A 57671-nucleotide genomic window follows, 5' to 3' on the forward strand; every position below is an offset into this window, starting at 1 on the left:
GTGCTATACTATAAATATAGTTTAAAAGATTTTTGTTTTATGTTTCGATCCTTTTTGAAATATGGCATGGTCGTTTTGGATTATTAAAAAAAGATTGGCAATATGCCAGGAGGTTCGTAATAATGGAACAAGGTACAGTTAAGTGGTTTAACGCAGATAAGGGATTTGGATTTATTGCTCGCGATAACGGAGACGATGTATTCGTACATTTCTCAGCTATCCAAGGTGACGGATTTAAGTCATTAGACGAAGGTCAAAAGGTTGAATTCAACGTTGTTGATGGAGATCGTGGATTACAAGCTGCGGAAGTTACAAAGCTTTAATTCTAAATTAAAGAACAGCTCTTCATTGAGTTGTTTTTTTTTTTTTGGAAAAGTGAGTGAAAATGGTAGAGTGGATTAAAAATGTAACCTTACCTGAAAGCCAACCTGAAATCACCCTGCGTGAACAAATGCGGGCATGGCGTATGCCGAAACGGATTCAAGGACAACTACGTCAGCAAAAGCGTGTGTTGGTGAATCAGGCCTATCATAATGTGGAAACCGTATTACAGGCGGGGGATGTTGTGACGATGCATTTTGTAGAAAGTGATTTCGTAACGCCAATTTCAAGTTACGTACCCGATATACGTGAAACAATCGATGTTTTGTTTGAAAATGATGATTTATTAGTGGTGAATAAACGGAGTGGTCTAAAAACACATCCCAACTCGCCTTTTGAGGATGGGACCCTGATGAACTATGTGCAGGGGTACTTAGCCTTAAATGCACACGAAAATGCATATATGGTTCATCGATTGGATGTGGCAACCTCGGGAGCCATACTAGTTGCCAAAAACCCGATGGCAGTAACGTTACTAAATGCCTATCTAAGGGATAAAACCATCCAGCGTTACTATGTTGCACGTGTAGCGGGTCAAATGGAAGGGGCCAGTGGGACGATCCGATTACCGATTGGTTGCGATCCAGAGCATCCACGCCAACGTATGGTAAATGGTTCGAATTCGCAGCCAGCGGTGACGCATTGGAAGGTCAGCGAAACGCGGGCTGACAGTTCACTTGTGGCAATTGCTCTTGAAACCGGGCGGACCCACCAAATTCGGGTACATTTAGCTGCGGTGGGACATCCAATTTTGGGCGATACGTTATATTATCCGGCTGATACTGGTTCTGAAAGGTTGATGTTGCATGGTGAAAAGATTGTTTTTATAAATCCTTATTCACACACTGAAATCGTCGTGAATGCGCCAACACCGACAGGTTTTTAGGATAAGGTTGTTTACCAACAGGGATGACAAGATGCCAGAAACGCTTATTATGTTACTATATTATAAGGGTTTCATATCATTTTGATGTAAATATAGCTTTGGTTTTGTTTAAGACTAGCTTTTTTATTGAAAAAAAGGCATAATTAACTATAAATGAATAAATAATGAGATTTGTAATTACCAGAGATATATAAACACGTCTAAGAAGGATGCTTATGTTTTATCGAAATTATGTTAAACGCTTTATAGATATGTTAGCTTCTGCGCTTGTTTTGTTGATTGGATGCATACCAATGCTAATTATTGCGCTTATTGTAAAAGTGACTTCACCAGGTCCGGTGTTTTTTAAACAACGACGATACGGGTTGAATTCGGAGCCATTTAATATGTACAAATTCCGTTCAATGTCTGAGCAGGCGCCTGAACGAGCAAACCAAGACTTTGCAGACATGGATGAATATATCACACCATTTGGGAATTTCTTAAGGAAAACATCGATTGATGAACTACCACAGTTAATTAATGTGTTTATCGGAAAAATGAGTTTGATCGGTCCACGTCCTTTGGCTGATACAGACCGCAAGGTGCTTGACTTACGACGCGAATTTGGTGCTGACCAGGTTCGTCCTGGCATCACGGGATTAGCGCAAGTGAATGGGCGAAATAACATTACCGATGTTGAAAAAGCTGCGTACGATACAGAGTATGCCAAAGAAGTAACAGCGCGGAATGATTTTGCGATTGTGATTCAAACAATCGTTAAAGTTGTGAAGCAAACTGATATAAATCATGAATCATGAAAAAACGACCTTAACACCATTAAGTGTTAAAGTCGTTTTTTGTCTTGTTATGCCCAATCACCATTGCGGAAAACTGGTACTGTTTGTCCATCAAATGTAATCCCATCAACATCCATATCGGCTGATCCCACCATGAAGTCAACGTGAACCAAAGAATCGTTTTGACCATGAGCTTGACGTTCAGCAAGTGACATTTGCGTACCACCTTGAATATTAGATGGGTAGGCGGCACCAAGTGCTAAGTGATCAGATGCATTTTCATCAAATAGGGTATTGTAGAAGATGATACCCGATTGTGAGATTGGTGATGGATCTGGAACAAGAGAGACCTCACCAAGTGAGCTAGCACCTGTATCAGTTGCAATCAATTGCTTTAGAATGGCCTCGCCAGTTGAAGCGTGGGCTTCCGTGACGTGACCATCCTTGAAAGTTAATTGGATATCTTTAATCAGCGTTCCAGCGTAAGAAAGAGGCTTCGTTGATTGAACATGACCATCAATATGGCGGTAGTCTGGAGAGGTAAAGACTTCTTCAGTTGGCATGTTTGCAATGAAGGTATGCCCAGACTTATCAGCCGAGTCAGCGGCCTCCCAATAATGGTTCTCCGCTAAGCCAATATTGATATCGGTAATTGGTGACTTGAAGTGCAATGACTTGAAGTTTTGTTGATTCAACCATTCTGACTTGGTCTTTAGTTTGGCAACATGCGCGGCCCAGTCAGTTTCAGGGTCGTTATCAACTGAAATGCGTGATACCTTGAAAATTTCAGCCCACAATTGATCTTGAGCGTAAGCGGGTTCTAGGTCTGGGAATACTTTTTGGGCCCAAGCTTGACCAGCGGCACCGATAACAATCCAATCCGGATCATTGTTCATCGTTGCTTGACGGACTGGTGAGTTTGCACGTTGCATCGCTTGTTCCAAGGTTGAAATACGATTGTCATCAATGTGACTATAACCATCGGGATCAGCTGACAAGATTGAGATGCGAGTTGTGTTAGCATCGGCAATGTTTTGTGAGCGGACAGGCACCCATGTTGGTACTGTTGCAAGTGCCTCTTCAGGTGCGTTTTCCAAGAAAGCACGCTTAGTGTGTAAGTCGGACCATTCAACATCAACGCGGGCAGCGCCACGTTCGTAGGCAGCATCAGTTAACTTATGAACTAAAGGTGCTTGCTCAATTTCAGCGTAAATTAAAACAGACTGTCCCTTACGGACGTTTACCCCAATTGATGTCACCAGGTGGGCATACTTATCGAGTAATAAATCAAAATGTTCAAGAGTCATAAATGGGCCTCGTTTCAATTATTAGAATATACTCATTCTACAATACCTTTAGCGTAAACACTAGTCGGATGATTCTAATTAAATCGGGGTAAGTTTTTGGGAAGTCAGCAAAAATGTAGTATAATTGAAGAAATGTGATTTCAAAGCAGGCCGGAGGAAATATTAAATGCGACGAGTGATTACGTATGGCACGTTTGATATGCTACATTATGGACATATCAATCTATTGCGCAGAGCCAAAGAACGAGGCGATTATTTAATTGTCGGTTTGTCAACAGACGAGTTTAACTGGGAAGCAAAGCACAAAAAAACGTATTTCAGTTATGAAAAACGTAAGCAACTACTGGAAGCGATTCGCTATGTTGATTTAGTGATCCCAGAAGAATCTTGGGCGCAAAAATCACAAGATATTCTATTATATCAAGTGGATGAATTTGTTATGGGTGATGATTGGCAGGGTAAGTTTGATTATCTTGCTGATGAAACGGGTGTTGAAGTAACGTATTTGGAACGGACACCAGAAATTTCAACGACCCAAATTAAAGCTGATTTGAATGATAAAAAATTAGCTGACACGGGTGAATAAGCCTGGTTTTTTAGTTTTGTTAAAAGTTAATTGATTGCTTATGCCGTGGTTTCGGGGTAGGCGTATAATACATAGAAATGAATGAATGGAGAGCGACTGTGACTGATTCGAATAAAAAAATTAAAGTACAGGCTTCATTTGTGACGAAACGTTATGAAATGGCACCTACCAATGCCGATAAAATGAAGGCAGCCCTTTCAAATAAAACTTTTCCGAGTTTCTGGGCCTTGCGTGGCGTTAGTTTCACAGCATATGAAGGTGAAACGGTTGCGGTTGTCGGAACAAATGGATCCGGAAAATCAACCTTAATGAAGGTGATGTCTGGGATTATTCCAGCAACTTCTGGTGAAATGCAAGTAAACGGGGCGGTTTCGCTCATTGCGATTAATGCTGGTTTACGCGGGAATATGAGTGGGCGTGAAAACATTCGGCTAAAGGGCTTGATGATGGGCATGTCGAACCAAGAAATTGATCAAAAAATGGATGATATTATTGCCTTTTCTGAGTTAGGTGATTTTATTGACCAACAGGTCAAAAACTATTCTTCAGGGATGAAGTCAAAGCTTGGTTTCTCAATTTCAGTGCACGCTGATCCTGATATTTTGATTATTGACGAAGCGTTATCAGTTGGGGATGCAACATTTAATCGGAAATCACTTGAAAAAATTCGTGAATTCCAGGCGCAAGGTAAGACTATTTTCTTCGTTTCACACGATTTGCAACAAGTTCGTGAGATGGCTGACCGCGTCTTGTGGTTACATTTTGGGAAAGTCCGGATGTTTGGACCAACGGATGAAGTGATGGACCATTATGATGAATTCGTGAATGAATACAAGCAGTTGAGCCAGGAAGAACAGGCGCAATACCGGAATGATTTACGAGATGCCCAAGAACAGTTTACGCTGGAAGAACTTTATGATGAGTCGGTTACCGATACGACCTCACCACAACAAGCTAAGCAAGTTAAAAAAGAAATTTATCATGAACAACATCCAAGTAAGATGGCACGTTGGGAAAAATGGGTGATTGTAATTTTAGCTTGTTTGACGATTTTGGTTGGGGATAAAATCGCGCTCAATCTTGGGTTTAAAACGATCATTGAAAAGCCGGCAACGTTAGTAACTGGCTGGACACCTAAGAAATTGCATGCGCTTGATGAGCGCCATGCTAAAAAAGTCAAAGAAAAAGCTGCCTTACACAAGCAACATCAAAACGGTAAGCAGAAAGAGAGTAAGTGACCATGAGAGATTTGATGCAAGTTTTGCAAGAAGTTTGGCATAACTTTCCAATTGCAAATCGGTTGGCGCGCTTTAATGTCCGTTCCCGCTGGGCGGATAATTATTTAGGCTCGGTTTGGGATTACCTAGAACCACTCATGTATATTGGTACCTATTTCGTTGTTTTTGGAATGGGACTTTATAATGGAAATGTTGCCGGTGTGCCATATATTTTGTGGCTATTGACTGGAATCGTGCCTTGGTATTTCATTCAAGGTGCCTTCAATAAAGGACTGACTAGTGTTAGTTCACAATTGAATTTACTAACGAAAACGAATTATCCGATGTCAATTGCACCGTTGATGCCACTATTAGAAGAAATCCGACGTTACTTCGTTTTGACGATTTTTATGGTCATAGTGTTGCTCGCGTTTGGGTATCATCCAAGCATTTATTGGATTCAAATTTTGTATGCAATTCCATGTATGCTCATTTGTATGTTCGCTATTGATTTGTTGAATTCAACTTTAACAATTGTGGTTCCGGACTATAAAACTTTTGCAAATTCATTGTTCCGTCTGATTTTCTTCTTCTCAGGAATTGTGATTAATATTGATGCAAAAAACCTACCAGTTGCAGTGGTCTCATTAATTAAGATGATGCCGTTCTACTATATCATTCAAGTATTCCGTGATACCTTTTTGTACCACCAGTGGTTCTGGCACATGCCATCAAACACGATATTTTTCTGGTTAGTGGTCACGCTAATTTTGATTACGGGTGCACACCTACACGTACGTTTTAGAAATCGATTTACTGACTTAATGTAAAAAATAAAAATCATTTTGCATTTCGCAAAATGATTTTTTTATAGGAAGAGTAATATGCAAAAAATAAAAAATGTCATTAAAAATTCAAGTCTCTTTGGTTTCATTTACCTGGGAATCATGCGGATGTTTTTAGCGGTGTTACAACGCTTTGTGAAAGTAAAACAACACCAGATTATGTTTGCGTCATATAGTGGACGCCAAATCTCAGACACCCCACTTGCTGCCTTTGAAATTTTACGTGATGATCCTGATTTTGCTGATTTTAATTTTATTTGGGCAGTAAATGAACCCGATCAATTTGCGGATGTTCCTGGCGCAAAGATGATTAAAATGGATTCGATGCGTTATTTTTGGTATTTACTCCAATCTAAATACTGGGTAAGTAATGCTTCAATCGAGCGTTTAATTCCATTTCATCACCCCAAAAATGTCTATATTCAATTTTGGCATGGGATTCCTTTGAAAACACTAGGGCATGCTGAGCCCGGTTTACCAAAACTTGTTCAAAAATGGTATGACGAAGTGGAGATTGACTATTTATTTGCGAATGGTCCGTATGATGCTGAGAAGTTACACGAATTGTTTCCAAAAACACAGCAGGTTGTTGAACATGGTCAATTACGTAAATGGTTGTCTGATCAAGCTAAACAACAAGCACCACAAACACCAAAAACGCCATTTAATACCGATAAACCTGTTTTGTTATATGTTCCAACGTACCGAAATGATGCTGGTCCTGATGCCTTTTTAACGGCTGAACAATTAAAGACATTAATGCAAACGTATCAAGTGGTTTATCGTGGTCACTATTTCTCGGAGCATTTATCATTACCAGGGTTAATCAATGGAAATGATTTCGATTTGTATGACTTGTTTGCTGAAGCGAGCCTCTTGATAACTGACTATTCGAGTGTCTTCTTTGACTTTGCTTATTGGCAAAAACCAATCTATCTATATGAAGCAGATTTAAACGATTATCAAGCGCAACGTGGTTTTTATTTTGATCCACACACGTTAGGGTTGCCGATTGCACGTGATTTTGATGCATTAGAAAAAGCTTTAGCGGAGCAGAGTTGCTCTAAAACGGCATTAGTAAAACTAGAACAACGCTTTGATCCACATCCAACCGCCGAAACGATTAAGGCGCTCAGAGCTTGTTTTGTCTGAAATCATTAAAAAACCACCAAACTTTTAAGAGTTTAGTGGTTTTTTTGCGTTTTAGCGTATAATTTAATACGGTGAGACATTGTATTGAACTGAAAGTCTCCATATAATAGAAAGAATAACCATTTCGATTTGATTGAATCAATAGAAGTGAATCGGAATTAAAGAGAGTTAAATAAAGCGATGACAAAGAAAAGTAAAAGCTACATATTTTCCAAACGGTTTTTAGATATCTCCATTGCGATTTTTGCGTTGATTGTATTGTCACCTGTATTTTTGGTTGTGTCACTACTGTATCTCTACGGTGCAAATCGCGGTCCAGTATTCTATCGCCAAACTCGGATTGGGTTGAACCACAAACCGTTTCAAATTTATAAGTTTCGTTCAATGATTGTCGATGCAGATAAGAAATTGTACGCGAATCCTGAATTGTATGAAAAATTTGTGGCAAATGGCTACAAATTACCAACTGAAGAAGATCCACGTATTACCAAGTTAGGCGCTTTTTTGCGTAAGACCTCAATTGATGAATTACCACAATTTATCAACATCTTAAAAGGGGATATGAGTATCATTGGCCCTCGTCCGGTTGTTGAGAATGAATTAGTTGAGTATGGCGACCGGGTTGATGTTTTCTTGTCAGTTCGGCCAGGTGCGATGGGTCTCTGGCAAGCTAGTGGACGAAGCACAATTCATTATCCAGAACGCGCAGAGTTGGAAATTGAATATGCTACGCATGCCAATATGTGGTTTGATTTTAAAATTATCTTTATGACGGTTCGTGCCATCTTTAAAAAGGTTGGCGCGATGTAACGATGACAAGGAGGCGCAGGCAATGCCTAAGCCAAAGCGAAATTGGGTAATCTGGGTATTACTGGTTGTCTTATTATTAACGATGGCGATTGGTAGTTATTACATTCAAAATGTCCAACATGCCCGATTGCAACAACAACAAAAACAGCAACCGGCCTCGGTTGGGCGTGAATCCAAGGCCGTGCAGTCAGCTCGTCGTGAATTAACACGTGCTGGTATATCAACGAAACGGGTTTCAACGGCGCAAATGCAACGTGTGATGAATGCGGCTGAGCATGCAGATGAGTCAGTTGTGACTTATGCTAAGAAGCATCCCAATACATTGAATTAATTGTTTAAAGGAGCCGTGAAATGAAAATAATTGTTGCAGCACACAAGCCATACGAAATGCCAGATGATCCCATTTATCAACCAGTTTACGTCGGAAGTGCATTGAAAACAGATCGACCAGCTGGGTATATCGGTGATGATACCGGAAAAAATATGTCCGAGATGAATCCTTACTATAATGAATTGACGGCCATGTACTGGGCAAAATATAATTTGCAGGATGAGGATATTATCGGTTTGGCGCATTATCGACGTTATTTAGGATCAAAAGCGAGTCATGAACTAAAAGATGTTCTAACAGAATCTCAAATTCGTGAAGGTTTAGCGGCTCACGATGTGCTCTTGCCTAAGTGTCGTAACTATTATATTGAAAATCAAAGAGATCATTATTTAAATGCACACTTAAATGAACCATATTTCGTCTTAGAACAGGTTATCCGTGAAGACTACCCAGAGTTCGAACCAGCATTCCAAGCTTTAGAGAAATCAACCAAGATTCATTTGTACAACATGAGTATCATGCCACAAGCGTTGTTCCAGGATTATACTGATTTTGTTTTTGGTGTTTTGGCTAAAGTTCAAGCAAAAATCCCATATGATCGTTATGAAGGACAAGATGCACGTGTCTTTGGTTTTCTATCGGAGCGGTTGATGGATGTTTGGATTGAAACGCGACAACATTCATATCGTGAATATCCACTTGTGACAACTGAACGGACAAACTGGTTGGACAAAGGAACTCAGTTCTTAAAGCGTAAGTTTTTAAAAAGTGATCAAACAAAAACCCATTTTTAAAGAGAAATCGAAAAAGATTTCTTTTTTTTTGTATTTAAAGAGCTATATGCAACCGATAAAGGCTTGATATGAGTGGATTTGAATATAGTTTGGCACTCTTGATATTTAAGTGCTAAAAGTGTTGACAAGTGTCTGGGAGGCGTGTATTATAATAGATGTTAGCAGGAAAGGTTAATGAGTGCTAATGAAAGAGGTGGAGCAAAATGTTAACGGATAGACAGAATATGATTTTAGCGACTATCGTTAAAGATTACGCTAAAAATGGAAAAGCTGTCGGGTCAAAGACATTGCTTCAGGACTTGGATTTAGGTGTAAGTTCTGCAACGATTCGTAACGAAATGGCCGTTTTAGAAGACCGTGGGTTGTTGCAAAAAGAACATACATCTTCTGGAAGGGTGCCTTCGCAAGGTGGATATCGCTATTACGTTGATCGGTTGATGACTGATGATCAAAGTGATTTAGAAATTAAACGAGCATTACAACGTGTTTTTGCTCGGAATTTCCAACAAGTTGATGATTTGTTACAACAAGCGGTTGAGGAACTGGTTAACTTAACTGGTTATACAGCGATGGCATTGAAGCCCGAAGCGATGGGGACTCGACTTTCAGGATTTAGACTAGTGCCACTTGATGGACAACAGATATTAGCAATTGTTGTGACAAATGATGGTGATGTAACAAGTCAAAGTTTTAGGTTACCGGAAGGAATGGATGTTTCCGAGTTAGATGGCATGGTTGCTTATATTAATGATACGTTGGTCGATTGTTTGGTCGTTGATGTATTGAAAACATTAAGTGGTGACTTACCATTGAAGATGGAGCGTGTGATTCGCACACCGGCTGCGTTTTTACAGTTGTTTGGTGATGTACTCGCACGATCGATTTCGGATGAAGTCTTTATCGGTGGCCAATTAAATGTTTTGGATTATACAAATGATACGGATCCGCAAGATATTAAGCAGATATTGCAAGTGATTGAATCGCCTGAATCAATGCGTCAAGTTGTTGGCACTGCCAATGAGGGTGTTATGGTTCAAATCGGTGATGAAAATCGAAATGATCTGTTTGATCAATATAGTTTAGTATCGGCGACCTACCATATTCCAAAACATGGAGCTGGTGCGATTGCATTGCTAGGACCAACCCGCATGCCATATGCAAAAATGGTAGCGACGGTTGATCAATTTAGAAATGCGATTGGCCAGAAATTAATCGAGTATTATTAATGAAAAGAGGTGTCGGAATGGCAGAGGAAAAACAAACTGAAAATCAGGAAAATGAGGCAACCCCTCAAAATGATGAAGAAGTTGATGTTGAAGTGATTGAGCCAGAAGACGATGCAGTTGAAGTTGATGAAACGACAACTGAGTCAGTTGCTGATGAAATTGCTGACTTGAAACAACAACTTTCTGATGCGGACGACAAGTTCTTACGAGTTCAAGCTGAAATGCAAAATATGCAATCACGTTTAGCTAAGGAACAAGCTCAAGCTTTGAAGTATGCAAATCAAAAACTAGGTTTGGCTGTACTACCTGCTTTGGATAATCTAGAACGGGCGCTACAAGTTGAAGCTGATGATGATGCATCGGAGCAATTAAAGAAGGGCGTTGAAATGGTCTTTGGTACCTTGAAGCAGGCATTGTCTGATAATGGGATTAAAGAAGTTGGGCAAGTTGGTGAAACATTTGATCCAAATTATGCGCAAGCCATTCAATCAGTACCAGCAGATGATGATCATCCGGCTGATACAATTGCAAGTGTCATGCAAAAGGGATACATGCTTGAAGATCGCGTGATCCGTCCCGCAATGGTTGCAGTTTATAATTAACTGACAACCGACACTAGTGAAGAAGAAATAAAATAAAAATTAAAATCGAGAGGTATTATATATTATGTCTAAGATTATTGGAATTGATTTAGGAACTACAAATTCAGCTGTTGCCGTTATGGAAGGTGATGCACCAAAGGTTATCACTAATCCAAACGGTGGTCGTACAACACCATCAGTTGTTTCATTTAAGAACGGTGAAGTTCAAGTTGGGGATACTGCAAAGCGTCAAGCAATCACAAACCCTGACACAGTTTCATCAATCAAGTCTCACATGGGTGAGCCAAACTACACAGTTGATATTGAAGGTAAGGAATACAAGCCACAAGAAATTTCAGCTATGATTTTGCAATACTTGAAGGGTTACGCTGAAGATTACTTGGGTGAAAAGGTTACTGAAGCTGTTATCACAGTACCTGCATACTTTAATGATGCACAACGTCAAGCAACTAAGGATGCTGGAAAGATTGCTGGACTTGATGTAAAGCGTATCATCAACGAGCCTACTGCTGCCGCTTTGGCATATGGTCTTGATGGTGATGACAAGGATGAAAAGATTTTGGTTTACGACCTTGGTGGTGGAACATTCGACGTTTCTATCCTTGAATTAGGTGATGGTGTGTTTGAAGTTTTGTCAACAAATGGTGATACTCACCTTGGTGGTGATGACTTTGACCAAAAGATCATTGACTGGTTAGCTGATGACTTTGAAAAGGAAAACGGTATCGACTTACGTGATGACAAGTTGGCCCTACAACGTTTAAAGGATGCTGCTGAAACTGCAAAGAAGACATTGTCTCAAGCAACTGAAGCACAAATCGACTTACCATTCATTACTGCAACAGATGCTGGTCCATTACACATTCAAAAGACTTTGACACGTAGCCAATTCAACCAAATGACGGCTGATCTTGTTGAGCGTGCTGAAGGACCTGTTAAGGCTGCTTTGAAGGATGCCGGACTATCAATGAACGATATTGATAAGGTTATCTTGAATGGTGGATCAACGCGTATCCCAGCTGTTCAAGAATCTGTTAAGAAGTTGACTGGTAAGGAACCAGACCACTCAATCAACCCTGATGAAGCGGTTGCATTGGGAGCTGCTATCCAAGCTGGAGTTTTGACTGGTGATGTTAAGGATGTTGTTTTGCTTGACGTTACACCTCTTTCACTTGGAATCGAAACAATGGGTGGTGTCTTCACGAAGTTGATTGATCGTAACACGACCATCCCAACTTCAAAGTCACAAACATTCTCAACTGCTGCTGATAACCAACCAGCTGTTGATATCCATGTTTTGCAAGGTGAGCGTGCCATGGCTGCTGATAACAAGACATTGGGACAATTCCAATTGACTGATATCCCTGCTGCTCCACGTGGTGTACCACAAATCGAAGTGACATTTGATATTGACCGTAATGGTATCGTTTCAGTTTCTGCCAAGGATCTTGGTACAAACAAGGAACAAAAGATTACCATCCAAGATTCAGGTTCATTATCAGATGAAGATATCGAACGTATGATGAACGATGCTAAGGCTAATGAAGAAGCCGATAAGCAACATAAGGAAGAGGCTGACTTGCGTAATGAAGTTGACCAATTAATCTTTAGTTCAGAAAAGACACTTGAAGATGTTGGCGACAAGGTTAGTGATGACGAAAAGAAGCCTGTTGAAGATGCTGTTGAAGCATTGAAGGCTGCTAAGGAAGCTGACAACCTTGACGACATGAAGGAAAAGAAGGAAGCTTTGGAAAAGGTTGCTCAAGAATTAGCTATGAAGCTATATCAACAACAAGCTGACCAAGCACAACCAGATGCTGATGGTGCTGCATCAAACGATGATGGCACAGTTGATGGTGAATTTACAGACGAATCAGACAAGTAATCTGAATCATCTCATCGTTACACAAACACAAAGCGGGGCGTATGCCTCGCTTTGTGATACATAAAATAAAAAAGGAGGGGGATGCCACATGAACAATTCAGAATTTTACGATACATTAGGTGTATCTAAAGACGCATCTCAAGATGATATAAAAAAGGCTTACCGTAAGCTATCAAAGAAGTACCATCCAGATATTAATCATGAAGAAGGTGCTGAAGAAAAATACAAGGCTGTTCAAGAAGCGTATGAAACACTAGGCGATGAACAAAAGCGTCGCATGTATGATCAATATGGTAAAGCTGGCGCAGATGGTGGCTTTGGCGGTGGTGGTCAAGGCTTTGGTGGATTCGGTGGCTTTGGCGGTGGTCAAGGTGCCCAATTCAATGGCGATTTAAATGATTTGTTTGAGCAGATGTTCGGTGGCGGATTCTCTTCTGACCCAAACCGTCCACGTCAAGGACGTGATTTGCAGTATCGGATGAACCTTACTTTTGAAGAAGCGATTTTTGGAAAAGAAACGACGATTAACTACACCCGTCAAGGTGAAAATGGTGAACAAGAGCGTAAAGAGCTTAAGGTTACGATTCCAGCCGGAGTTGAAGATGGTCAACAAATGCGCTTAGAAGGTCAAGGAGAAGCTGGAACAAATGGTGGACCATACGGTGATTTGTATGTTGTCTTCTATGTCTCAGCTTCAAAGGATGGTTTCAATCGTGATGGTGGTACAATCTACTCACGTGTTGCCATTGATTATCCAACAGCCGTATTGGGTGGAGAAATTTCAGTTAAAACAGTACATGGCGATGTTTCATTGAAGATCCCAGCTGGAACACAAACTGAAACAAACTTCCGTCTACGTGGAAAGGGAGCGCCATTGATGCGTGGTAATAATAATGGTGATCACATCGTTACGGTTTACGTTGATGTGCCAAAGAAGTTGAATAAGGATCAAAAGAAGGCTTTGACGAATTATCAAGAAGTCCTTGATAGTCAAGAATCTAAACATGGTTTGTTCGGTAAATAATAAATAGCGTAAATTCAAACCGATTCGTGCAACTTTTGCATGAATCGGTTTTTATTTTTATTTCTTTAAGGTTTAGTCGTTATATTAATGAAGGAGGCTCGGAATGCTATTATTAGATTTTAAACTTAGCGTTGTGGGGATGCCGTTAGATCGGCCTCTCTTTATCCACGATGGGCCCGATCAGATTGCACCAGTCGTCTTGGCAGATGTAAATTCTGATAAAGTTTTTTTAAAAATAACACCACAAACGAATTCTGGGATGGTCTTGGCGGACCTGTTAGCTTTATCGGACTCACTTGAAATTGTCGGATTGGATAGAACCGATAATCCTGTCAGAATCTATGGCTATCAAGTTCAGGCGGAGCGGTTAGTGCTAGGCTAAGGAGCAAACGATGAAAAAGAGCGCGATGTATTTTGCATTCTCAATGTTATTACTGATTCTTATGGGAGTTGGCTACCTTTGGATGCAAGGAGGATTGGCGATTAATGGACAGGTTGGTGCAGGGAAGCGAAGTGAAAAAGCAGCCGAATCTAGTGTTGTCTATGATGTGCCAAAATCAGATTTAAAGTCTAAAAATTTTGTGAAAAATGCCATGCCTACACGTCAGGGTGACTATACTGTCACGCGCCAAGGTGTACGGGTACGTTTAGCAGAAGATAAAGCAATTCAAGGTGAAGTGACAAGCGGCCCGGTTAGTTATAAAATGAAACGCATTCAGTTGTTGCAAAATGAAGCGCGGACTGAACAAGCGCAAAATGTTGTCCGGAAGGCGTTGAATGTTCCAAACTTGCCTAAGAATTATACAGCTGCTGAAATTCACTATGATATTACTAACCATACTGATCAAACGATTTTGACAGATGGTGTTGCAACCGTTTCTTATGGGTATAAGGATGTGATGACAACGTTGGGTGGCTTAGTGAATGGCTCAGAGTTGTCAAACGAAGGGATTGCGCCAGGTGCGACACAAGAGGGTTACGCCATTGTTTGGGTACCCAAGCAATCTGTAAAAAGCTTCAAGACGTTTAATATCGAATTTGCCTCAACGTATAATGCTGATGGTCGTGAAGTGAGTGAAAAGACACCGCAACTAAAGGTGAATATCTAAAACGTGATGAATCATAGAAAACGTACGCAAGTCTCGTTTTAAATGTTAGAATAGATTAAGTCTAAAACCGCTTTTAGGCGGTTTTTTTATGTTGAATTAAGATGGAGGAACAAGTAATGCAACTTGAATTCTTAGGAACAGGGGCAAGTGTCCCGGCGCGTTTTCGTAATGTGACGAGTATTGCCTTAAGGTTACTTGATGAATTGAATTCCGTTTGGCTGTTTGATGTGGGCGAAGGAACGCAAATTCAAATGTTGAGTTCAAGTATTCGGCCTCGAAAAATCGATAAAATTTTTATTACGCACTTACATGGTGATCATATTTTTGGCTTACCTGGACTTTTAGCCTCACGGTCATTCCAAGGTGGTGATGATACAATGACAATTTATGGACCAAAGGGAATTAAACGGTTCGTAGAAACGAGTCTACAGGTATCACAAACCCATCTGACGTACCCATTAGCTTTTGTTGAAATTGACCCAGCAGGGGGCGTTGTTTTTGAAAACGAAAAGATGACGGTGACGGCTAAACCATTGGATCACAAAATTTTATCATTTGGTTACCGTATCGATGAACATGATATGGTGGGTGAGTTACAGGTAGATAAATTACAGGCTTTAAATGTGCCAGCTGGACCGCAGTACGGTCAATTGAAAAACGGTCATGATATTACATTGGATGACGGTACGGTTGTTAAGAGTGCCGATGTGATTGGACCAGCAAAGAAGGGCCGTTCGGTTGTGATTTTGGGCGATACTCGAAAGACAGACCAAGCGACGGAACTAGCGATGGATGCCGATGTGTTAGTGCATGAGTCAACGTATGGTAAGGGTGAGGGGAAGAAGGCTCGCAATCATTACCACGCGACTAGCCTGCAAGCGGCTGAAATTGCTGAAAATGCCCATGTTGGCCGGCTCTTTTTGACGCATATTTCAGCTCGTTATGCTGGAAAGTCAGCCAGTGCGCTAGCCTATCAAGCACGGACTATTTTTGAAAACACCCGTGTTGTGAATGATTTTGATGTATTTGATATTCCTTACGGTAAACAAACTAATAGTAAGCCAATTAAAATTGACCATGTGATTGAAGATCAGGAAGGTTAGTCATGATTGAATCAAAATATACGTGGCAACCGGTTAAACCAGATGCCCAACGTGTTAAAACGTTAGAAACTGAATATCAACTGCCAGACTTAGTTGCCAAGTATGTGGTAAATCAGGGGCTTGAAACACCTGAAGCGATTCAAGAGTTTTTACAACCAACGATGGATGCATTGTATGATCCGACAGCACTTGCTGGAATGGATGCCTCAGTTACGCGCCTCATGCAAGCCATTGAAACTGGCGAACAGATTATTGTTTATGGAGACTATGATGTTGATGGGATGACGAGTACGGCCATCATGTTTTGGGCACTTGAAATTATGGGAGCTCAGGTTGATTACTTTGTGCCAAGTCGCTTTGAACAAGGCTATGGACCTAACCTAGCCAAATATCAAGAACTTGCTGAAAATGGGATGCAACTTTTGGTGACAGTTGATAATGGGGTGACCGGGGTTGATGAAATTGCCTGGTTGAAGACGCAAGGTATTGATACCATCGTAACAGATCATCACGAATTGCCCGAACAACTACCAGATGCTGTAGCAGTCGTGCATCCGCGGTTACCACGCGAAACTCCAAGTTATCCTTTTGGTGAACTATCAGGGGCAGGGGTCGCTTTTAAAGTAGCCTCTGCGTTACTTGAAGCCCCAGCCGATGAAGTGATTGATTTAGCAGCGCTTGGAACTGTTGCGGATATTATGCCGTTGGTTGATGAGAATCGCGTCATTGTTGCCCAAGGATTGATGGCGATGCGTGAAGACCCACGTCCAGGGGTCGCAGCCATTTTGGCGATTGCCGGAAAAAATCCAGAAGATTTAGATGCAATGAGCATTGGCTTTACAATCGGTCCGCGTTTAAATGCGATTGGTCGCTTAGATAATCCAATGCTGGGTGTGCAGCTCTTATTAAGTGATGAACCTGATGAGGCAGAACCGTTAGCTCAACAAGTCGAAACGCTCAATCAGGAACGTCAAATTCTTGTTGAAGATATTACGACGGTGGCCACGCAAGAACTAGCTGAGCAAGCAACCGACCATGCAGTTAATATCGTCGTGGGGGAAGGCTGGCACGAAGGCGTTCTTGGCATTGTAGCGAGTCGCCTGGTTGATGCGACTGGTAAGCCATCAATTGTGTTGGCGAGCGATGGGACACAGGCTAAAGGATCAGCGCGTTCAGTCGATGGTTTTGACTTGTTTACACCATTAGATCAACATCGTGAGCTTTTTACTGCTTTCGGTGGGCATGCTGGTGCAGCTGGGATGACTTTGCCGTTAGGCAATGTTGCCCAATTACAGACGATTCTGGATGAAGCTGCGGTTACCCAAGATCTTTCAGAAAAAGGTAAACCAGATTTGTCGATTCTCTCAGAAATGGCGGGGAGCGATTTTAAGCGTGAAACATTCGAAACACTCCAAATGCTCGCGCCGTTTGGAGAGGGAAACCCAGAACCACTCTTTGAAATTAATGTGAGCGCCGTCCAGCAGGTAAAAACGATGTCTGACGGTAAGCACATCCGCTTTACAGCTGTAACGGATAAGGGAACCTTACCGGTTATTGGCTTCGGGTTTGGTGCGATTGCGGACCAATTGCAAGGCCATTTCCAAACAATTAAATTGGTTGGATCGATGAGTGAAAATGTGTACCGGGGGATGACAACCTACCAACTAATGTTGAAAGATTTGCGTGCCGAGGGATCTTCAATCATGGATTGGCGGACCACAAAGTTAACGCGACAGTTGTTGCAACAAGATGCAGATTATATCTTTTTTAATAAGAAGAACTATGATCAATTGGCCAGCCAAGTCGGGCCGAATGGTCGCGCCATCTATATTGATGATGCTTACAACTACACCCAGTTAGGAACTCTCGCGCTGGTTGATTTACCAAATTCAATTGATGAACTAGGTGACCTATTAAAGTTTGTGCCGGCGCAAGCCGTCGCACCGATTTTCTATACCAAAACGCCGGCCTACTTGCAAAAGGTGCCCACTAAGGCGGATTTTGCAAAGGTTTTCCGGTTTGTGCAATCTTTCCAGAATGTGAATTTGTCGGGTCAATTTAAACAAGTTGCCCAACATTTGCAAATGGACCAAAGTATGTTGAATTTAATATTTAAGGTGTTTTTGGAAGCTAACTTTGTTACAATAGAAAATGGTTTTTTGAATCCAGTTGCCAATCCTAGTACGGTTGATTTAACGGAAACGAAGGCCTATAAAGCGTTTATGATGCGTCGTGAACTAGAAAAGCAACTCATTTATAGTTCGACGGCAGAACTTGAGGCGTTACTTTCAGATTTGAGTAATCAGGAGAAATAAAGTACATGTTAGATTTACATGATTATATTAAAGCGATTCCGGATTTTCCAGAAGAGGGTATTATTTTCCGTGATATCACACCACTCTTAGCAGATGGTGCGGCTTACCGACAAGCAACATCACAAATTGTTGCTTATGCAAAAGAGCGTGATGTAAATGTCATTGTTGGGCCTGAGTCACGTGGATTTCTAGTTGGTGCACCAGTCGCCAACGAAATGGGAATCGGTCTTGTGCCAGCCCGTAAGCCAGGTAAATTGCCTCGTGAAGTTGTTTCTGAGAGTTACCAACTAGAGTATGGTACGGCAAGTCTTGAGATGCATACGGATGCAATCAAGCCTGGTGATAAGGTTTTGATTACTGATGATTTGCTTGCAACTGGTGGAACCATCGAAGCAACGATCAAGTTGGTTGAAGCTTTGGGTGGAACGGTAGTTGGTCTTGCCTTCTTTATTGAATTGGCAGGATTAAACGGTCGTGATCGACTTGATGGCTATGATATTCTTGCGTTGCTTGAATACTAAACAAATCAAAATAAACAAAAGCCCATTGCGCTGGATAACGCAGTGGGCTTTTTATTGGATGTTTGGACGATAAAGACTCATGACTTTACCAAGAATTGTTAATGAGCGCGAAATGACTGGGGTCAGTTTGGTATTTTCTGGTTCAAGTCGAAAGTGATCGGCTTCATGAAAAAAACGATAGACCTGTTTTGGATATTCGGGTAAATCAACTAAGACGATATCGCCGTCATCGGCATCGTCTTGACGATGGACAATCAACATATCACCAGGTAAAATCCCTAGATCAATCATGTTCGCATTTTGCTGAGCGACAATAAAAAAGGCTTCCTGATCGGCAATCAACTGCTCTGGAACAGGGACGTAGTCGACGTCCTCGCTGTTTTCAATATTGTTTTCTAAATCAAAGCGCGGCACCATGTTTAATGAGGCTGGTGCTTGTTCAAGGACGCGTAAGCCACTCGGCGTGACGTGTAGAGAACGGGACTTGCCATCTTTTTTCGTTAACAATCCTTTCTTAATCAGACGGTTAATGTGACCGTGCACGGTGGCAGTTGAAGATAAATGAACGCGGGCCGCAATTTCACGCATGGTAGGTGCATATCCAGTTAGTGTTTGCTGTTCATGGATATATCTTAGAATTGCAATTTGTTTTGATTCAGCCATTTTTTCACTCATTTCGCATTTTTTAATATAATAAGCCAAAAAATAGATAATTACCAATCGAATTGGCTTAATTCATGTTAAAATATAAAGCAGAAGATTAAAAGGAGACGTGAGAATTATGGCTGAAAATGAAGATAAGCAAATCAAAGAAGTTGATTTAGAAGTTGATCCGGTAAGTACAGAAGATATTGAACACGATGCTTCTGAAGCTGAAGATAGTCAAGCGCCAGTAGATGACCACATGGTCGCTGTGCGTGAACGTATCAATGAATTGGCTGCTAAGGCTAAGACTGATGAAGGTTTGACTGAAGAAGAAACTAAGGAACGCGCTGACTTACGTCAAGAATTCTTAGATAACTTCCGTAACTCATTCCGTTCACAAATTGAAATGTTGCAAGTCTACGATGACGATGGTAATGAAGTGACCCCTGAAAAGGTCCGTCAAATCCAACGTGATAAAGGTTTGCGTGACGACTAATTGGCGTAACCAATTGATTAAATTAAACTGAATAATTAAATGGAGAGTATCATGAGCACAGGAATTTGGATTTTGATTGTTGTAGTAGCAGCTTTGGTAGGAGCCGCCGGTGGTTTCTTTTTGGCGCGTCGCACAATGGAGAGTTATTTAAAGAAGAACCCACCCATTAGTGAAGATATGATGCGTTCAATGATGACGTCAATGGGGCAAAAGCCTTCACAAAAGAAGTTGAATCAAATGATGGCGCAAATGAAGGCCCAATCAGCACAATCAAATAAGAAGTAAACAAAAAAGGTTACCCAATTGGGTAACCTTTTTTTATTTTGCTTTAGGATCAACATAGACAAAGTTAGGATCAAGTTGCGTATCCAAGTCTTTGAAAGCATCAAGTAATTGCTTATCGATGGCTGCTGTTGTCTCATCGTTTAATTTCATTTTTTTATCAATTGAGATGGGCTTACCAACACCAATAGCTACGTGACCGCGTTTAAAGGGGTTGAACAGTTCGCCTAGCGTTAAGGGACCTTGGTAAACAACCGGAACAAGGGGCTTACCAGCAGTTTTAGCAATCACAACTGAACCGCCCTTTAGTTTTTGAGAATGCCGTGATCCGGATGGGAACATGATTAAACTCAAATCCGTTTTCTTTAAAATATTGACCGGTGTTTTAATGGCTGAAAGACCTGGATTTTCACGATCCACCGAAAAGGCATTGGCATGAACTAAAATCCAGCGTAAAATAGGGTTCTTAAAGAGTTCTTTTTTGGCCATAAAAGCAAAACGCTTCGGCCAGGCCATCATGGCAAAGTAAATCATATCCCAAAGGGCCCGATGGGGGCCAACGATGATGTAGTTATCAGAAGTTGGTAAATTTTCTTTACCAACGACACGATAGCGACCATTGAATACCCAAAGAATAAATGCGACGACATAGCGTCCTGCTGTATAAAACATAATTAACCTCCTGATTGTGACAGTATATTATCCCATACGGGTTGGCGCATGGCAATGGATGAGAAGCGGAGTAAAGCAATGGATGTAGAATTAAAACCAGGTGAACGTATTGATATGTTATATCAAGATCAAGTTCATATTATTCAAAGTAAAGATGTTTTTTCATTTTCACTTGATGCAGTTTTGTTAGCTAATTTCGCTAACCCAAGAAAAAATGGGCGAGGTTTGACCGTTGATTTAGGGACTGGTAATGGGGCCATTCCATTATTCATGGCCCATAAGGTGCAAGGTCAAATTGTCGGTGTTGAGATCCAACCTGAGTTAGCCGAAATGGCCCGACGATCGGTAGCGATGAACCACCTTGAAGACAAGATTACCATTAAAAATGAAGATATGCGGGATATCTTTAATGATATTCGACCTGGAAGTGCGGATACCGTTGTGTCAAATCCACCATATTTTGCGGTTGACTCAGAAAAAACAGTGATGAAAGAGGATGAGCATTATGCAATTGCCCGTCATGAAATTAAAGCTGATTTAACATTGGTCACGAAAACAGCGAACAAACTTTTGAAAAATAAAGCGCATTTGTATATGGTACATCGGCCTGATCGTTTATTTGAAATTCTCGATGCATTGCGAGCGGCTCACTTATCACCTAAAAAATTACAGTTTGTTTATCCAAAGCCCAATTCAGAAGCCAACATCGTTTTAATCGATGCCATTAAAGATGGGGATGGGACTGGCGCGCGGATTCTGCCACCAATCATCACCCATAATCCGGATGGAAGTTATCGCCAAGAAATTTTAGATATTTATGAAGGCAACAACCAGGATGACTAAACAGTATTATATGTATGTTTTGTTAACGGCGGATGGCTTGTTTTATGGTGGTTTTACTGATGATGTGGGTAAACGCTTAGCCACCCATAATGCCGGTAAAGGCGCTAAATTCACGCGTCCTAAGGCACGGCGTCCACTACGCTTGTTATATGCAGAAGCTTTTGACAATAAAAGTGACGCATTGAAGGCAGAGGCGGCCTTTAAAAAATTAAACCGGGCAAAAAAGGAAGTGTTTTTGCATGAACACGATGTCTTTGATTTTTAGACTTGCAGTCTGTTTTGAAATCATGTAAAATATCTTATTGTTCGTGAAATCGGACAAAATACGCACTAATTTCAATAGTTTGGCAGGTGCCCCAACTGGGTCGTCGAATTACAGGCGAAATTAGGTGGAAAAACATTTGGAGGAAGATATACTCATGGCAGTAATCTCAATGAAGCAATTGCTTGAAGCCGGTGTCCACTTCGGTCACCAAACTCGTCGTTGGAACCCAAAGATGAAGGAATTCATCTTTACGGAACGTAACGGTATCTACATCATCGATTTGCAAAAGACAGTTAAGTTGGTTGATAAGGCCTACAACTTCATGCGCGATGAAGCAGCTGATGGTGCTATCTTCTTGTTCGTTGGAACTAAGAAGCAAGCCCAAGACGCCATTGCTGAAGAAGCTACGCGTGCTAACCAATACTTCGTTAACCACCGTTGGTTGGGTGGAACTTTGACAAACTGGGAAACAATCCAAAAGCGTGTTGCACGTTTGAAGGAATTGCGTGCCATGTCTGAAGACGGTACTTTTGAAGTATTGCCAAAGAAGGAAGTTTCATTGTTGATCAAGCAACGTGAAAAGTTGGAAAAGTTCTTGGGTGGTATCGCTGACATGCCACGTATCCCTGATGTTATGTACATCGTGGATCCACACAAGGAACAATTGGCTGTTGAAGAAGCACACAAGTTGAACATTCCTATCGTGGCTATGGTCGACACAAATGCTGATCCAGACCAAATCGATGTTATCATCCCATCTAACGATGATGCTATTCGTGCCGTTCGTTTGATCACTGCTAAGATGGCAGATGCAATCATCGAAGGTAACCAAGGTGAAGACTCAGTTGAAGAAGAATTGACTGCAGTTAACGCAGAAGAAGACGGTCGTGTTGACACAATCGTTGACTTGACTGAACTTGTTGAAGGTAACAAGGAAGTTTAAGTGAAATAAAACTACAAGTCTTGTACTTGTAGTTTTTTTTTATGAATTCACAGATAGTTTTGAAGATATTGTGAAAATAGCTAGAAATTCCGCTGAATTTCAGTTATACTGAATTAGAAAAAATTATGCATTAAACAAGGAGACCACAAAAATGGCAATTAAAGCTGCTCAAGTTAAAGAATTACGTGAAATGACTGGTGTTGGAATGATGGACGCCAAGAAGGCTTTGGTAGAAACAGACGGAGATATGGAAAAGGCCGTTGATGTTTTGCGCGAAAAGGGAATGGCAAAGGCCGCTAAGAAGGCTGATGCTGTTGCTGCTGAAGGAATGACATTCGTTGTTGAAGCTGGAAACAAGGCTGCAATCATCGAATTGAACTCACAAACTGACTTCGTTGCTGGAAACAAGGAATTTAATGACTTGTTGAAGACGGTTGCACAAACAATCGTTGATAACGAACCAGCTGATGTTGAAGCTGCTTTGAACTTGGACATTGATGGCGAAACAATGAACGAATTGATCATTCACACAACTCAAGTGACTGGTGAAAAGATTACATTGCGTCGTTTCCAAGTCATTGAAAAGCAAGACGGACAATCAATGGGAATCTACTCACACATGGGTGGACGTATCTCAGCAATCGTTCTTCTTGACGGTGCCGATGATGATACAGCTAAGGACGTTGCAATGCACGTTGCTGCTATCAACCCTAAGTTCATTTCAAGCGACCAAGTGCCTGAAGACCAATTGGCACACGAAAAGGAAGTCTTGATGAACGCTGAAGATCTTGAAGGTAAGCCTGAAAACATCAAGGAAAAGATGGTTGAAGGACGTTTGAAGAAGTATCTTTCAGAAATCTCATTGAACGACCAACCTTACGTTAAGGGTGACGGTAAGGAAACTGTCAGCGAATACGTTTCATCTAAGGGTGGTAAGGTAGTTGAATTCGTTCGCTACGAAGTTGGTGAAGGTATGGAAAAGGCTGAAAACGACTTCGCTGCTGAAGTTGCTGCACAAATTGGTTAATCCGAACTAGTAGAGGATAGATAAATCATGGCAAATGTTAAATATAAGCGTATTTTATTGAAATTGTCCGGGGAAGCTTTAGCTGGGGAACGTGGTTTTGGAATTGATCCAGAAACGGTTACTCAAGTTGCAGCTGACATTAAGGATGTCTATGAGCTTGGAATTGAAATTGCCATTGTTGTTGGTGGTGGAAATCTATGGCGTGGTGAAGCCGGTGCCCAAATGGGTATGGAACGCGCCCAAGCTGACTATGTGGGGATGTTAGGAACAACAATGAACGCCTTGGCATTGCAAGATGCTTTGGAATCAGCTGGTGTACCAACACGTGTCCAAACTGCGATTGAAATGCGTCAAGTTGCCGAACCTTACGTCCGTCGTAAGGCTGTCCGTCATCTGGAAAAGGGTCGTGTTGTGATTTTTGGTGCCGGAACTGGTTCACCATACTTCTCAACTGATACAACTGCCGCTTTGCGTGCAGCTGAAATCAATGCCGAAGCGATTCTGATGGCCAAGAATGGGGTTGATGGTGTTTACTCAGCTGATCCTCGTACTAATCCAGATGCAACTATGTTTGAATCATTAACACACGAAGATATTATTGAAAAAGATTTGAAGGTTATGGACTCAACTGCCTCAACCCTTGCACGTGATAACGATATTAACCTTGTGATTTTCAATATGAATACACCTGGTAACATCGAACGTGTGGTTGAAGGTGAAAACGTTGGAACTACCGTGGAGGCTAGTCATTAATGGCAAACGAAATTATCGAGCAAGCGCAAGATAAGATGGCAAAAGCCAACGATTCTTTGCGTAAAGAATTAAGCGAAATTCGCGCTGGGGTAGCAAACCCTTCAATTTTACGTAATGTCAATGTTGATTACTATGGTGCCGAAACACCATTGAACCAAATTGCATCAATTTCTGTACCAGAAGCACGTGTGCTTTTGATTACACCTTTTGATAAGTCAGCTTTGAAGGACATCGAACGAGCTTTGTTCGCTGCCGATCTTGGGTTGACACCTGCCAATGACGGTTCTGTCATCCGTTTGGTAATCCCTGCTTTGACTGAAGAGAGTCGTAAGGACTTAGCTAAGGAAGTTAAGGGAATTGCTGAAAAGTCAAAGGTCGCTGTTCGTTCAGCGCGCCGTGACGCAATGGATGCAAGTAAGCGTGCTTTGAAAGATGGTGATTTGTCTGAAGACGAAGCCCACCAATTAGAAGATGATATCCAAAAAGCAACTGATGCTGCTACTAAGCAAGTTGATGAAATTGCTGCGGATAAAGAAAAAGAATTACTTACAATTTAATTTCAGCTTAAAAGCAGTTATCAGGTCCACCGACCTGGGGCTGCTTTTTTGTCTATGATTTAAGGGAAGAACAATGCAGAAAAAAAGAATTCACGCCATCGATATTGCCAAAGGAATGGCAATTTTGTTGGTCGTTTTTGGTCACGCGGTTCAAGGAATTAATTCAAGTGAACATCTGGGCTTCACTACGGCTTGGAGCTCGATTTATGTTGCCAAAGCCGTGATCTATTCATTTCACATGCCGGCTTTCTTTATTTTGAGCGGTCTGTTTGTCGATCACTGGTTGCGTAAACCAACCAAAGTAGCGCTATGGGATAAAATCAAACGATTGGCTTACCCATATTTTGTCTGGTCCATTATTTTAGGCACCATTATGCAGGTAGTCCAGCAATATACAAATGGGGGCCTTGGATTCAAAGAATTAGTTCAGGCGCCAATTGTCCCATTTTCAGAATATTGGTTTTTATATCTGCTCTTTTTCTTCTTTATGACCTATCTCATCGTTGGTCGCCTTTGGCCTCGTGGCTATAAGCCATTACTATTGATTGTTGGAGCAGCCCTGTTTATCAGTTACCCATTTCTTCCCGATGTCTGGATTTTGCTGCGCTTTAGCAAATTCTTTATCTTCTTTGCCTTGGGTACCTACTTATTGGATTTCTTTACAGTTGAAGAAAAAAGAAAGCAGACTTGGTTAGGATTAGGTGTAAGTACTGGCGCATTTGTATGCGTAGAGACCCTCTATATTTTGGTCTTGCGCGCCAATCTAACACATCTTGCTGATTATGTGTGGTTCTTTACAGCAATCATGGGCACAGCCATGTTGTGCTATGCGGCAAAGCTAATTGCGCATCAAGCGAATCATTGGTCAGTTAAAGCGCTTGAATATACGGGCGTCATTTCTATGCAAATTTACGTGATGCATATTATTCCGTTAGCCGGAACCCGTATCTTCTTACTGCGTTTCGCCCATGTGACCAATTTATGGTTGGTTGCCATCATTATTTTCATCGTGGCTTTGATTTTTTCATATCTCGGTTCATACGTGATTAAACGTTGTCATCTAAATGAATGGTTCTTTGCCGAAAAATAATAGCCCTTTTAAAATAGAATAGGATTAAGGTTATATTTAAAAATCCTATGTATTATTTGTCTTATGAATGTTATAATTGTGTATTATTAAAGCTTTGAAACGAGGGAATTAAGCATGGCTAATGAATATAATTCACGTTCGGAACGACGCGAACATGAAGAAGATGAACAACGGCATCGTGAATCAAAAGGGGCGGCAACTGCCAACGCTAATGGTTCTGGTCCAAAGAAACCTCGTCGCAAGAAAAGCCCATGGCGCTGGTTGTTATATCTTTTGATTTTGATTTTGATTGCACTCTTTGTCTTTGGTGGGATGCTTTATGCTAAGTCAAAAAATGCAGTTGATAACTCTTACAAGCCTTCAAACATCAAAAAGGCGCGTAATGTCGATAAGGTCTTAAATGACGGTAAGCCATTTTCAGTCTTGCTCCTCGGAACGGATACTGGTGAATTTGGTCGTGACTATAAGGGTCGTACCGATTCAATGATGTTAGTAACGGTTAATCCAAAGGAAAACAAGACGACAATCATGTCAATTCCACGTGACTCATTGGTCGCTGTACCAGGTTACGAAAGTGAATTCCCAGCAAAGATTAACTCAGCATATGAAGATGGGTCATCAGCCGCAACCATTCGAACGGTTCAGGACTGGTTAAATGTCCCAATTGATTTCTATGCCCTCGTTAACATGGGCGGGTTGGAAAAGGTTGTTAATCAAGTTGGTGGTATTGAAGTGAAGTCACCATTAACCTTTGATTTTAATCCCAACACAGCACACTCTGAAGGTGATGATCTTTATCACTTTACAAAGGGGTCATCAACTTATACCCATACCAAGAATGGTCAAACAAAGACGTATGACACAATGGATGGGCGTGCAGCCTTAGCCTTCTCACGGATGCGTTATGCGGATCCTAACGGTGATTACGGTCGTCAAGAACGTCAACGTTTGGTCATGCAAGGAATCCTTGATAAGATTAAGCAAAACCCAACCAAGGTACTTTCAAGTAACTTTATTGAAGAAATTGGAAAGTCAACGCAAACGGATATGACCTTCGGTGATGTTATGAAGATTGGAACTAAGTATGTGAGTGCGGCTAACAACATTAAGTCAGATCACATTCAAGGTAACGGATACAATCTCTCATCAGGTTCAACAGAAGTCGTTTATCGTGGTGAACAACAACGTGCAACTGATGTTTTGCGTAAGTCATTAGACTTGAAGCAAAAGCAGACCGGAAATCTTTATAGTGGTGATGTTTCAGATGAAACAATGATTGCCAATGGGGTTCCAACGTTAGCACAGTCAGAAGCGCTATCAAATTCAGACGGTAATAGTGATACATCAAACATCGCACCGCAAACAGACGGTGTTGCAACTGGTTCAGCCGGTGGTTCAACAACCAACTAATCAAAAAAGGCATTGGAGCAATAGCTTCAATGCTTTTTTTGTCTATACCAATTCAGAAAGGGCAGGCTGATAACAAGAGATTAAATGCCATAACTATACCAATCATGTGAATTGGTTCGTTGACTATACCATTAGTCAAATTGTATAATAATGAAAGTGATAAAATCAAACAACGCATAAAAAGCGCATTTTAAAGGAGACTACACATATGTATTGTGGAATTGTTGGCTATACTGGTTTAAACTACCAATCTGCTCCCATCTTATTAAAGGGACTACAAAAATTAGAATATCGTGGTTATGATTCAGCTGGAATTTTCGTTCCTGATGTTGCTGATAACATGGACCAATTAGTTAAGGAAAAGGGTCGTGTTTCTGAATTAGTGGACCTTGTTGATCGTTCAGATGTTTCAGGAACAGCTGGAATTGCACACACACGTTGGGCAACTCACGGTGTCCCATCTGTTGAAAATGCGCACCCACAAATGAGTGCGAACGAACGTTTTTACTTGGTTCACAATGGTGTGATCGAAAACTATCTTGAACTTAAGCACAAGTATTTGACAGATGTACCATTTGTTTCAGATACGGATACTGAAGTTGCCGTGCAATTGGTAGCTAAGTTTGTTGAAGATGGTTTGACAACTTTTGAAGCCTTGCAAAAGATGACAAGCTTGCTTGCTGATAACTCAGCTTACGGCTTCTTGTTGATGGATGATCAAGAACCAGATACGATGTACGTTGCTAAGCGTAAGTCACCACTTTTGATTGGAATTGGGGAAGACTTCAACGTTGTGACATCTGACGCACTTGCCATGCTTGACGAAACGCATGATTTCATTGAATTAAACGATAATGAAATTGGTGTGATTAAGCCTGAATCTGTTCGTTTGTTCAACCGTGAAGGTGAAGAAATCAGCCGTGAACCATTCCACGTTGATATTGACGCTTCAGAAACTGATAAGGGAACTTACGAATACTACATGCTCAAGGAAATCGACGAACAACCTGTCGCAATCCGTCGTATGTTGGATAAGTACTTTGGGGAAACTGGTGAAATCTTAATCGGTGACCAAATCTTGAATGATATCAAAGCAGCCGACCGTATCTACATCGTGGCTGCAGGAACTTCATATCACTCAGGTCTAATCGGTGCCCGTATGTTTGAAAGCTGGTCAGGCATTCCAACTGAAGTGCATGTTTCATCTGAATTTGCTTATGAACAACCTTTGCTTTCAGAAAACCCATTCTTTATCTTCTTGTCACAATCTGGTGAAACTGCCGATTCACGTGAAGTGTTGCAAAACGTGAACCGTGCTGGTTTCAAGTCTTTGACTATGACTAACGTTGAAAAGTCTACGCTTTGGCGTGAAGCCACTTATGCTTTGCCATTGATGGCTGGTCCTGAAATTGCTGTTGCTTCAACGAAGGCTTACATCGCCCAAGTGACGTTGCAAGCAATCTTGGCCTACGCTTTGTCAGATCGCATCGATCTTGACCTTGAGCAAGAACTATCAAAGATTGCCGTAGATATTCAAGCAATCGTTGATGATAAGGCTGTCTTTGAAAAGGTTGCCAACGAATTGTTAGTACCTGCCCACAGTGCTTTCTACATTGGTCGTGGTGCAGATGCCGACGTTTCATTGGAAGCTGCTTTGAAGTTGAAAGAGATTTCATATGTTCAAGCTGAAGGATTCCCAGCCGGTGAATTGAAGCACGGAACATTAGCTTTGATTGAAGATGGGACACCAGTTATCGCTTTGATGACACAACCAAAGACTGCTGGTTTGGTTCGTGGAAACATTGCTGAGACACAAGCACGTGGTGCTGAAGCCTATACGATTACGACAAAGGCCTTGGCTGAACCAGGTGATACTGGCTACGTTTTGCCGGATGTTGATCCTTTGCTAGCACCTTTGCTATCAGTTGTCCCAACACAACTTTTGGCATACTACACATCATTGGGCCGTGGTTTGGATGTGGATCATCCTCGTAACTTGGCTAAGTCAGTGACTGTGCAATAAGATTTAAAAAACAATGAGCTTGATTGGTTTCTACCAATTGGGCTTTTTTTATGGCGCAATCCGTAACGATATGATGGGGAATTGACATTTTTAATCGTGAGGCGCCGATTTTCCTAAATATTTGCTATACTTAAGAGAAAAGAAAAAAGGAGACCACAGATGAAACTGGCGACACTACCAAAAGAATTTCAAGATGCCTTACCTATTTTAAAGACAATCGAAGCAGCAGGCTATGAAGCCTACTTTGTTGGCGGTTCAGTTCGCGATACCCTTTTGGGGAAGCCGATTCATGATGTGGATATCGCCACGTCAGCTTTTCCTGCTGAAATCAAAAGTCTATTCAAAAAAACTGTCGATACAGGGATTGAACACGGTACCGTAATGATTTTAGATCACGGTACCGGCTATGAAACGACCACTTTTCGGACGGAGTCAGATTACACAGATTTTCGCCGTCCGGATTCGGTGTCGTTCGTACGCTCATTGAGTGAGGACTTAAAGCGCCGTGATTTTACGGTGAACGCCTTGGCGCTAACAGCTGATGGCGAAGTGATTGATCGTTTCGGTGGGGTAGATGATTTACAGAACCATGTGTTACGCGCTGTCGGTACACCGGCGGAGCGTTTTCATGAAGATGCCTTACGGATGATGCGAGCTGTACGTTTTGCCGCGCAATTGGGATTTGAAATTGAACCTAAAACCCAACAAGCTATGCTTGAAAATGCCTCCTTATTGGCCAATATTTCAATTGAACGGATTAATGTTGAATTTACAAAGTTATTGCAAGCACCAGCAGCAACCTACGGTATTTTAGAAATGATTAAAGGGCGTCTTAATGCCTATATGGCTGGATTGGCGTCATCAGATATTGATTTGATTGGCTTAGCTGAACTTGAAGAAACGGCGCAACCACAAGACGATGCCCAAGCATGGACTTTATTGATTTTTGAGTTAGGTTTGACCCCAGATGATGCGGGGACTTTTTTGCGTAATTGGAAGCACAGCAAGGAGCTTATTAAAACCGTTCAGACAAGTATTACCTTGTTAAATGAACTACGCCTTGGGGATGTGTCTGATTGGGAGCTATATCAAGCGGGTACAGCCATTCAAACTGCTTTGGCAGTTGTCGAACTATCTGAGTTAGCTATTGACGTGTCGACCTTACAAGCGCGTTATCAGGCATTGCCAATTCATAGTCGCGCTGAATTAGCAATTACCGGTGGGGACTTAGCACAAAACCTACAACAAAAGCCAGGTCCCTTATTTGGTAAGATTTTAAATCAACTGGAACATGAAGTTGTGCTAAAACAAATTGCCAATTTAAAGCCGGCCTTAGTGTACCGTGCCATTGAATTAATGGGAAAAGAGAAGAAATAACGCATGAAACAATTAAGAGCAGAAAATTTAACGAGTGTTTACGGGGAAAAGACCCTGCTAGACCATGTCTCATTTTTAGTGGAGACGGGTGATCGAATTGGTGTGATTGGGGTCAATGGCTCTGGAAAGACCACGTTATTGAATGCCATTTCAGGAGCGGTCCCAGCTGATTCAGGGACGATTGAAACACCCAATGATTATTCGATTGGGTACTTGAAACAAGATCCAGATCTAGATGAAGATAAAAAAGTATTAGATGCCATCTTTTCTGGGGCTCAACCGGTCTTTCAACTTATTCGTGACTATGAAGCAGCCTTAGAGGCTTACTCAGCCAATCCAGAAGATAGTAAGGCTGAACAACGTTTTACAAAATTACAGAGTCAGATGGATCAAGATGATGCTTGGTTGGCCGAATCTGAAGTGAAGTCAATTTTGACGCAACTACACCTACCTGATTTAGACTTGAAAGTGAGTCAACTCTCAGGGGGACAAAAAAAGCGTGTGGGGTTGGCTCAGGTTTTGATTCAAGCACCTGACTTACTTTTGTTAGATGAACCAACCAATCACTTGGATTTTGATTCAATTGCTTGGCTTGAAAAGTATTTGAGTGAATATCGTGGTGCCGTGATGACCGTTACGCACGACCGTTATTTCTTGGATCATGTCACCAATCGTATTTTTGAATTGTCATTTGGTCACCTGTATGAATACACAGGAAACTACCAAGCATTCGTTCAAGCTAAGGCTGAACGTGTGGCAGCCTCAAAGGTAGCTGATCATAAAAACGAGCAAATGTACAAAAAAGAATTGGCTTGGATGAAAACTGGGGCCAAGGCGCGTTCAACTAAGCAAAAAGCCCGTGAAAATCGCTTTTCAGAATTAGCAGATCAACGGGGGACCTTGCAGTTAGATGATGAAGTTGAAGTATCATTAGGTCAATCACGACTTGGTAAAAAGGTAATCAATGTCGAACATGCTGATTTAGCATTTGATGGCCGTGTCATTTTAAATGACTTCAATGAATTGATTCAAGCTAACGAACGGATTGGTATTACTGGTCCAAATGGAACCGGAAAATCAACCTTATTGAATGTCATTGCTGGTCGTCAAAAGTTGGATTCAGGTGTGGTTGAAATTGGTGAGACGGTTAAGATGGCGTTTTACACGCAACAAACCGAACCAATCCCCGAAGATAAACGTGTGATTGAGTATTTGAGCGATGTCGCAGAAGCGATTGTTGATCAGGATGGGAATCGTGTATCGGTCTCTGATCTTTTGGAACAATTCTTATTCCCAAGCATGATGCACGGGACTTTGATTCGAAAGTTATCTGGTGGGGAAAAGCGTCGGTTGTATTTGTTGAAACTGTTGATGCAAACACCAAATGTGTTGCTCCTAGATGAGCCTACCAATGACTTAGATATCAGCACCCTAACTGTGTTAGAAGATTACTTACAAAAATTCGTTGGAACCGTTATTACGGTTTCCCACGATCGTTATTTCTTAGACAAAGTGGCTGATAAACTATTGATTCTACATGGTGGTGGTGAAATTAGTCGCTACAATGGCTTGTTCTCTGATTATCTTAAACAGTATGGGGCGCCTACTTTAGAAAACGCACCTAGTCACCAAAAGGAAGCGACACCACAAAAGGAAGCTGCTCCGGATCCGGAACCAGTCGACGAGAAGCCAAAAAAGAAGAAATTGACTTGGGCTGAGAAAAAAGAATGGGAAACCATTGAAGATGAAATTGCTCAGTTGGAAACAAAAGTGGCCGAATTAGAAGCGGCAATGGTTGAGAATGGGGCTGATTTCAGTAAATTAAGTGTCTTACAACATGAATTTGATGAGACGAATCAAGCCCTTGAAGCCAAAATGAACCGTTGGGAAGAACTATCAGAACGAATTGAGGATTAATAATAATGACGAATATAACTTTAATTTGGGCGCAAACAAATGATGGAACGATTGCACTCAAACGCCAAATTCCTTGGCGTGAAAAAGATGATCTCAAGATTTTTAAGGCTTTGACCCTTGAAAAGGTTGTCGTGATGGGACGCCATACAATGGAAAGTTTTAACGGACGTCCGCTACCAGAACGCATGAACTTAGTCTTGACCCATGATGAAAGTCTTGAAGTGCCAATGGGCTTCCAAAAGGTATACAGTATTGAATCAGCTATCACAATTGCTGAAGAAGCAGGGACTGACCTAGCTGTTATCGGTGGAAAGCCAGTTTATGAAGCGTTCATGGACCTAGCAACAGACTTGTACGTAACCTATTTGGATACTGATTTTACAGGTGATGTGAAAATGCCGATTGTCGACAAGACAGAATGGCAAGGTACAGAATATGCGCATGGCGTAACGAACGAGGATAATGATTACGATTACAGTGTCATTCATTATACGCGACGCTAGAAATTTGCGATTTTATTCACAAGAAACATGACATTCTGATTTGAGAAGCGTACAATAAAAGTATCTTGAAGTTTAGGTGGTAAAGATTCATGAAGTATTTAACATTATTTTTTTGGATGTTCATTTTAGGTGAGGTTGTTGGATATATTTCCAGCGCGCTTTTGGGTGTCAGTTATGATGCGACAACGGTTTCACTATTCTCAGCGATTGTTGGAACGTTAGGAACGGTCGTTGAGTATTATATTTCAAAATCAGCCGCACCTAAGCCACGTGAACACTAAATGGTCAGCTAAAAAGGTCAATCTCTTGTAGATTGGTCTTTTTATTTTGGCCCGATTGGATAAATTAATGCTATGATAAAAGGACGACATTCAAATTAGAAAGGGGGCGCAAAAACATGGTGCCACTCAAGACACGTTCGGCCTTTAGTCTCCTAAAGAGCCCCACTTTACCGGCAGATTTGGTCCAAGATGCACAAGCAAAAGGGTATCAAGCGATTGCCTTGACGGATGAAAATACGTTATATGGTATGGATAATTTTTATCGTGCAGCAAAACAAGCACAGATGAAACCCATTTTAGGGTTAACGGCGAATCTGACAGGGACCCAACTTTCTCAAAATTTCCCGATTGTTTTTATCGTGGAAAATCAGACCGGCTATACAAATTTGCTCGAAATCAGTAGTCAAATCATGACTTCAGCTGAGCCACCACGTTTGGCGGATTTACAGGATTATTTAGCTGGACTATATGTCGTTTTTCCAGCCGTCAGCGAGCTGTCTGTGCTTGATAGTTCACACCCTGATGCTGCTGCCACCTTAATTGAAACCACCAAGCGCATTGTGCCAGAAAATCATCTCTTGATTGGTGTCACGCCACAGATGGGGCCAGATCAATTAGCGCAATATCGTCAATTTGCCGAAGCATATCAAACACCATTAGTTGCCATGGGCGAAGTTGCTTATACCCATCCGCAAGATGGTTTTGCGATGCAGGTCGTTGAAAAAATTGGCCAAGGTGAGACTATTCAAAATATTGGCCAAGCGCAAGCTGCACCGGCGGAAGCCTATTTGCCCAGTGCCGATGATTGGACGAACCAATTTCAACAAGCAGGGCTACAGGATGCTATTGACATGAGCGACTGGATTGCTGAACACAGTGAATTTACGCCTAATGTACAAGAAAATAACCTACCATCGATTGGTTTACCCGCAAATACCACCGCGCAACAATATTTAGCCGAACTCGCACAATCAGGCTTAGCGCAACGGGTGCCAAATCCAAATGCAGATTATGAGGCCCGTTTAACCTATGAATTGTCAGTCATTGACGAATTAGGCTTTGATGATTATTTCTTAATTGTGTGGGATGTGATGAATTATATGCATCAGCAGGATATTCGGACGGGACCAGGGCGTGGTTCGGCAGCTGGGTCACTGGTTGCTTACGCTTTGGGTATCACGGATGTGGATCCGATTCAATATGATTTACTTTTTGAACGCTTTTTAAATCCACAACGTGCGCAAATGCCGGATATTGATATTGATATTCCTGATAATCGACGTGAGCAGGTTTTGGAATATTTACATGATAAATATGGGCATGAACAAGTTGCACAAATCATTACTTTTTCAACAATGAGTGCTCGTGCGGTTATTCGTGACGTGGCACGAGTATTTGGTTTGTCACCAGCCCAAATCGATCAGTTGGCTAAGACGATGCCACGACAACCAAATCTCACTTTGCAAGCAGCTTTTGACGAATCACAGGCCTTTCGCAATGCGTTATTTGATTTGCCGGTCGATGGTGAATTATTGTTTGATACAGCCAAACGCTTAGAAGGACTACCACGTAATGCGTCATTACACGCAGCTGGGGTAGTGCTTTCAGCAACGCCAATTGAGCAAACTATTCCAGTTCAACTTGGGGAAGATGGGCGTCTTGTGACGCAACTACCAAAAGGACCAGTTGAAGCACTAGGCTTGTTAAAAGTTGATTTTTTGGCGCTCTCTAATCTCAATATTTTGGATACGGCGCTGCGGGAAGTACAAAAACAAGATGCTGATTTTGATATCCAAACGATTGATTTAAATGATGCTGAGACATTGACGTTGTTCCAACAAGGAAAAACCAATGGGATTTTTCAATTTGAATCAGCTGGTATGAAAAATATGTTGATTCAAATGCATCCTGATAGTTTTGAAGATATTGTAGCCGCGAATGCGTTATTCCGACCTGGACCAAGCCAAAACATTGGCCACTTCATTGCGCGAAAGCATGGTCAAGAAGCGCAAGATGTGCCGGATCCGAGCTTAACGGATATTTTAGCACCAACTTATGGCATTATTGTCTATCAAGAACAGGTTATGCGGGTTGCAGAACAGTTTGCTGGCTTCACTCTGGGCGAAGCCGATTTATTACGGCGGGCGATGTCCAAAAAAGATGCCCATAAATTGGCCGATATTAAAGTTGATTTCATGGCTGGTGCAAAAGCGCAAGGACATGATGCGGCGACAGCTGAGCAAGTGTATGGCTACATTGAAACGTTTGCGCAGTATGGGTTCAATCGTTCTCATGCCGTGGCATACTCGAAGTTAGCCTTTCAATTAGCTTACGTGAAAGCCCATTATCCTTTGGCTTTTTATAAAGCAGTGTTAAATGATGCCATTAATGATAAAGCGAAAGTAGCAGCCTATATTGCGGAAGCACGAGAAGTCGGTGTAACCATTCAAGGCCCAAGTTTAAACCAAAGCTGGCAAGGTTATAGTGTGAACCAACAGGGACAATTGCAAATGGGATTGGCCTCAATTTTAGGGTTACGTCGTGATTTTCGGGCCGCAATTCTCGATGCACGCAAGCAGTTAGGTGGGTTTAAGGATTTGACGCAATTTATTGGCAGTTTGCCAAATAAATATCGTAAAGTAGAACAACTCGAACCGTTAGTTTATGCTGGGGCGCTGGACGACTTTGGCTATAATCGTCGTTCAATTTTAGAATCCTTACAAGGATACTTGGACGCAGTCGGTTTAGCCGGAGATTCAATGTCACTGTTTGAAACATTAACTCCCAAAGTACGTCAATTGGACGAATTTCCAACTGAGGAACGCTTAGCCCACGAATACGACACGCTGGGTGTCTATTTAAGTGGACATCCCATTGAAGCATATTTAGGGCAACCACATACCGACATTAACAGCCTTGTTGCTGGCTTAGATCAAGTCACTTTGATTGGCTATGTCCAAAATGTTAAAGTCATTCGCACCAAAAAAGGGGACCAAATGGCTTTTGTGGATGTCATGGACCTCACTGGCACGATTTCCATTACAGTCTTTCCAAAGCTGTATCAACAAGTAGCGCCACTACTTGAAAAAGGGAAGACTTTACGAATTCAAGGAAAAGTGGAACAACAACGCGGTCGCGATAGTTTACAACTGATTGCAAATCAAATCCAAGCCGCGCCAGCTACCCAACCGCAGGCTGTCGTTCCTGAAAAACCGGCAGCCGGACGTTGGTTCTTACGGATTCCAAGTGCGACTGATCCGAATGTGGTCTACCAGAACCTGCAACCGATTCTGGAACAGAACCATGGGAACAATCAAGTTATCATCATTGAAGAAGCAAGCGGACGCAAGGTTGCCCTCGATGCGAACCAAGGCCTATCAATTGAACCCCAAGTACAATTGGCTTTAGAGCAAATTGTTGGCGCAAATAATGTCGCTTTTCAAAATGCAAACTGAGGGATTCGTTGCTAAAAAGAACGGTATCACGTTAAGCCGTTGATAAATGTGAGATTCTTTTAATCTTGGACTACATTCATGCCAGAACTTGCGGTACAATGATATTAATTAAACTAGGTGTGCTGACGGATGCGTTACGCACGAAATGAACTGAGGGATAGGATATGGTAGAAGCAAAAGTAGTTACAGCAGATGACGTCCATCGCACTGTCGCAACTTATATGAATCCAGAACATGTTGAAAAAGTGGATCGTGCGTATCAGTTTGCTGCTGATTTACATGAAGATCAGGTGCGACAATCAGGTGAGCCGTACATTATGCATCCAATACAAGTTGCTGGTATTTTAGCGGACCTAAAAATGGATCCTGATACCGTTGTTTCGGGATATCTCCATGATGTGATTGAAGATACTGATGCAACTTTAGATGATTTGCGTGAGAATTTTGGAGATGACGTCGCCAATATTGTTGACGGCGTGTCAAAAATCTCAAAAATCAAATATAAGTCATCCCGAGAACAACTGGCTGAAAATCATCGTAAACTACTTTTGGCTATGTCAGACGATATTCGTGTGATTATTGTTAAATTAGCAGATCGTTTGCACAATATGCGTACGCTGGATGCTTTACGTCCTGAAAAACAAAAGCGCATTGCTTCTGAAACACTTGAAATCTATGCGCCCTTAGCAGATCGTTTGGGAATTATGACGATTAAGTGGGAACTGGAAGATTTGTCATTACGTTATCTTGATCCAGATGCCTATCATGAAATCGCAAGCTCAATGAAAATGCGTCGTCGCGAACGTTTAGAAGTCGTCGATGAAGCGGTGAACGAAATTGAAAATACGATTAATGATTTAGAATTGGAAAATGTCGATGTCTATGGGCGTCCAAAGCACATTTATTCCATTTATCGTAAGATGGTTGATAAGAAGAAAGACTTCAAAGACATTTATGATCTTTCAGCGATTCGTGTGATTGTGAATTCAATTCCTGATTGTTATGCGGTCCTTGGTGCCATCCATGCGCGTTGGACACCAATGCCAGGCCGTTTTAAAGACTATATTGCGCTGCCAAAGGCGAATGGGTATCAATCGTTGCACACAACTGTTATTGGACCTAGTGGGCGTCCTCTTGAGGTGCAAATTCGTACCCATGAAATGCATGAAATTGCCGAATATGGGGTTGCGGCGCACTGGGCCTATAAAGAAGGTAACTTTAATGGCGCGGATGTCGAAAATAATGACGAGCAAAAGTTAAATGTCATTCAAGGCATTCTTGATTTGGAAGATGATGCCCGTGATGCTGACGACTTTATGGAATCAGTTAAGGGTGATCTTTTTTCAGATCGCGTCTATGCGTTTACACCTGAAGGGGATGTGATTGAGCTTGCTCAAGGGGCTGGACCACTTGATATGGCGTACAGTATTCATACGAATATCGGTAACCACACGACCGGTGCACGCGTTAACGAACGCATTGTTCCGCTTGATTATCAAATTAAAACAGGTGATATTGTTGAAATCATTACGTCACCAACGGCCAAGCCAAATCGTGATTGGCTCAATATGGTCAAAACGCGCCGTGCCCGCAATAAGATTCGTCAATACTTCCGTAAGCAGGATCGTGATGATAATGTTATGGCCGGGCGTCAAATGCTAACCCATTTCCTTAAAGAAAATGGGTTTGATCCGGAAGAAATTATGACTCCGGAAAATGAAGAAAATGCGGCGTCAAAGACACACTTCAATAGTCCTGATGACATGTTTGCTAGTATTGGTTTTGGGGATAGTAATCCTCAGGGAATTGCCAATAAGTTAACAGAAGACAAGCGGGCACAGATGGAAGCGGATCGCCAAGCTGCTGAACAAAAGGCCATCTTAGAAGAACACGAAACGATTGAAAATGATACTGTCAAACATGAAAAAGATCAAAACAAACGTAAGGATCGCATTGTTATTGATGGCGTTGATAATATGTTGATTCGTTTTGGTCATTGTTGTACACCTGTGCCAGGGGATGAGATTACTGGTTATGTGACACGTGGACGTGGTGTATCAGTACACCGAGTTGATTGTCCAAATGTCATTGCGGCCGAACAACAAGGGCAGCGTTTGATTGATGTCGCCTGGGAAAATGAAGCAGGCTTTGCCAATGAAGAATTTGAGGCCAATCTAACTGTGCGCGGTCTAAATCGTGATAAATTGTTAAATGATGTTATGCGGACCGTGACAAATAACACGAAAACGCTCACGTCAATTAACGGACGCATTGAAAATAAAAATGAAGCTAAAATTGCACTGACTGTGGGGGTTCGTGATTTGAGCCAATTGGAGCATATGATGGAAATGGTCCGTGATGTGCCTGATATCTATGAAGTAAAGCGAGTATTTAATTGATGAAAGTTGTATTGCAACGTGTTAAGTCAGCCGAAGTTAAGATTGACGATGTGTCAGTTGGAAAAATTAAACAAGGCTATCTCTTGCTTGTGGGGATTCAAGATTCAGATACTAGCAAAGAAATTGATTATTTGGTCCGGAAAATCGTTAATTTAAGGATTTTTGAAGATTCATCAAGAAAAATGAACCTAAACATTAAAGATGTCAGTGGGGCAATTTTATCTGTTTCACAGTTTACGTTGTACGCGCAAACCAAAAAAGGGAACCGACCAAATTTTATGCATGCGGGGAAACCAGAATATGCAAAAGAAATGTATAATTTGTTTAACGACAAATTACGCGAAACGGGGCTTTTGGTTGAATCGGGCGTCTTCGGTGCAGATATGCAAGTGAGTTTAATTAACGATGGACCGGTTACCATTATTTTTGATACCGATTTAAATTATTAAAATCTTGTATGTCATTTTGACACATGTTAATATTAAAAACATGTATTTGTAAAACTATTGAAACGATTAACTTTAACCGCATCTGATATACTAATACATGTAATTTAAGAGAAAGTAAGGGGAGTGAGAAGCATGTCAGAAAAATTGATCCAACTTCGCGTTGAAGATAACGTAAAAGATAAGGCAGATGAAATTTTTAAGGCGCAAGGGTTAACCACCCAAACCGCAATCAAAATTTTCTTGACTCAAGTTGCAAACACTGGTGAATCACCATTTGATAACTTGTTTTCAGGTAAGTAATTGAATATTTATTCGGTTGAGCTAACGCTTCAAGATCGACTATTTGGGGGAATAGTCAATCTTGAAGTGTTTTTTTTTAGGAAATGGAGTGTTTATGGATATTTTATATTTTGGTATTTTAATCGTCTCAGCTTTAGTGGGTGGAAAATTAGCTGAAAAGTTGGGTCTCTCAAATGTTGTAGGGCAACTATTGGCAGGAATTATTGTGGGACCTGCAATGTTACATTTAGTACCAAGTTTGCACATCATTCACGTTATTGGTGAATACGGTGTTTTGCTGCTCATGCTAAATGCGGGATTGGAGACCGATGTCAAACAACTCAAGCAAAACATGAAAGCTGCAACTTATGCGGCGGTACTTGGCGTTTTGTTGCCATTGATTGTTTTCCCCGTATTAGCTTTAATGTTTGGGATTCAGTTACAAACAGCCATCTTTTGGGGAATTGTGTTTTCAGCAACGTCAGTATCAATTACAATTGCGGTATTAAATGAGCAAGGAAAATTGGCATCAACAGCCGGTTCAGTCATTTTGGGGGCTGCCGTGTTAGATGATGTGATGGCCTTGTTATTGGTAGCTGGTTATGCCATGTTCGTAGGTGGGTCTGGGCTGGGGCTTGATTCAGTAATGCCCTTGATTGCGTTTGGTCTAGGATTAGTCATGCGACGTTGGTCAGGTTCAAGCCGCTTCTTGGAACTAAGTAATCGCTTTGGAAAGTGGACCCTCTTCCCAATTTTCTTTGGATCAATCGGGTTGATGGTGAGTTTTAATAATTTTTGGCATGAAGCCGTGTTACTTGTCATTTTGACCATTGTGGCTGTTGCCACGAAGTATTATGGGGCTGGTTGGGGAGCTCGTTTAGCTGGAATTAGTAAAACAGATAGCCGTGCCATTGGAGCAGGAATGATATCACGAGGAGAGATGGCTTTAGTGATTGCCCAAATTGGTCTATCAACAAAGATCATTAACCACATGGAATTTTCAAGCTTTGTGATTGTCATTATTTTATCAACAATCATTGCACCAATCATGCTACGTCCATTATTGGATAAGGTAACCGATTAGTTAAAATGACATGACTTGGCAGATTGGTCTAAAATGGTTATACTATAAAGAAAACAATAAATGAGGAACTAATGATAAATGAATCAGCCAATAATGAACGATGCATTAATTCATGCATTGCAAGCAAATGACCTGGATTTAAATTCAGACAAATTTCGAAATGTTTTAGCTGATGCAACCTTATTGGTTCGTGGTCAAGAGGATGATGACCAATATCAATTTGAACTAGTGGCGCAGCCAGAGATCGACCCTGATCGTTACCTTGTTGATACGTACACGAATTGGGCGCAATTAACGGGTGATGAATCAGTCTTTACGATGCATTTTCAAGATTTAATTAACAGCATTCGAACAACTGACGATATTCAAGGTGTTTTGATTAATCAAAGTGTAGTCCTACCACGGGAATTCTTCTTCCCAAAGGGACGCACGATGTTAGCAGCATTGACAGAAGATGATGCTGAGATTGAGGCGGATTTAATTCCGTGGTTGAGTCAGGTTGCCAACCAAGCTTACTTGGGAAAGCTTATTCAATCCGATGACACAGAGTTGCTTATGGTAATCGATGCTGATGCCTATAGTGATGAGAATGTTTTCATTATTAAGCAGTATTGGGAAGACTACCAAAAAAAGCACCCTGAGGTGCCAAATTTGCGAGTCGTGCCAGAATCAAGTGATGAAGGCCAATTCATTATGGAGAATTTCAGTCCAGTTTTTAAGCAGACAAAATAAAAACGCAAATGTCACTGACATTTGCGTTTTTTTACGCTACTTTGGTTCTACTTCATAACGGGGTTCACGTAATTCTTTACGTTGCGCCTTAGTAGGGGCGTAAAGGAATGTGAAGTAGGCGGCACGCCAATCATCAAAAGATGCGGCTAATTCAGCAATATCATCTGGAATATCAGCACGTGGGATGCGTTCGATATCAGGGTGTGCGGCAACGTAGCTTTCCATCCAGTCGTTAATCTTTTCATGACCAGCATTTTCGGCATCTACGTTGAACCAATTTGTTGGTTCGTATTGAATCTTTTCATCAGGAATATCAAAAAGCTCCATTGTACCGTGAACCTTGAATGGACGAATCAACTTAACATCAGGGTTGAATTTCCAGATGTAGTGTCCGTCTTCGGTTGGCTCAACATCTTCTAATTGAACAACCGCACCAGCCATGTTTGAGGGAAGACCAGCTTCTTTCAAGGCGTATGATGTAATTAACAAATCACCACGTAGATCAGTATCGAAATCGTAAATAACACCTGTTTTAGCGCCAACGAGGATATCGATTAAAACTTGTGGTTCCATTCCAACTGCTTGCATGTTTGTTTTCCAACTTTCATTTATTATTAATTCCATTCTAGCAAAGACAGTCCGGATTGCCTATAAAAATAATAATCTCAACCATATCGGGCGCAATTATCCGAGACATCTGTTAAACTAGAGTATTAGATGAAAATAACATGTTAAAACGTAGTTTGAAATAGGGAGAAACAATGGCACATAAAGTTGGCGAAATTGTTCAGGCAAAGATTACTGACGAAAATAGCACACACTACTTTGCCCAAATTGATGGGGTAACCTATGAATTGAATAAAGCAGAATTTGACGTTCCTTTTGCATTTGGTGATACGGTTACCGGATTTGCATATGAGAATAAACAAAATGACTTAGTCATTACAGAAAAAATTCCAGAGGTGCGCTTAGGGCATTTTGCCTTTGGCACAGTGACTGATATTCGACGTGACCTAGGGGTCTTCGTTGATATTGGCCTACCAGACAAAGATGTCGTGGTGTCTTTAGATGAATTACCAACGATTAAAGAACTTTGGCCACAACGTGGTGATCGTCTTTTGTTGACTTTACGGGTTGATAATAAAGACCGTCTATGGGGTGAACTGGCACCAGCCGAAGTTTACCAGGCTTTGCAAGTCCCAGCTAAAAAGACTATGCAAAACAAAAATGTGAAGGCAACGGTTTATCGTTTGAAGATGGTGGGGACGTATGTGATGACTGATGATTATCATATCGGATTTATTCACCCAGATGAACGCTATCGTGAACCACGTTTAGGTGAGCGCGTTGACGCACGGGTAATTGGTGTTCGCGATGATGGTGTATTAAATCTATCATTACGCCCACGTGCGTATGAATCAATTGGGGATGATGCTGAAATGATTTTGAAATTGTTACAAGCTTCAGCCACAAATTCATTACCATACAATGATAAGTCAGATCCAAAAGCAATTAAAAAGTACTTTAATATGTCAAAGGGTCAATTCAAGCGCGCTTTGGGGAATTTGTATAAGCAACGTTTGATTACGCAAGACGATCAAGGTGTTTATTTGGTTGAACAAGAGGAAAAATAAATGGCAACACAAAATGAGGTGGGCGTCTACACAGATCAGTTAGCGGATTATTTACACTATGTGACTGTGGAACGTGGCTTATCGGCAAACACTCGGACGTCATATCGCCAAGATTTGGTACAGTTCTTTCATTTTTTAATGCATGAGCGTAATAGTATGGCTTTGACAGATGTCGATCGGTTTACCATCTTAGATTTTTTGAAGGCCCTTGAAACGGCTGGAAAATCACGTAACTCGGTGATTCATATGGTTTCATCGTTACGTAAGTTTTTCCAATATGCCTACAATAGTCAATGGGTTGAAAAGAATCCTATGGATCAAGTTGATCCACCCAAAAAAGCGCAACATTTACCGGCAGTTTTGTCGGTAGCCGAAGTTGATGCGCTTTTAGCGGTACCTGATACCAATACCCCCTTAGGGTTACGCAATCGGACAATGTTAGAAGTGATGTATGCAACCGGATTACGGGTCAGTGAGCTCGTTAATTTGAAATTGGATGATCTCCATCTTGAAATTGGCTTGATTCAAACAATCGGTAAAGGGGATAAGGAGCGGATTATTCCAATTGGGGATGTCGCTGCGCATTGGTTACAACGTTACCTATCAGATGGTCGGCCATTTTTGGGTAAGCAGCAAGCGGCCGATGTCATTTTCTTAAATGATCATGGGCGTCAGCTAACGCGCCAAGGTGTTTGGAAGTTAATTAAACAAATGGTGCGACAAGCCGGTATTACGAAAGATGTTTCGCCGCACACCTTGAGACATTCGTTTGCGACCCATATTCTGGAAAACGGGGCTGATTTGCGGATTGTTCAAGAACTATTGGGTCATGCTGATATTTCAACAACCCAAATTTATACCCATATTTCGGATAAGCGTCTGACCGAAGTGTATGATAAAAGTCATCCGCGGGCGTAGTTGCTATTTTTATTAGGAGGTAAACATGTTAATAACTGTTCGTGAAGATCAATTAAAAATTGCGATGGGGTTACTCTCTTATTTACCTGAGTATAAAAACATTGCGACCACGCAACGTGAAATTGACTGGTATCAAAATAATCCCAATCGGAGCTTGCTCCTTTGGCAAGATCCTGAGTCACGACATTTTGTGGCGATGCTTGGGATTGAATACATGTATCATGCTGTCGTTATTCGACAACTGGTATATGGTGTGGAAGTGCCACCAAAAGATCGTTTAAAAGTCCGTCAGGAGATGTTGGATGCACTTGATCGTCAGAATCAAGACTTGGTCCTCATGGGTACCGTACGGGTTCAGCATGTTGTGAACGATTGGCGGGAGGCTAAACAAGATGACTGATCAACTGACCTATCATTTAGAAGATTTTGATGGCCCCTTAGATTTGTTGTTGCATTTGATTCGGGTTAACGAGATGGATATTTTTGATATTCAGATTACTGAAATCACACAACAATACTTGGATTTCATTCATCAAGCTGAAGATCGTAATCTTGATGTTGCAGGTGATTTTCTCGTCATGGCAGCTAACTTAATGGCCATTAAGTCAAAAGATTTGATTCCGGTCATGATTGATGAACAAGATGATAGTTTAGCTGAGTATGTTGATGAACCTGATCCTAAGGCAGAATTGATGCAGCAATTGCTGGATTATCAACAATACCAAAACGCTGCGACTCAATTGCGCGTGTTAGAAGAAGATCGACAACAGCAATTTTCACGTGCGCCGGAAACGGTTGACCCGCTGGCGACTGAAGATACCTTCATTCCGACACCAGTTGGGGTGCAAGTGGATGCTTTACAACAGGCCTTTGATACGTTGTTAGCTCGCCGGCAAATCCAAGTTGATCGAGCTAAAACACGTTCGCTTGCGCCCGCCCGCCCGTCGATTGAAATCAAAATTGATGCCATAAAAGATCGATTTGCGCATCATGCTGTTTTGACGTTTGATGAACTCTTTGATGGTCAGGTGACTAAAGCAGATGTGATTGTGACCTTTTTGGGAGTCTTAGAACTTGTCCGCCACCAAGAACTTTATGTGACGCAGCAGGAGAATTTTGATCAAATTGTCCTAAAAAATCAAATAACAGGTGAACAGAACGATGAATAATTTAGATGCGCAAATTGAAGCTTTGCTATTCGTATCAGGGGATGAGGGCGTTAAGTTAACCGAACTTACGGCGGCAACCGAAGCTGAACCGGATCAAGTGATGCAAGGATTGCAACGCTTGCAAAATAAATATGCATCTGACGCTACTTGTGGTTTAATGCTGGTTAAACATGGGCAACAATACCAACTTGTCACCAAAATTGAAATGGCATCAGTCATTCATCATTATTTTACAGCACCAATTACCTCTAACTTATCGCAATCAGCGTTAGAAGTTTTAGCAATTGTGGCTTATCAACAACCGGTGACACGGATTGATGTCGATGAGATTCGGGGCGTGAAGTCAAGTGCAATGCTCCAAAAATTGGTGTTACGGAACTTGATTAGTGTGCAAGGACGTGCCGATGAGGCTGGACGCCCCAACTTATATGGCACCACCGAATATTTCTTGGATTATTTCGGCTTGGATGCGTTGAGCGACTTGCCTGAATTAGGAACAGCGCAAACCCTAGAACATTTGCAAACGAGTGATCAACTGGACGAAGAAATACCGTTATTTAAAGAAACTGAGTCAGCTTTTACCAGTGACTTATTAGATGAAAGTGAGACAAACTAAATATGGCAGAACGCTTACAAAAGGTGATGGCCCAAGCTGGAGTTGCATCACGTCGTGCCTCTGAAAAATTAATTACCGAAGGTCAAGTAACTGTGAACGGAAAACGCGTCACAGAATTGGGCACAAAGGTAGAACCAAACGATAAGATTGAAGTGAATGGGACGCCGGTTGAAGGAAATGAAAAGAAAGTTTATTTCCTTTTGAACAAGCCACGTGAAGTTGTGACAACGGCATCGGACGATAAAGACCGTGCCACTGTTCTGGATATCTTAAAAGATGTGCCACAGCGTATTTATCCCGTTGGTCGGTTAGACTATGACACCACTGGGGTTTTGTTGCTGACTAACGATGGTGATTTGGCCAACCAATTGATGCATCCATCTTACAAGATTGATAAGGTGTATGTGGCTAAGGTTAAGGGGATTCCGACTAATGATGAGTTAAAGGCGTTACGCCTAGGTGTAACCGTGCACACCATTGAAAATAAGCGTCACCGCACATTCCATGCGGCACCCGCTAAAGCCGAAATTATTGGTGTTGATAAGGCCAAGAATACGGCAATGGTGCAATTAACGATTCATGAAGGTCGTTATCACCAAGTTAAGGAAATGATGAAGGCGGTTGGACACCCTGTTTTGAAATTGACCCGTGAACGTTACGGAATGCTGGATGTCGATAATATGGCACCTGGTGAATATCGTGAGCTTTCATATGATGAAGTTCAAAATTTGAAAAATGGTAAACAATACCGTCGTTCATCTGGAAGATTATAAAAGATTAAAAAACACTTTATTTGAAATGAAATATATATTATTATATTTCACGGACCTGAATAAGGTGTTTTTTTAATAAAAAGGGAAGAGTAGGCGATCATGACATTTTATACGATTGATTATATTAAGAGCCAGGATACTATGACAAATATTATTCATTGGACAGTTTTAGGTGTTTTAGTTTTGGTTGGGATTGTATTGGCCTTTATGTACTTTAAGCACCAACATAAGGGACGTTACCGTGACTTGGCAATTTTAGTATTGTTAGTAGGACTATTCACGATTGGGTTACAATTGCAAAATATGAATGGGATTAAGCAAGTTGATGCTAAAAAGTCACAATTAGTTGATGTTTTGCATGAAATTGCTAAGAAAGAAAATGTCCCGGTTGATCAAATTGCGGTTGACGGAAAGACAAGTCAATCCCAAATGTTGATTAAAGCTGGGAAGAAGAATCAATATTTGGATTTGACGTTTAATCCAGATATGACGGCTTACACAGTGTCACCAACAGAAATTGCGGTGCCAAGTGACCAGATTACAGTAAAGACAGGTGATAAATAATGGGTGATTATTCAGATATTATTGTTAAATTAGCTGTTGGAATTGTGGCCTTGATTATCCAAATTAACATTTTGGGTAAGGGAAATCTCGCACCAATTTCAGCCATGGACCAAGTTCAAAACTATGCCCTTGGTGGGATTATTGGTGGGGTGATTTATAATAAAGATATTTCAACGCTCCAATTCGTCATGGTTCTGATTATTTGGACATTCTTAGTCCTACTTTTGAAGGTAGCCAAAGAATATAGTTATACAATTCGGACGATTATTGATGGACGTCCAATTGTCGTGATTCGACGTGGTGAGATTCAGATGGATACCGTCATGCGGATTGGTTTGTCAGCCAATGAATTGATGTTCAAGCTCCGTTCAAGTGGTTTTGATGAAATTCAACAAGTTAAGTTGGCAACTTTGGAACAAAATGGACAATTGACGATCAATAAGTACGGTGAAGAAGACACGAAGTATCCAATCATTCAAGATGGTCAAATTAACGTAGGCCTTTTGGATGTTGTTGATGTCGATGAAGAATGGGTTGAAAAACAAGTCGAAGCACAATATCCAGACAAAACTGTTTCAGACGTGTACCTTGGTGAATTAATTCATGGGGAAGTGACATTATACCTATTCCCTGAAGCCAATGATAAAGAGGACGCAAAAGCACCGGCGAAGCAATCGTAAGACTTCTTATTGACAAATAGTAAGGCAAACTCTATATTAGAGTTAATATGAATAATATCTTCAGGGCAGGGTGAAATTCCCGACCGGTGGTGAGCAATGTTTGGCATTGTAAGTCCGCGACTCAAATTGCATTGTGCATTTGATTGATATGGTGAAACTCCATAACCGACAGTATAGTCTGGTATATAGAAGATTTTAAAGTTAAGACAGTAAAAAGTCTTCTTTAGGTAGCCCTGAAACCTAGAGAAGACTTTTTTCGTCTATGAGGAGAAAACAATGCGACGCACACAACGATTAAGCGTAATTGCGCTATTAGCAGCTTTGTCATTTATTTTAATGTTGATTAGTCAGTTTCCACTGATTCCAGGGGCCACGTTCCTCAAGATGGATTTTTCGTTTATTCCAATTTTCTTTGCCGCCGTTCTACTAGATCTACGCGCAGGTTATTTGGTATTACTCTTACGTTCCGTTTTAAAAATCTTGCTTGATGGATCGGGTGTCAATGATTATATCGGTTTGCCCATGAACATCATTGGTTTGGGGGTGCTATTATTAGGCCTATATTGGGGCATGCAAGCTGGGAAAAATTGGCAATGGCGATCGATTCTAAAAGGTGGTGTGATTGGGACACTCGGTCTTACCGTTACAATGGTTGTATTGAATGTCGTCTATGCGATGCCGTTATACGCGCGATTTGCTAATTTTGATATTGCCAAAACAATTGGAACCAAGGTATATTTAACGTACATGGTTTTGCCCTTTAACTTAATCGAAGGGGCCTTGCTCACACTGGTGTCAGGCTTTATTTTGATGGGCTTCAAGAATGTCTTTATTCGATTGAAGCGCCAAATGTAAGCTGATGGAAAGGAGGCTGTTGTGAATCCTGAATTCTTATTAACGTTATTTTCAAAACAACAACCTCGTCGGAGTCATGTTATTTTTGCCTTGTTAAAGCAACAAACAACGGGATCGGCCGAATACTGGGGCTTACGGTATCAATTATTAGACTGGTTTGGTCTGTTGCCTCAGTTACGAAAAAATGAATATGAACATGCGTTGCAGCAATTGCAACAAAATAAAGATCTGGAACAAACTGAGCCAGGTCTTTATTTATTGACGGACAAAGGTGCAAAAGCGCAAGCACAATATGCAAATGAGCATTATTTGCCTCAGCAAAACGCATCCCGAATCCAATATCAAACAGGCATCTTTATGCCATTATTCTTACAGGCAAATCAAGTTGTGTCAGAGTGGTCGTATCATAATCGTCAATATTACCCCATGCAAGCAAGCCTAAAGCAAAGGCAAAGCATCAAACAGTGGTTTAAAAAGCAAGATAAAACGCAGCTAGTTGGCAATTGGTTTGAAACATTACAAGCCTTCTTGGCGACATTGCCGGAAAAGACAGCGAACACTTTAGCTGCGAGCTGGGTTGGTCATGAAACTGCTGGCTTAAATTATGATCAAATGCATTTGCCAGAAGCATGGACGGATTTTGATTTTTATTTATGGCAGTTGGATCAATATACGGCTTTATTAGCTTATTTGGAGAAGCATGTCACAATTGAGAACCCCTTAGTCCAACTATATGCGGTCGTGGGGAAAAGAACGCAATTTCCTGCCAGTATGCAAACGAGTTTTGATGCAGCAAAAGCGGGTCAAGCTTTAACCGACATTGCACAAACGCGACAGTTAAAATTAGGGACAGTGCAGGAGCATTTGTTAACAGCAGCCATTTGGTTGCCAATTGACCAATTTCCGTACGAACAATATTTAACGGATGATTTAAAAGCTACCTTTGCGCAGAAACTGACTGATCCGGATATCGATGCTTGGCGGTTTAAAACCGTTCGGGAATCGGCAGATATTCAAGAGTTCTTTAATTTTAGGTTGTATGCGATTTGGCAAACAAAGCGGGAGCAAGGGTATGATTAATCAAACAGACATTCAAGCTACGTTAAAGCAACACTTTGGATTCGATTCATTTCGACCGGGACAACGCGAAATCATTGAGGCGTTGTTGCACGGGGATGCAGCGCTTGGTATGTTGCCAACGGGTGGTGGTAAAAGTTTAATCTATCAAATGATGGGCTATTTACGACCAGGTACAGTCGTCATCGTGACCCCGTTATTATCGTTGATGCAAGACCAGGTGGCTCGCTTTAACTACCTAGGTGAAAAATCAGTCATTGCTCTTAATTCGACCATGGATGCACAAGAAAAATTCACCATTTTAGCGCATTTGAACCAATATCGGTTTGTATTTATTTCACCAGAGATGTTATCACAACAAAGTGTCTTACAGGCGTTTCAACGTATTCAAATAAATACGTTCGTTATTGATGAGGCCCATACGTTACTAAGTTGGGGACCTGATTTTCGACCAGACTACCTTGAGTTACCACGCATCCATCACGAGTTGGGTGCGCCGAGTTTGCTACTATTGACAGCAACGGCCACTCCAGCCATGCAAGAAGATTTAAAAGGGCGGTTTGATCTTGGCGCGGCGCAGTGGTTCACTTACACGGAGTCCAGCGATCGTCCTAATATTTATTTACACACGGAAGAATTAACCAACCAAGAAGATAAGCGCCAACGCTTGCAATTCTTAGTTCATCAAATTCCGGGTGCAGGGATTGTCTATGTTTCTAGTCGCAAAATGGCCAATAGTTTAGCTGAATTTTTACGACATGCAACTGGGAAACGTGTGGCGGCTTATCACGGTGGTTTAGATAATGTGGCGCGGTATCGTTTGCAACAACAATTTATGGAAAATCAATTAGATGTCATTGTGGCAACTTCAGCGTTTGGCATGGGGATTGATAAGGACGATATTCGCTTTGTGATTCATTATCATTTGAGCCAAGATTTGGCCAATTATATGCAAGAGATTGGGCGTGCCGGCCGTGATGGACAAAATGCCGTAGCAATCTTGCTCTATATAAAGGGGGATGAACGCATCCAACAACATTTGATTGATGCTTCCTTGCCAACGGACGCCATGATTGAAGGGTACTATGCAAAAACACTCAGCCAACGTGACATTGGCGAAGAGCGAGCTCGGTTATTAGACTATTATGGGCAACACAATTTATCCGTTCCTGCGATTCAACAACTTTTTGCAGAACGACGAGTGGTTCGTGAAGCAGATTTAGCTAAAATGGTGCGCTATGCACAATCACGGTCAACGCTACGTCCGCTACTATTAGGATACTTTGGTGAGAAAGCAACCAGCGATTTTGAATCCATTGGCATGGCTAAGTGGGAATTATCAGCCGTCGAATTGCCGGAAAGACCACGAGTGGCACCATCTGAAAGTAAGATGGATTGGACAACGATTTTGACAAAACTCTTTAAATTAAGTTAAGAAAGTTCAATGCCGATAGCACTACCATTTTTTTTGGTGTATGCTATGGCATAGTAAATTCGAGATTAGGAGGCCTATCATGACCGATCAAGATAAAAAACCGGAGCCATGGGAGGAAACTTTTAAAGAAGACCAACCTGACCAATATTCAAGAACTGAACACCGTCGCAAGTCACAACGTGTGAATTGGACAATCGGTGTATTGGTGGTAATTGTGGTGGTCTTATCATTTGTGCCAATATATGAATATTTGCAAACATTAAATAAGCCAACCAACGCAGAGCAGACATGGTCATCTGCTTCAACATCTAAGACAAAAGTAACTGATACTGCAAAGTCAGAATCATTGGCTAAAAAGCGTTCATCTGAGAGTCGTGCTAAGGCTGAATCAAGTCAAAAAGCTGCGGAATCTTCAAGCAAGGCAGCTGTTGAACAATCTAAGGCCGCCGAAAGTTCAAGTAAGGCTGCGCAAGCACAAGCAGCAAAAGCTGCGAGTGAGAAGGCTGCCAGTGAGAAAAATGCAGCTGCGCAAAGTTCAAAGAAACCAGATGAGGGTGAAAAGCAATACGCAACTGTCGGGGCAGGTCAAGGTGCTTTCCGCATTGCAACCAACGCCGGCATTTCACAAGCTAAGCTCCAAGAATTGAATCCTGGGGTTAACCTAGCCAATGTTTCAGCTGGACAGCAATTACGCGTTAAGTAAAAAGATTACCAATTTTGGTAATCTTTTTTTGTTGGAACAATTCACTTTCACAGTTGAATAGCGTAAAATAATAAGGTAAATAAATTAACAAAGGATGTAATGATGAAGTCAATGCAGATTGCAATTGATGGACCAGCTTCGGCTGGAAAGTCAACAATTGCTAAAATTTTAGCGAATGATTTAGATTATGTGTATGTTGACACTGGTGCGATGTACCGAGTTGTCACATTGGCCGCATTGCAAGCCGGCATCGATCCAAACGATGAAGAAGCTGTGACCAAACTATTGCCTGATGTGAAAATTACATTTAAGCCTGGTACGCCAGTCCAACATGTCTATTTAAACGGACAAGAGGTGACGGAAGCGATTCGCTCAGACGAAGTCGCTCGTAATGTTTCAGCTGTTGCTTCATATGCTGCCGTTCGTTCAACCATGACCGAGTTACAACGCGAAATTGCAAGTAATGCTGGTGTGGTAATGGATGGACGCGACATTGGAACAACGGTTTTGCCCAATGCGGACGTCAAAATTTTCTTAATTGCTTCAGTCCAAGAACGGGCCGAACGCCGCTATAAGGAAAACCAAGCTAAGGGGATTGATACGGATACAACTTTAGCTGAATTAACGCAAGCAATTGAGCAGCGTGACTATTTAGATTCACATCGTGAAATTTCGCCTTTGAAAAAGGCTGATGACGCAGTGGAGTTAGATACAACAGGACTTTCGATTGATGAAGTTGTTGATCGAGCCAAGGCCATCATCGCTGAGAAGGCATAATTTATTTGAATCATAAAAAAACCACGATTAATGCTAGTAATACAGACAAGGATACTGTATAATAATCGCTAGAGTCGTGTGACCAGGAGGATATATTGTAATGAACGAAGAGAACAATGAGCTATTGGCAGCTCTTGATAGTGTAGCCGAAGTTAAAGTTGGCGATGTAGTCAAGGGTGAAGTCTTAGCAATTGATGATAACCGTCAAGTGATTGTAGGTATTGAAGGTGCCGGTGTTGAGGGTGTTATCCCAATGCGCGAACTTTCTTCAGACCGTGATGCTGACGTTAACGATCTTGTTAAGGTTGGAGATGTATTGGATTTGGTAGTTGTATCAACTATCGGTTCTGACAAAGAAGGTGGATCATACCTATTGTCAAAGCGTCGCCTTGAAGCTCGTCGTGCTTGGGAGGAAGTCGCAAGCAAGTATAACGAGGGTGATATTGTTGAAGCACCTGTAACACAAGTTGTTAAGGGTGGATTGGTTGTTGATGTTGACGGTGTACGTGGATTCGTACCTGCTTCAATGATTGAAAACCGCTTTGTACAAGATTTGAACCAATACAAGGGTCAAACTATTCGTGCAAAGATTATCGAAATCGACCCAGCCGAAAGCCGCTTGATTTTGTCACGTCGTGACGTTTTGAACGCCGAACGTGAAGAAGCATTGAAGCATGTCTTTGATGAATTGTCAGTTGGTGATGTTGTTGAAGGTAAGGTTGCTCGTATGACTAACTTTGGTGCCTTCATCGACCTTGGTGGTGTAGATGGATTAGTTCACGTATCTGAAATCTCACACGATCGCGTTTCACAACCATCAGACGTTTTGTCAGTTGGTGAACCTGTGAAGGTAAAGGTTTTGGGCTTGGATCCAGAACGTGAGCGTATCTCATTGTCAATCAAGGCCACAGAAGCTGGTCCTTGGGATGATATTGAAGAAAAGGCTCCAGTTGGTTCAGTTCTTGAAGGAACTGTTAAGCGTGTTGTTGACTTTGGTGCCTTTGTGGAAGTATTCCCTGGCGTTGAAGGACTTGTTCACGTTTCACAAATTTCTCACAAGCACGTTAACAACCCAGCTGATGTTTTGAAGGCTGGCGACAAGGTCAAGGTTAAGGTTTTGGATGTAAATCCAGAAAAGCAACGTTTGTCATTGTCAATCAAGGCTTTGGAAGAAGCGCCTGAAGGTGAAGAAGAATCAAACAATGCCTCATCATCTGCTAACAACAGCAACAATGGTGGTGGTAACTCTGATCGTCCTCGTCGTCAAGCACGTCGTCCACGTCAAGATCGTGCACCAAAGAATTACTCAACTTCAGAAGAAGAAGGTAACGCAACTTTGGGTGATGCATTCGGTGATATCTTCAAGGATTTTAACTAATTTTTGATGAATAACTAAACAATTAAGCGTGTGTTGGGTTTATCCTGACGCACGCTTAATTTTATTTAGCGACAAAATGCCGAAAGTATAGTAACATTACAAGTAATAGCTAAGTTGCAAGGAGGTAGCAGAAATGGCACTACCAGTAGTAGCGATTGTTGGGCGTCCCAATGTGGGAAAGTCAACAATCTTTAACGAAATGGCCGGGGATCGAATCTCAATTGTTGAAGATACCCCAGGTGTAACACGTGATCGTATTTATACACGTGCAGAATGGTTAACCCGCGAATTCCGCTTGATAGATACTGGTGGAATTGAAATGGGTGATGAACCATTCATGACACAAATCGTACAACAAGCAGAAATTGCCATCGACGAAGCTGATGTCATTGTTTTCATGGTATCAGCTAAAGAAGGCCTTACAGAAGCGGATGAACGCGTTGCAAAAATTTTATATCGTACAGACAAGCCAGTCATTCTAGCCGTTAATAAGGTGGACAACCCTGAAAAGCGTGCGGAAATCTATGACTTTTATGCGCTTGGTTTTGGCGATCCATACCCAATTTCAGGAACGCACCGAACTGGTGTTGGTGATTTACTTGATAAAATTGTCAGTGAATTTCCTGAAGTAGATGCTGAAGAAGAAGACGATTCAATTCGTTTCTCTTTGATTGGTCGTCCAAATGTGGGAAAGTCATCAATCGTGAATGCTTTGTTAGGCGAGGATCGTGTTATTGTTTCGGATATTGCCGGAACCACCCGTGATGCCGTCGACACAAAGTTTACCGATGCTGATGGTGATGAATTTGTCATGGTCGACACGGCTGGAATCCGTAAGCGTGGTAAGGTTTATGAAAATACTGAAAAGTATTCTGTCATGCGAGCTATGCGCGCGATTGATGATTCTAACGTTGTTTTGATGGTACTAAATGCCGAAGAAGGTATTCGGGATCAAGATAAGCACGTGGCCGGATACGCGCATGAAGCGGGCCGTGCTATCATTATCGTTGTGAACAAGTGGGATACAATCGAAAAAGATACGTATACCATGAAGGATTTTGAACAAACAATTCGTGACGAGTTCCAATATTTGTCATATGCACCCATTGTCTTTGTATCAGCTAAGACAAAGCAACGTTTGAACAAGTTACCTGAAATGATTAAGCAGGTTGATGCGAACCACAAGCGTCGTATTCAGTCAGCAACGTTGAATGAAGTGATTATGGATGCTTTGGCAACTAATCCTACACCAACGGTTAACGGTAAGCGTTTGCGTGTTTACTATGCAACGCAAGTCGCAATCCAACCACCAACATTTGTTGTCTTTGTCAATGATCCTGAGCTAATGCACTTTTCATATGAACGTTTCCTAGAAAATCAAATCCGTAAGGCATTTGACTTTACTGGAACACCAATTCATTTGATTAAGCGAGCTCGTAAATAATTTATTGTCAAATACTTGACAAATGAAGCACAAACTAGGTCGTGAATTGTTTATAAATGTTTAAAAGGGTTGATATATCAGCGTTTTCAATGAAAAAATGTTGTTTATCACATTGAGTTATGATATTCTAAATATCGAAATGGTTATATGTCTAACATATAACTAATTTTAAATATATCGTAAATGATTATGCAGGAGGATATTTCGCATGGCTAACAAGCAAGAATTGGTAAACGATGTTGCAACAGCAACTGGTTTGACAAAGAAGGACGCAACTGCTGCAGTTGACGCCGTTTTCTCATCAATCCAAGATACTTTGGCAAAGGGTGAAAAGGTTCAATTGATTGGATTTGGTAACTTCGAAGTTCGTTCACGTGCAGCTCGTAAGGGTCGCAACCCACAAACTAAGGAAGAAATTGAAATTCCAGCATCAAAGATCCCTGCATTCAAGCCTGGTAAGGCTTTGAAGGATGCCGTTAAGTAATTAAAACCCACTTCTGGTGCGGTTTAACGCTTAATATGGGACATTTGGGGATATTTCGGTATTCCAGTCCATTTATAAATGAAAAGAGCTAACTCAATTTGAGTTAGCTCTTTTTTGTTTGTATAAGGCTTAGTAATGTTGGCGTGGGGCTATTTTGAAGTTGAGCATATACCTGTAAAATGATGATACCTGTTTTTGGCTCAAAATGGGTGTTAAATTAATAGTGTTGAAAAATTAATCATTCTACAGGAGGCATTCAAAAATTTTCTGAATGTCTTTTTTATTCCAAAGATTCGGGGCCCGTTTCATACGGAAGGATATTTGGAGAGAAAAAATAACATTATATGCGAATACTACAGCTTACGCAAAGCAAATGGGAACCATCACATCAGGTATGAATATCGAAACGAAACTCAAGCACCTCGTGACAATCGCCCGTGTTAGTCAATATACTGGAAATACTAATTTCGGTCAGGTTATCACTGAACCCGTCTATAACAAGCGTCAAATTGAGAGTAACCTCACAGTGGTTGCTCAACCAATGTGGGATATTCATTTAATCATTCGATTATTCAAGCACCTCTTGTAACCTATCGCAAGATTGAAAAGAACTATAATTTCTATCGCTTTGATGATACACAAATTGATGAGGTCACATTAGCAAGAGCGCAATAAGTTGGATATACGGGACAGCCTGATCGTTATCCGATTGGACAGACCGTGCAAATCACGGAAGTGTATCCAACTAATCAGGCAGGTCAACGCGTGGTTCGCTTTAAGTAGCATGAAGAAGAATTTGCGATGTTTGA

61 protein-coding genes and 1 riboswitch are annotated in these 57671 nt (G+C 41.4%); of the genes, 57 read left to right on the plus strand and 4 right to left on the minus strand.

From position 1 onward, the window contains the following. The first annotated feature begins 122 nt into the window (after nt 1-122). From D3P96_RS05790 to D3P96_RS05800, 3 genes are all read left to right on the plus strand, one after another. Nucleotides 123-323 (plus strand): cold-shock protein, encoded by a 201-nt coding sequence (locus tag D3P96_RS05790; RefSeq protein WP_124943432.1) that lies wholly within the window; start codon nt 123-125, stop codon nt 321-323. Nucleotides 324-385: 62 nt separating this feature from the next. After that, a complete protein-coding gene (locus D3P96_RS05795) occupies nt 386-1267 on the plus strand; it encodes an RluA family pseudouridine synthase (RefSeq protein WP_124943433.1) in 882 nt (293 codons plus the stop codon). A gap of 215 nt (nt 1268-1482) precedes the next feature. After that, nucleotides 1483-2067 (plus strand): sugar transferase, encoded by a 585-nt coding sequence (locus tag D3P96_RS05800; RefSeq protein ID WP_124943434.1) that lies wholly within the window; start codon nt 1483-1485, stop codon nt 2065-2067. Nucleotides 2068-2114: 47 nt separating this feature from the next. Here D3P96_RS05800 and D3P96_RS05805 read toward each other — a convergent pair whose 3' ends face one another. Then, entirely contained in the window at nt 2115-3353 is a 1239-nt protein-coding gene (locus D3P96_RS05805) for an aminopeptidase (protein WP_124943435.1), read from the minus strand. A gap of 166 nt (nt 3354-3519) precedes the next feature. Between D3P96_RS05805 and tagD the strand changes: the two genes are divergently transcribed. The 16 genes from tagD to D3P96_RS05885 all read left to right on the plus strand — a co-directional run bounded on the left by tagD (nt 3520) and on the right by D3P96_RS05885 (nt 18873). Then, a complete protein-coding gene (gene tagD, locus D3P96_RS05810) occupies nt 3520-3939 on the plus strand; it encodes a glycerol-3-phosphate cytidylyltransferase (RefSeq protein WP_124943436.1) in 420 nt (139 codons plus the stop codon). A 77-nt stretch (nt 3940-4016) separates the two neighbouring features. Further along, on the plus strand, nt 4017-5177 hold the full coding sequence (locus tag D3P96_RS05815; RefSeq protein ID WP_124943437.1) for an ABC transporter ATP-binding protein: 1161 nt from the start codon (nt 4017-4019) through the stop codon (nt 5175-5177). Nucleotides 5178-5191: 14 nt separating this feature from the next. Beyond that, nucleotides 5192-5986 carry an ABC transporter permease gene (locus tag D3P96_RS05820; RefSeq protein WP_244919074.1) on the plus strand — a complete coding sequence of 265 codons (795 nt, stop codon included), beginning with the start codon at nt 5192-5194 and terminating at the stop codon, nt 5984-5986. A gap of 54 nt (nt 5987-6040) precedes the next feature. Then, nucleotides 6041-7153, plus strand: coding sequence for a CDP-glycerol glycerophosphotransferase family protein (locus D3P96_RS05825; protein ID WP_124943439.1), 1113 nt, complete (start codon nt 6041-6043; stop codon nt 7151-7153). A gap of 180 nt (nt 7154-7333) precedes the next feature. Continuing rightward, nucleotides 7334-7963 (plus strand): sugar transferase, encoded by a 630-nt coding sequence (locus D3P96_RS05830; RefSeq protein ID WP_124943440.1) that lies wholly within the window; start codon nt 7334-7336, stop codon nt 7961-7963. 22 nt (nt 7964-7985) lie between these two features. Then, nucleotides 7986-8294: a hypothetical protein gene (locus D3P96_RS05835; protein WP_124943441.1), complete on the plus strand. Its 309-nt coding sequence runs from the start codon at nt 7986-7988 to the stop codon at nt 8292-8294. Nucleotides 8295-8314: 20 nt separating this feature from the next. Beyond that, nucleotides 8315-9088: a DUF4422 domain-containing protein gene (locus tag D3P96_RS05840; protein ID WP_124943442.1), complete on the plus strand. Its 774-nt coding sequence runs from the start codon at nt 8315-8317 to the stop codon at nt 9086-9088. 203 nt (nt 9089-9291) lie between these two features. Continuing rightward, nucleotides 9292-10314 carry a heat-inducible transcriptional repressor HrcA gene (gene hrcA / locus D3P96_RS05845; RefSeq protein WP_124943443.1) on the plus strand — a complete coding sequence of 341 codons (1023 nt, stop codon included), beginning with the start codon at nt 9292-9294 and terminating at the stop codon, nt 10312-10314. 17 nt (nt 10315-10331) lie between these two features. Then, nucleotides 10332-10916, plus strand: coding sequence for a nucleotide exchange factor GrpE (grpE, locus tag D3P96_RS05850; protein ID WP_124943444.1), 585 nt, complete (start codon nt 10332-10334; stop codon nt 10914-10916). Nucleotides 10917-10980: 64 nt separating this feature from the next. Continuing rightward, nucleotides 10981-12801, plus strand: coding sequence for a molecular chaperone DnaK (dnaK, locus tag D3P96_RS05855; protein WP_124943445.1), 1821 nt, complete (start codon nt 10981-10983; stop codon nt 12799-12801). Between the two features lie 88 nt (nt 12802-12889). Next, nucleotides 12890-13825, plus strand: coding sequence for a DnaJ C-terminal domain-containing protein (locus D3P96_RS05860; protein WP_124943446.1), 936 nt, complete (start codon nt 12890-12892; stop codon nt 13823-13825). A gap of 103 nt (nt 13826-13928) precedes the next feature. After that, nucleotides 13929-14207, plus strand: coding sequence for a hypothetical protein (locus D3P96_RS05865; RefSeq protein WP_124943447.1), 279 nt, complete (start codon nt 13929-13931; stop codon nt 14205-14207). 10 nt (nt 14208-14217) lie between these two features. After that, a complete protein-coding gene (locus D3P96_RS05870) occupies nt 14218-14934 on the plus strand; it encodes a hypothetical protein (RefSeq protein ID WP_124943448.1) in 717 nt (238 codons plus the stop codon). A gap of 116 nt (nt 14935-15050) precedes the next feature. Continuing rightward, on the plus strand, nt 15051-16037 hold the full coding sequence (gene rnz / locus D3P96_RS05875; protein ID WP_124943449.1) for a ribonuclease Z: 987 nt from the start codon (nt 15051-15053) through the stop codon (nt 16035-16037). Nucleotides 16038-16039: 2 nt separating this feature from the next. Further along, nucleotides 16040-18352 carry a single-stranded-DNA-specific exonuclease RecJ gene (gene recJ / locus D3P96_RS05880; protein ID WP_124943450.1) on the plus strand — a complete coding sequence of 771 codons (2313 nt, stop codon included), beginning with the start codon at nt 16040-16042 and terminating at the stop codon, nt 18350-18352. A 5-nt stretch (nt 18353-18357) separates the two neighbouring features. Further along, complete coding sequence (locus tag D3P96_RS05885; protein ID WP_124943451.1) at nt 18358-18873, plus strand: adenine phosphoribosyltransferase; 516 nt, start codon at nt 18358-18360, stop codon at nt 18871-18873. A 51-nt stretch (nt 18874-18924) separates the two neighbouring features. On the opposite strand, the gene lexA is transcribed toward D3P96_RS05885, so the two are convergent. After that, complete coding sequence (gene lexA, locus D3P96_RS05890; RefSeq protein WP_124943452.1) at nt 18925-19536, minus strand: transcriptional repressor LexA; 612 nt, start codon at nt 19534-19536, stop codon at nt 18925-18927. A gap of 241 nt (nt 19537-19777) precedes the next feature. Here lexA and D3P96_RS05895 point away from each other — a divergent pair, with 241 nt between their 5' ends. After that, nucleotides 19778-20014: a DUF896 domain-containing protein gene (locus D3P96_RS05895; RefSeq protein ID WP_185696109.1), complete on the plus strand. Its 237-nt coding sequence runs from the start codon at nt 19778-19780 to the stop codon at nt 20012-20014. Between the two features lie 51 nt (nt 20015-20065). Continuing rightward, on the plus strand, nt 20066-20299 hold the full coding sequence (locus D3P96_RS05900; protein WP_124943454.1) for a YneF family protein: 234 nt from the start codon (nt 20066-20068) through the stop codon (nt 20297-20299). 33 nt (nt 20300-20332) lie between these two features. On the opposite strand, the gene D3P96_RS05905 is transcribed toward D3P96_RS05900, so the two are convergent. Next, nucleotides 20333-20968 (minus strand): lysophospholipid acyltransferase family protein, encoded by a 636-nt coding sequence (locus D3P96_RS05905; protein ID WP_124943455.1) that lies wholly within the window; start codon nt 20966-20968, stop codon nt 20333-20335. A gap of 78 nt (nt 20969-21046) precedes the next feature. Here D3P96_RS05905 and D3P96_RS05910 point away from each other — a divergent pair, with 78 nt between their 5' ends. The 19 genes from D3P96_RS05910 (at nt 21047) to D3P96_RS06000 (ending at nt 42355) form a co-directional block, all read left to right on the plus strand. Next, entirely contained in the window at nt 21047-21811 is a 765-nt protein-coding gene (locus D3P96_RS05910; RefSeq protein ID WP_124943456.1) for a tRNA1(Val) (adenine(37)-N6)-methyltransferase, read from the plus strand. After that, complete coding sequence (locus tag D3P96_RS05915) at nt 21804-22076, plus strand: GIY-YIG nuclease family protein (protein ID WP_124943457.1); 273 nt, start codon at nt 21804-21806, stop codon at nt 22074-22076. Before D3P96_RS05910 ends, D3P96_RS05915 begins: the two co-directional genes overlap by 8 nt. 154 nt (nt 22077-22230) lie before the next feature. Next, nucleotides 22231-23019: a 30S ribosomal protein S2 gene (gene rpsB / locus D3P96_RS05920; protein ID WP_124943458.1), complete on the plus strand. Its 789-nt coding sequence runs from the start codon at nt 22231-22233 to the stop codon at nt 23017-23019. A gap of 151 nt (nt 23020-23170) precedes the next feature. After that, entirely contained in the window at nt 23171-24046 is an 876-nt protein-coding gene (tsf, locus tag D3P96_RS05925) for a translation elongation factor Ts (RefSeq protein ID WP_124943459.1), read from the plus strand. Between the two features lie 27 nt (nt 24047-24073). Next, a complete protein-coding gene (pyrH, locus tag D3P96_RS05930; protein WP_124943460.1) occupies nt 24074-24799 on the plus strand; it encodes a UMP kinase in 726 nt (241 codons plus the stop codon). Then, nucleotides 24799-25356 (plus strand): ribosome recycling factor, encoded by a 558-nt coding sequence (gene frr / locus D3P96_RS05935; RefSeq protein WP_124943461.1) that lies wholly within the window; start codon nt 24799-24801, stop codon nt 25354-25356. Before pyrH ends, frr begins: the two co-directional genes overlap by 1 nt. A gap of 73 nt (nt 25357-25429) precedes the next feature. Continuing rightward, on the plus strand, nt 25430-26446 hold the full coding sequence (locus D3P96_RS05940) for an acyltransferase family protein (protein WP_124943462.1): 1017 nt from the start codon (nt 25430-25432) through the stop codon (nt 26444-26446). A 114-nt stretch (nt 26447-26560) separates the two neighbouring features. Next, entirely contained in the window at nt 26561-27856 is a 1296-nt protein-coding gene (locus tag D3P96_RS05945; RefSeq protein ID WP_124943463.1) for an LCP family protein, read from the plus strand. 208 nt (nt 27857-28064) lie between these two features. Further along, on the plus strand, nt 28065-29879 hold the full coding sequence (glmS, locus tag D3P96_RS05950; protein ID WP_124943464.1) for a glutamine--fructose-6-phosphate transaminase (isomerizing): 1815 nt from the start codon (nt 28065-28067) through the stop codon (nt 29877-29879). Nucleotides 29880-30038: 159 nt separating this feature from the next. Further along, nucleotides 30039-31256 carry a CCA tRNA nucleotidyltransferase gene (locus D3P96_RS05955; RefSeq protein WP_124943465.1) on the plus strand — a complete coding sequence of 406 codons (1218 nt, stop codon included), beginning with the start codon at nt 30039-30041 and terminating at the stop codon, nt 31254-31256. Nucleotides 31257-31259: 3 nt separating this feature from the next. Then, nucleotides 31260-33173 carry an ABC-F family ATP-binding cassette domain-containing protein gene (locus tag D3P96_RS05960; RefSeq protein ID WP_124943466.1) on the plus strand — a complete coding sequence of 638 codons (1914 nt, stop codon included), beginning with the start codon at nt 31260-31262 and terminating at the stop codon, nt 33171-33173. A 5-nt stretch (nt 33174-33178) separates the two neighbouring features. After that, nucleotides 33179-33676, plus strand: coding sequence for a dihydrofolate reductase (locus D3P96_RS05965; RefSeq protein WP_124943467.1), 498 nt, complete (start codon nt 33179-33181; stop codon nt 33674-33676). Nucleotides 33677-33765: 89 nt separating this feature from the next. Beyond that, nucleotides 33766-33957, plus strand: coding sequence for a YjzD family protein (locus tag D3P96_RS05970; protein ID WP_124943468.1), 192 nt, complete (start codon nt 33766-33768; stop codon nt 33955-33957). 116 nt (nt 33958-34073) lie between these two features. Continuing rightward, on the plus strand, nt 34074-37412 hold the full coding sequence (locus D3P96_RS05975; RefSeq protein WP_124943469.1) for a DNA polymerase III subunit alpha: 3339 nt from the start codon (nt 34074-34076) through the stop codon (nt 37410-37412). A gap of 164 nt (nt 37413-37576) precedes the next feature. Next, nucleotides 37577-39811: a RelA/SpoT family protein gene (locus tag D3P96_RS05980; protein ID WP_124943470.1), complete on the plus strand. Its 2235-nt coding sequence runs from the start codon at nt 37577-37579 to the stop codon at nt 39809-39811. After that, entirely contained in the window at nt 39811-40260 is a 450-nt protein-coding gene (gene dtd, locus D3P96_RS05985) for a D-aminoacyl-tRNA deacylase (protein ID WP_124943471.1), read from the plus strand. The genes D3P96_RS05980 and dtd overlap by 1 nt, the downstream gene beginning before the upstream one ends. Nucleotides 40261-40392: 132 nt before the next feature. Continuing rightward, entirely contained in the window at nt 40393-40560 is a 168-nt protein-coding gene (locus D3P96_RS05990) for a type II toxin-antitoxin system RelB/DinJ family antitoxin (protein ID WP_057744150.1), read from the plus strand. A gap of 94 nt (nt 40561-40654) precedes the next feature. Next, nucleotides 40655-41623 carry a cation:proton antiporter gene (locus D3P96_RS05995; protein ID WP_124943472.1) on the plus strand — a complete coding sequence of 323 codons (969 nt, stop codon included), beginning with the start codon at nt 40655-40657 and terminating at the stop codon, nt 41621-41623. Between the two features lie 78 nt (nt 41624-41701). After that, nucleotides 41702-42355, plus strand: coding sequence for a hypothetical protein (locus tag D3P96_RS06000; RefSeq protein ID WP_124943473.1), 654 nt, complete (start codon nt 41702-41704; stop codon nt 42353-42355). Nucleotides 42356-42391: 36 nt separating this feature from the next. Here D3P96_RS06000 and D3P96_RS06005 read toward each other — a convergent pair whose 3' ends face one another. After that, nucleotides 42392-42979 (minus strand): hypothetical protein, encoded by a 588-nt coding sequence (locus D3P96_RS06005; RefSeq protein ID WP_244919075.1) that lies wholly within the window; start codon nt 42977-42979, stop codon nt 42392-42394. A 137-nt stretch (nt 42980-43116) separates the two neighbouring features. Here D3P96_RS06005 and D3P96_RS06010 point away from each other — a divergent pair, with 137 nt between their 5' ends. The 17 genes from D3P96_RS06010 to D3P96_RS06090 all read left to right on the plus strand — a co-directional run bounded on the left by D3P96_RS06010 (nt 43117) and on the right by D3P96_RS06090 (nt 57451). Next, nucleotides 43117-43989, plus strand: coding sequence for a CvfB family protein (locus D3P96_RS06010; RefSeq protein WP_124943475.1), 873 nt, complete (start codon nt 43117-43119; stop codon nt 43987-43989). Beyond that, nucleotides 43990-44907: a site-specific tyrosine recombinase XerD gene (xerD, locus tag D3P96_RS06015; RefSeq protein WP_124943476.1), complete on the plus strand. Its 918-nt coding sequence runs from the start codon at nt 43990-43992 to the stop codon at nt 44905-44907. It begins immediately after the preceding gene. Between the two features lie 25 nt (nt 44908-44932). Next, nucleotides 44933-45307 carry a reductase gene (locus tag D3P96_RS06020; RefSeq protein ID WP_124943477.1) on the plus strand — a complete coding sequence of 125 codons (375 nt, stop codon included), beginning with the start codon at nt 44933-44935 and terminating at the stop codon, nt 45305-45307. Next, complete coding sequence (locus tag D3P96_RS06025; protein ID WP_124943478.1) at nt 45300-46076, plus strand: segregation and condensation protein A; 777 nt, start codon at nt 45300-45302, stop codon at nt 46074-46076. The genes D3P96_RS06020 and D3P96_RS06025 overlap by 8 nt, the downstream gene beginning before the upstream one ends. Continuing rightward, nucleotides 46069-46692, plus strand: a complete 624-nt coding sequence (scpB, locus tag D3P96_RS06030) for an SMC-Scp complex subunit ScpB (RefSeq protein WP_124943479.1) — start codon at nt 46069-46071, stop codon at nt 46690-46692. Before D3P96_RS06025 ends, scpB begins: the two co-directional genes overlap by 8 nt. 2 nt (nt 46693-46694) lie before the next feature. Further along, nucleotides 46695-47465, plus strand: a complete 771-nt coding sequence (locus tag D3P96_RS06035; RefSeq protein WP_057744123.1) for a pseudouridine synthase — start codon at nt 46695-46697, stop codon at nt 47463-47465. A gap of 99 nt (nt 47466-47564) precedes the next feature. Beyond that, nucleotides 47565-48029, plus strand: a complete 465-nt coding sequence (locus D3P96_RS06040) for a DUF3290 family protein (RefSeq protein ID WP_124943480.1) — start codon at nt 47565-47567, stop codon at nt 48027-48029. Continuing rightward, a complete protein-coding gene (locus D3P96_RS06045; RefSeq protein WP_124943481.1) occupies nt 48029-48709 on the plus strand; it encodes a DUF421 domain-containing protein in 681 nt (226 codons plus the stop codon). Before D3P96_RS06040 ends, D3P96_RS06045 begins: the two co-directional genes overlap by 1 nt. A 52-nt stretch (nt 48710-48761) precedes the next feature. Continuing rightward, nucleotides 48762-48907, plus strand: a riboswitch (FMN riboswitch). Between the two features lie 78 nt (nt 48908-48985). Then, entirely contained in the window at nt 48986-49564 is a 579-nt protein-coding gene (locus tag D3P96_RS06050; RefSeq protein ID WP_124943482.1) for an ECF transporter S component, read from the plus strand. 21 nt (nt 49565-49585) lie between these two features. Then, nucleotides 49586-50644, plus strand: coding sequence for a helix-turn-helix domain-containing protein (locus tag D3P96_RS06055; protein WP_124943483.1), 1059 nt, complete (start codon nt 49586-49588; stop codon nt 50642-50644). Continuing rightward, nucleotides 50637-52076, plus strand: coding sequence for a RecQ family ATP-dependent DNA helicase (locus D3P96_RS06060; RefSeq protein ID WP_124943484.1), 1440 nt, complete (start codon nt 50637-50639; stop codon nt 52074-52076). The genes D3P96_RS06055 and D3P96_RS06060 overlap by 8 nt, the downstream gene beginning before the upstream one ends. A gap of 79 nt (nt 52077-52155) precedes the next feature. After that, the gene (locus tag D3P96_RS06065; RefSeq protein ID WP_185696103.1) at nt 52156-52779 is read left to right on the plus strand and encodes a LysM peptidoglycan-binding domain-containing protein; all 624 of its coding nucleotides are present in this window, start codon (nt 52156-52158) and stop codon (nt 52777-52779) included. Nucleotides 52780-52881: 102 nt separating this feature from the next. Next, a complete protein-coding gene (gene cmk / locus D3P96_RS06070) occupies nt 52882-53556 on the plus strand; it encodes a (d)CMP kinase (RefSeq protein ID WP_124943486.1) in 675 nt (224 codons plus the stop codon). Nucleotides 53557-53656: 100 nt separating this feature from the next. Further along, a complete protein-coding gene (gene rpsA / locus D3P96_RS06075) occupies nt 53657-54934 on the plus strand; it encodes a 30S ribosomal protein S1 (RefSeq protein WP_124943487.1) in 1278 nt (425 codons plus the stop codon). 133 nt (nt 54935-55067) lie between these two features. Beyond that, on the plus strand, nt 55068-56378 hold the full coding sequence (gene der, locus D3P96_RS06080) for a ribosome biogenesis GTPase Der (protein WP_124943488.1): 1311 nt from the start codon (nt 55068-55070) through the stop codon (nt 56376-56378). A gap of 208 nt (nt 56379-56586) precedes the next feature. After that, on the plus strand, nt 56587-56862 hold the full coding sequence (locus tag D3P96_RS06085) for an HU family DNA-binding protein (RefSeq protein WP_057744095.1): 276 nt from the start codon (nt 56587-56589) through the stop codon (nt 56860-56862). A gap of 394 nt (nt 56863-57256) precedes the next feature. Beyond that, nucleotides 57257-57451 carry a hypothetical protein gene (locus tag D3P96_RS06090; protein WP_124943489.1) on the plus strand — a complete coding sequence of 65 codons (195 nt, stop codon included), beginning with the start codon at nt 57257-57259 and terminating at the stop codon, nt 57449-57451. Nucleotides 57452-57671: the final 220 nt, after the last annotated feature.

It is taken from the genome of Weissella viridescens (genome assembly GCF_003862435.1).
GTDB classification, from domain to species: domain Bacteria; phylum Bacillota; class Bacilli; order Lactobacillales; family Lactobacillaceae; genus Weissella; species Weissella viridescens_A.

Bases quoted from the DNA above. Each gene is read 5' to 3' on its own strand.
- D3P96_RS06040 (WP_124943480.1), top strand. From the start codon at position 47,565: ATGACATTTTATACGATTGATTATATTAAGAGCCAGGATACTATGACA.
- D3P96_RS05805 (WP_124943435.1), bottom strand. From the start codon at position 3,353: ATGACTCTTGAACATTTTGATTTATTACTCGATAAGTATGCCCACCTG.
- rnz (WP_124943449.1), top strand. From the start codon at position 15,051: ATGCAACTTGAATTCTTAGGAACAGGGGCAAGTGTCCCGGCGCGTTTT.
- D3P96_RS05830 (WP_124943440.1), top strand. From the start codon at position 7,334: ATGACAAAGAAAAGTAAAAGCTACATATTTTCCAAACGGTTTTTAGAT.
- D3P96_RS05820 (WP_244919074.1), top strand. From the start codon at position 5,192: ATGCAAGTTTTGCAAGAAGTTTGGCATAACTTTCCAATTGCAAATCGG.
- D3P96_RS05795 (WP_124943433.1), top strand. From the start codon at position 386: ATGGTAGAGTGGATTAAAAATGTAACCTTACCTGAAAGCCAACCTGAA.
- xerD (WP_124943476.1), top strand. From the start codon at position 43,990: ATGGCAACACAAAATGAGGTGGGCGTCTACACAGATCAGTTAGCGGAT.
- D3P96_RS05915 (WP_124943457.1), top strand. From the start codon at position 21,804: ATGACTAAACAGTATTATATGTATGTTTTGTTAACGGCGGATGGCTTG.
- D3P96_RS05885 (WP_124943451.1), top strand. From the start codon at position 18,358: ATGTTAGATTTACATGATTATATTAAAGCGATTCCGGATTTTCCAGAA.
- D3P96_RS06090 (WP_124943489.1), top strand. From the start codon at position 57,257: ATGAATATCGAAACGAAACTCAAGCACCTCGTGACAATCGCCCGTGTT.
- D3P96_RS05910 (WP_124943456.1), top strand. From the start codon at position 21,047: ATGGATGTAGAATTAAAACCAGGTGAACGTATTGATATGTTATATCAA.
- D3P96_RS05940 (WP_124943462.1), top strand. From the start codon at position 25,430: ATGCAGAAAAAAAGAATTCACGCCATCGATATTGCCAAAGGAATGGCA.
- D3P96_RS06000 (WP_124943473.1), top strand. From the start codon at position 41,702: ATGAATCAGCCAATAATGAACGATGCATTAATTCATGCATTGCAAGCA.
- D3P96_RS05980 (WP_124943470.1), top strand. From the start codon at position 37,577: ATGGTAGAAGCAAAAGTAGTTACAGCAGATGACGTCCATCGCACTGTC.
- D3P96_RS05790 (WP_124943432.1), top strand. From the start codon at position 123: ATGGAACAAGGTACAGTTAAGTGGTTTAACGCAGATAAGGGATTTGGA.
- pyrH (WP_124943460.1), top strand. From the start codon at position 24,074: ATGGCAAATGTTAAATATAAGCGTATTTTATTGAAATTGTCCGGGGAA.
- D3P96_RS06045 (WP_124943481.1), top strand. From the start codon at position 48,029: ATGGGTGATTATTCAGATATTATTGTTAAATTAGCTGTTGGAATTGTG.
- D3P96_RS06050 (WP_124943482.1), top strand. From the start codon at position 48,986: ATGCGACGCACACAACGATTAAGCGTAATTGCGCTATTAGCAGCTTTG.
- D3P96_RS05860 (WP_124943446.1), top strand. From the start codon at position 12,890: ATGAACAATTCAGAATTTTACGATACATTAGGTGTATCTAAAGACGCA.
- D3P96_RS05975 (WP_124943469.1), top strand. From the start codon at position 34,074: ATGGTGCCACTCAAGACACGTTCGGCCTTTAGTCTCCTAAAGAGCCCC.
- D3P96_RS05965 (WP_124943467.1), top strand. From the start codon at position 33,179: ATGACGAATATAACTTTAATTTGGGCGCAAACAAATGATGGAACGATT.
- rpsA (WP_124943487.1), top strand. From the start codon at position 53,657: ATGAACGAAGAGAACAATGAGCTATTGGCAGCTCTTGATAGTGTAGCC.
- D3P96_RS06085 (WP_057744095.1), top strand. From the start codon at position 56,587: ATGGCTAACAAGCAAGAATTGGTAAACGATGTTGCAACAGCAACTGGT.
- lexA (WP_124943452.1), bottom strand. From the start codon at position 19,536: ATGGCTGAATCAAAACAAATTGCAATTCTAAGATATATCCATGAACAG.
- D3P96_RS05840 (WP_124943442.1), top strand. From the start codon at position 8,315: ATGAAAATAATTGTTGCAGCACACAAGCCATACGAAATGCCAGATGAT.
- hrcA (WP_124943443.1), top strand. From the start codon at position 9,292: ATGTTAACGGATAGACAGAATATGATTTTAGCGACTATCGTTAAAGAT.
- der (WP_124943488.1), top strand. From the start codon at position 55,068: ATGGCACTACCAGTAGTAGCGATTGTTGGGCGTCCCAATGTGGGAAAG.
- frr (WP_124943461.1), top strand. From the start codon at position 24,799: ATGGCAAACGAAATTATCGAGCAAGCGCAAGATAAGATGGCAAAAGCC.
- D3P96_RS05990 (WP_057744150.1), top strand. From the start codon at position 40,393: ATGTCAGAAAAATTGATCCAACTTCGCGTTGAAGATAACGTAAAAGAT.
- recJ (WP_124943450.1), top strand. From the start codon at position 16,040: ATGATTGAATCAAAATATACGTGGCAACCGGTTAAACCAGATGCCCAA.
- D3P96_RS05960 (WP_124943466.1), top strand. From the start codon at position 31,260: ATGAAACAATTAAGAGCAGAAAATTTAACGAGTGTTTACGGGGAAAAG.
- D3P96_RS05870 (WP_124943448.1), top strand. From the start codon at position 14,218: ATGAAAAAGAGCGCGATGTATTTTGCATTCTCAATGTTATTACTGATT.
- D3P96_RS05970 (WP_124943468.1), top strand. From the start codon at position 33,766: ATGAAGTATTTAACATTATTTTTTTGGATGTTCATTTTAGGTGAGGTT.
- D3P96_RS05995 (WP_124943472.1), top strand. From the start codon at position 40,655: ATGGATATTTTATATTTTGGTATTTTAATCGTCTCAGCTTTAGTGGGT.
- D3P96_RS05905 (WP_124943455.1), bottom strand. From the start codon at position 20,968: ATGTTTTATACAGCAGGACGCTATGTCGTCGCATTTATTCTTTGGGTA.
- D3P96_RS05895 (WP_185696109.1), top strand. From the start codon at position 19,778: ATGGTCGCTGTGCGTGAACGTATCAATGAATTGGCTGCTAAGGCTAAG.
- D3P96_RS06005 (WP_244919075.1), bottom strand. From the start codon at position 42,979: ATGGAATTAATAATAAATGAAAGTTGGAAAACAAACATGCAAGCAGTT.
- D3P96_RS06035 (WP_057744123.1), top strand. From the start codon at position 46,695: ATGGCAGAACGCTTACAAAAGGTGATGGCCCAAGCTGGAGTTGCATCA.
- D3P96_RS06025 (WP_124943478.1), top strand. From the start codon at position 45,300: ATGACTGATCAACTGACCTATCATTTAGAAGATTTTGATGGCCCCTTA.
- dnaK (WP_124943445.1), top strand. From the start codon at position 10,981: ATGTCTAAGATTATTGGAATTGATTTAGGAACTACAAATTCAGCTGTT.
- D3P96_RS05800 (WP_124943434.1), top strand. From the start codon at position 1,483: ATGTTTTATCGAAATTATGTTAAACGCTTTATAGATATGTTAGCTTCT.
- D3P96_RS05945 (WP_124943463.1), top strand. From the start codon at position 26,561: ATGGCTAATGAATATAATTCACGTTCGGAACGACGCGAACATGAAGAA.
- glmS (WP_124943464.1), top strand. From the start codon at position 28,065: ATGTATTGTGGAATTGTTGGCTATACTGGTTTAAACTACCAATCTGCT.
- D3P96_RS05825 (WP_124943439.1), top strand. From the start codon at position 6,041: ATGCAAAAAATAAAAAATGTCATTAAAAATTCAAGTCTCTTTGGTTTC.
- D3P96_RS06065 (WP_185696103.1), top strand. From the start codon at position 52,156: ATGACCGATCAAGATAAAAAACCGGAGCCATGGGAGGAAACTTTTAAA.
- D3P96_RS05835 (WP_124943441.1), top strand. From the start codon at position 7,986: ATGCCTAAGCCAAAGCGAAATTGGGTAATCTGGGTATTACTGGTTGTC.
- D3P96_RS06010 (WP_124943475.1), top strand. From the start codon at position 43,117: ATGGCACATAAAGTTGGCGAAATTGTTCAGGCAAAGATTACTGACGAA.
- dtd (WP_124943471.1), top strand. From the start codon at position 39,811: ATGAAAGTTGTATTGCAACGTGTTAAGTCAGCCGAAGTTAAGATTGAC.
- D3P96_RS05900 (WP_124943454.1), top strand. From the start codon at position 20,066: ATGAGCACAGGAATTTGGATTTTGATTGTTGTAGTAGCAGCTTTGGTA.
- D3P96_RS06020 (WP_124943477.1), top strand. From the start codon at position 44,933: ATGTTAATAACTGTTCGTGAAGATCAATTAAAAATTGCGATGGGGTTA.
- D3P96_RS05815 (WP_124943437.1), top strand. From the start codon at position 4,017: ATGAATGAATGGAGAGCGACTGTGACTGATTCGAATAAAAAAATTAAA.
- rpsB (WP_124943458.1), top strand. From the start codon at position 22,231: ATGGCAGTAATCTCAATGAAGCAATTGCTTGAAGCCGGTGTCCACTTC.
- D3P96_RS05865 (WP_124943447.1), top strand. From the start codon at position 13,929: ATGCTATTATTAGATTTTAAACTTAGCGTTGTGGGGATGCCGTTAGAT.
- D3P96_RS06060 (WP_124943484.1), top strand. From the start codon at position 50,637: ATGATTAATCAAACAGACATTCAAGCTACGTTAAAGCAACACTTTGGA.
- D3P96_RS05955 (WP_124943465.1), top strand. From the start codon at position 30,039: ATGAAACTGGCGACACTACCAAAAGAATTTCAAGATGCCTTACCTATT.
- tsf (WP_124943459.1), top strand. From the start codon at position 23,171: ATGGCAATTAAAGCTGCTCAAGTTAAAGAATTACGTGAAATGACTGGT.
- scpB (WP_124943479.1), top strand. From the start codon at position 46,069: ATGAATAATTTAGATGCGCAAATTGAAGCTTTGCTATTCGTATCAGGG.
- grpE (WP_124943444.1), top strand. From the start codon at position 10,332: ATGGCAGAGGAAAAACAAACTGAAAATCAGGAAAATGAGGCAACCCCT.
- tagD (WP_124943436.1), top strand. From the start codon at position 3,520: ATGCGACGAGTGATTACGTATGGCACGTTTGATATGCTACATTATGGA.
- cmk (WP_124943486.1), top strand. From the start codon at position 52,882: ATGAAGTCAATGCAGATTGCAATTGATGGACCAGCTTCGGCTGGAAAG.